This is a genomic window from Tenacibaculum discolor (genome assembly GCF_003664185.1).
Classification (GTDB): Bacteria; Bacteroidota; Bacteroidia; order Flavobacteriales; family Flavobacteriaceae; genus Polaribacter; species Polaribacter discolor.
Genome location: NZ_RCCS01000009.1, coordinates 1 through 57,671, shown reverse-complemented (window position 1 = coordinate 57,671; position 57,671 = coordinate 1). Strand labels below are relative to the sequence as shown.

At 31.1% G+C, this 57,671-nt stretch carries 49 protein-coding genes (1 of these 49 running past the window's edge); 24 read left to right on the top strand and 25 right to left on the bottom strand.

Annotated elements, in window-relative coordinates; genetic code table 11:
* The 6 genes in view from C8N27_RS12355 to C8N27_RS12330 are tightly spaced (at most 51 nt apart) and all read right to left on the bottom strand, a layout consistent with a single transcriptional unit that may run on beyond the window.
* On the bottom strand, positions 1-381 hold the 5' portion of the coding sequence (locus C8N27_RS12355) for a geranylgeranylglycerol-phosphate geranylgeranyltransferase (protein WP_099215474.1). It extends 537 nt beyond the left edge of the window; only the first 381 of its 918 coding nucleotides appear in the window; its start codon is at positions 379-381; its stop codon lies beyond the left edge, outside the window.
* 9 nt (positions 382-390) lie between these two features.
* Entirely contained in the window at positions 391-1,317 is a 927-nt protein-coding gene (locus C8N27_RS12350) for a mevalonate kinase family protein (RefSeq protein ID WP_099215473.1), read from the bottom strand.
* Between the two features lie 51 nt (positions 1,318-1,368).
* Positions 1,369-1,863, bottom strand: a complete 495-nt coding sequence (locus C8N27_RS12345; RefSeq protein WP_099215472.1) for a toxin-antitoxin system YwqK family antitoxin — start codon at positions 1,861-1,863, stop codon at positions 1,369-1,371.
* A 13-nt stretch (positions 1,864-1,876) separates the two neighbouring features.
* On the bottom strand, positions 1,877-2,962 hold the full coding sequence (locus C8N27_RS12340; RefSeq protein WP_099215471.1) for a diphosphomevalonate decarboxylase: 1,086 nt from the start codon (positions 2,960-2,962) through the stop codon (positions 1,877-1,879).
* A 35-nt stretch (positions 2,963-2,997) separates the two neighbouring features.
* Complete coding sequence (locus tag C8N27_RS12335; RefSeq protein ID WP_099215470.1) at positions 2,998-3,708, bottom strand: LytR/AlgR family response regulator transcription factor; 711 nt, start codon at positions 3,706-3,708, stop codon at positions 2,998-3,000.
* The gene (locus tag C8N27_RS12330) at positions 3,701-4,759 is read right to left on the bottom strand and encodes a sensor histidine kinase (RefSeq protein ID WP_121147648.1); all 1,059 of its coding nucleotides are present in this window, start codon (positions 4,757-4,759) and stop codon (positions 3,701-3,703) included. Before C8N27_RS12330 ends, C8N27_RS12335 begins: the two co-directional genes overlap by 8 nt.
* A 212-nt stretch (positions 4,760-4,971) precedes the next feature.
* Between C8N27_RS12330 and C8N27_RS12325 the strand changes: the two genes are divergently transcribed.
* The 5 genes from C8N27_RS12325 to C8N27_RS12305 all read left to right on the top strand — a co-directional run bounded on the left by C8N27_RS12325 (position 4,972) and on the right by C8N27_RS12305 (position 7,371).
* Positions 4,972-5,334, top strand: a complete 363-nt coding sequence (locus tag C8N27_RS12325; protein WP_121147646.1) for a hypothetical protein — start codon at positions 4,972-4,974, stop codon at positions 5,332-5,334.
* Between the two features lie 157 nt (positions 5,335-5,491).
* Positions 5,492-5,845 (top strand): hypothetical protein, encoded by a 354-nt coding sequence (locus C8N27_RS12320; protein WP_147431733.1) that lies wholly within the window; start codon positions 5,492-5,494, stop codon positions 5,843-5,845.
* 4 nt (positions 5,846-5,849) lie between these two features.
* Positions 5,850-6,755, top strand: a complete 906-nt coding sequence (locus tag C8N27_RS12315; protein ID WP_121147641.1) for a DUF6624 domain-containing protein — start codon at positions 5,850-5,852, stop codon at positions 6,753-6,755.
* A gap of 59 nt (positions 6,756-6,814) precedes the next feature.
* Complete coding sequence (locus C8N27_RS12310; protein WP_099215465.1) at positions 6,815-7,045, top strand: hypothetical protein; 231 nt, start codon at positions 6,815-6,817, stop codon at positions 7,043-7,045.
* 23 nt (positions 7,046-7,068) lie between these two features.
* Positions 7,069-7,371: a hypothetical protein gene (locus C8N27_RS12305; RefSeq protein WP_099215464.1), complete on the top strand. Its 303-nt coding sequence runs from the start codon at positions 7,069-7,071 to the stop codon at positions 7,369-7,371.
* A gap of 65 nt (positions 7,372-7,436) precedes the next feature.
* Here the strand turns inward: C8N27_RS12305 and C8N27_RS12300 are convergent, their stop codons facing one another.
* Genes C8N27_RS12300 through C8N27_RS12290 form a run of 3 tightly spaced genes read right to left on the bottom strand, consistent with a single transcriptional unit; the run spans position 7,437 to position 11,304 of the window.
* Entirely contained in the window at positions 7,437-8,645 is a 1,209-nt protein-coding gene (locus C8N27_RS12300) for a BaiN/RdsA family NAD(P)/FAD-dependent oxidoreductase (RefSeq protein ID WP_121147639.1), read from the bottom strand.
* The gene (locus tag C8N27_RS12295; protein ID WP_121147636.1) at positions 8,645-9,571 is read right to left on the bottom strand and encodes a GYDIA family GHMP kinase; all 927 of its coding nucleotides are present in this window, start codon (positions 9,569-9,571) and stop codon (positions 8,645-8,647) included. Before C8N27_RS12295 ends, C8N27_RS12300 begins: the two co-directional genes overlap by 1 nt.
* Entirely contained in the window at positions 9,571-11,304 is a 1,734-nt protein-coding gene (locus tag C8N27_RS12290; protein ID WP_121147634.1) for a hydroxymethylglutaryl-CoA reductase, degradative, read from the bottom strand. The genes C8N27_RS12295 and C8N27_RS12290 overlap by 1 nt, the downstream gene beginning before the upstream one ends.
* A gap of 142 nt (positions 11,305-11,446) precedes the next feature.
* On the opposite strand from C8N27_RS12290, the gene C8N27_RS12285 reads away from it, so the two are divergent.
* The 4 genes from C8N27_RS12285 to C8N27_RS12270 all read left to right on the top strand — a co-directional run bounded on the left by C8N27_RS12285 (position 11,447) and on the right by C8N27_RS12270 (position 17,443).
* On the top strand, positions 11,447-13,594 hold the full coding sequence (locus C8N27_RS12285) for a S9 family peptidase (protein ID WP_121148023.1): 2,148 nt from the start codon (positions 11,447-11,449) through the stop codon (positions 13,592-13,594).
* 3 nt (positions 13,595-13,597) lie between these two features.
* On the top strand, positions 13,598-14,989 hold the full coding sequence (locus C8N27_RS12280; RefSeq protein ID WP_121147632.1) for a peptide MFS transporter: 1,392 nt from the start codon (positions 13,598-13,600) through the stop codon (positions 14,987-14,989).
* Between the two features lie 76 nt (positions 14,990-15,065).
* Positions 15,066-16,826: a peptide MFS transporter gene (locus tag C8N27_RS12275; protein ID WP_121147630.1), complete on the top strand. Its 1,761-nt coding sequence runs from the start codon at positions 15,066-15,068 to the stop codon at positions 16,824-16,826.
* Positions 16,827-16,924: 98 nt separating this feature from the next.
* Complete coding sequence (locus tag C8N27_RS12270; protein ID WP_099215458.1) at positions 16,925-17,443, top strand: thioredoxin family protein; 519 nt, start codon at positions 16,925-16,927, stop codon at positions 17,441-17,443.
* Positions 17,444-17,446: 3 nt separating this feature from the next.
* Here the strand turns inward: C8N27_RS12270 and C8N27_RS12265 are convergent, their stop codons facing one another.
* The 3 genes from C8N27_RS12265 to C8N27_RS12255 all read right to left on the bottom strand — a co-directional run bounded on the left by C8N27_RS12265 (position 17,447) and on the right by C8N27_RS12255 (position 22,385).
* The gene (locus tag C8N27_RS12265; protein WP_121147627.1) at positions 17,447-19,474 is read right to left on the bottom strand and encodes a ComEC/Rec2 family competence protein; all 2,028 of its coding nucleotides are present in this window, start codon (positions 19,472-19,474) and stop codon (positions 17,447-17,449) included.
* A 292-nt stretch (positions 19,475-19,766) separates the two neighbouring features.
* Entirely contained in the window at positions 19,767-21,464 is a 1,698-nt protein-coding gene (gene lysS, locus C8N27_RS12260; protein ID WP_121148020.1) for a lysine--tRNA ligase, read from the bottom strand.
* 420 nt (positions 21,465-21,884) lie between these two features.
* Complete coding sequence (locus C8N27_RS12255; protein ID WP_121147624.1) at positions 21,885-22,385, bottom strand: DUF456 domain-containing protein; 501 nt, start codon at positions 22,383-22,385, stop codon at positions 21,885-21,887.
* Positions 22,386-22,706: 321 nt separating this feature from the next.
* On the opposite strand from C8N27_RS12255, the gene C8N27_RS12250 reads away from it, so the two are divergent.
* The gene (locus tag C8N27_RS12250; RefSeq protein ID WP_121148017.1) at positions 22,707-23,960 is read left to right on the top strand and encodes a tetratricopeptide repeat protein; all 1,254 of its coding nucleotides are present in this window, start codon (positions 22,707-22,709) and stop codon (positions 23,958-23,960) included.
* 36 nt (positions 23,961-23,996) lie between these two features.
* Complete coding sequence (locus tag C8N27_RS12245) at positions 23,997-24,467, top strand: hypothetical protein (RefSeq protein ID WP_099215452.1); 471 nt, start codon at positions 23,997-23,999, stop codon at positions 24,465-24,467.
* A gap of 5 nt (positions 24,468-24,472) precedes the next feature.
* Here the strand turns inward: C8N27_RS12245 and C8N27_RS12240 are convergent, their stop codons facing one another.
* Entirely contained in the window at positions 24,473-25,981 is a 1,509-nt protein-coding gene (locus C8N27_RS12240; RefSeq protein ID WP_121147622.1) for a GH3 auxin-responsive promoter family protein, read from the bottom strand.
* A 66-nt stretch (positions 25,982-26,047) separates the two neighbouring features.
* On the opposite strand from C8N27_RS12240, the gene C8N27_RS12235 reads away from it, so the two are divergent.
* A complete protein-coding gene (locus C8N27_RS12235; RefSeq protein ID WP_121147619.1) occupies positions 26,048-26,842 on the top strand; it encodes a DUF2797 domain-containing protein in 795 nt (264 codons plus the stop codon).
* Here C8N27_RS12235 and C8N27_RS12230 read toward each other — a convergent pair.
* From C8N27_RS12230 to C8N27_RS12220, 3 genes are all read right to left on the bottom strand, one after another.
* On the bottom strand, positions 26,837-27,451 hold the full coding sequence (locus tag C8N27_RS12230; protein WP_121147616.1) for an HD domain-containing protein: 615 nt from the start codon (positions 27,449-27,451) through the stop codon (positions 26,837-26,839). The genes C8N27_RS12235 and C8N27_RS12230 overlap by 6 nt on opposite strands.
* A 44-nt stretch (positions 27,452-27,495) precedes the next feature.
* Positions 27,496-29,616 carry a carboxy terminal-processing peptidase gene (locus C8N27_RS12225; protein ID WP_099215449.1) on the bottom strand — a complete coding sequence of 707 codons (2,121 nt, stop codon included), beginning with the start codon at positions 29,614-29,616 and terminating at the stop codon, positions 27,496-27,498.
* A 75-nt stretch (positions 29,617-29,691) separates the two neighbouring features.
* Complete coding sequence (locus C8N27_RS12220; RefSeq protein ID WP_121147614.1) at positions 29,692-30,207, bottom strand: hypothetical protein; 516 nt, start codon at positions 30,205-30,207, stop codon at positions 29,692-29,694.
* Positions 30,208-30,322: 115 nt separating this feature from the next.
* On the opposite strand from C8N27_RS12220, the gene surE reads away from it, so the two are divergent.
* From surE to C8N27_RS12165, 11 genes are all read left to right on the top strand, one after another.
* Positions 30,323-31,093, top strand: coding sequence for a 5'/3'-nucleotidase SurE (gene surE / locus C8N27_RS12215; protein WP_099215447.1), 771 nt, complete (start codon positions 30,323-30,325; stop codon positions 31,091-31,093).
* Entirely contained in the window at positions 31,081-31,368 is a 288-nt protein-coding gene (locus C8N27_RS12210) for a hypothetical protein (RefSeq protein WP_099215446.1), read from the top strand. Before surE ends, C8N27_RS12210 begins: the two co-directional genes overlap by 13 nt.
* A gap of 9 nt (positions 31,369-31,377) precedes the next feature.
* The gene (gene lpxB, locus C8N27_RS12205; protein ID WP_121147611.1) at positions 31,378-32,490 is read left to right on the top strand and encodes a lipid-A-disaccharide synthase; all 1,113 of its coding nucleotides are present in this window, start codon (positions 31,378-31,380) and stop codon (positions 32,488-32,490) included.
* An 8-nt stretch (positions 32,491-32,498) separates the two neighbouring features.
* Complete coding sequence (locus C8N27_RS12200; RefSeq protein WP_121147608.1) at positions 32,499-33,053, top strand: C40 family peptidase; 555 nt, start codon at positions 32,499-32,501, stop codon at positions 33,051-33,053.
* Positions 33,054-33,240: 187 nt separating this feature from the next.
* A complete protein-coding gene (locus tag C8N27_RS12195) occupies positions 33,241-34,008 on the top strand; it encodes a LytR/AlgR family response regulator transcription factor (protein ID WP_099215682.1) in 768 nt (255 codons plus the stop codon).
* 5 nt (positions 34,009-34,013) lie between these two features.
* A complete protein-coding gene (locus C8N27_RS12190; RefSeq protein ID WP_099215443.1) occupies positions 34,014-35,621 on the top strand; it encodes a sensor histidine kinase in 1,608 nt (535 codons plus the stop codon).
* Positions 35,622-35,735: 114 nt separating this feature from the next.
* Complete coding sequence (locus C8N27_RS12185) at positions 35,736-38,240, top strand: zinc-dependent metalloprotease (RefSeq protein ID WP_121147607.1); 2,505 nt, start codon at positions 35,736-35,738, stop codon at positions 38,238-38,240.
* 1 nt (position 38,241) lies between these two features.
* Positions 38,242-41,547 (top strand): SusC/RagA family TonB-linked outer membrane protein, encoded by a 3,306-nt coding sequence (locus C8N27_RS12180; protein WP_317125080.1) that lies wholly within the window; start codon positions 38,242-38,244, stop codon positions 41,545-41,547.
* 11 nt (positions 41,548-41,558) lie between these two features.
* On the top strand, positions 41,559-42,875 hold the full coding sequence (locus C8N27_RS12175; RefSeq protein ID WP_121147605.1) for a RagB/SusD family nutrient uptake outer membrane protein: 1,317 nt from the start codon (positions 41,559-41,561) through the stop codon (positions 42,873-42,875).
* Positions 42,876-42,947: 72 nt separating this feature from the next.
* Positions 42,948-43,961 (top strand): SGBP N-terminal domain-containing protein, encoded by a 1,014-nt coding sequence (locus tag C8N27_RS12170; protein ID WP_121147603.1) that lies wholly within the window; start codon positions 42,948-42,950, stop codon positions 43,959-43,961.
* 67 nt (positions 43,962-44,028) lie between these two features.
* A complete protein-coding gene (locus C8N27_RS12165; protein WP_121147602.1) occupies positions 44,029-44,658 on the top strand; it encodes a M48 family metalloprotease in 630 nt (209 codons plus the stop codon).
* Positions 44,659-44,714: 56 nt separating this feature from the next.
* Here C8N27_RS12165 and obgE read toward each other — a convergent pair whose 3' ends face one another.
* The 3 genes from obgE to secDF form a co-directional block, all read right to left on the bottom strand.
* Positions 44,715-45,704 (bottom strand): GTPase ObgE, encoded by a 990-nt coding sequence (obgE, locus tag C8N27_RS12160; protein WP_099215438.1) that lies wholly within the window; start codon positions 45,702-45,704, stop codon positions 44,715-44,717.
* Between the two features lie 73 nt (positions 45,705-45,777).
* Positions 45,778-46,896, bottom strand: coding sequence for an adenylate kinase (locus C8N27_RS12155; RefSeq protein ID WP_121147600.1), 1,119 nt, complete (start codon positions 46,894-46,896; stop codon positions 45,778-45,780).
* Positions 46,897-46,983: 87 nt separating this feature from the next.
* Complete coding sequence (gene secDF, locus C8N27_RS12150; RefSeq protein WP_121147598.1) at positions 46,984-49,962, bottom strand: protein translocase subunit SecDF; 2,979 nt, start codon at positions 49,960-49,962, stop codon at positions 46,984-46,986.
* A gap of 208 nt (positions 49,963-50,170) precedes the next feature.
* On the opposite strand from secDF, the gene C8N27_RS12145 reads away from it, so the two are divergent.
* On the top strand, positions 50,171-51,847 hold the full coding sequence (locus C8N27_RS12145) for a formate--tetrahydrofolate ligase (RefSeq protein WP_121147596.1): 1,677 nt from the start codon (positions 50,171-50,173) through the stop codon (positions 51,845-51,847).
* Positions 51,848-52,006: 159 nt separating this feature from the next.
* Here the strand turns inward: C8N27_RS12145 and C8N27_RS12140 are convergent, their stop codons facing one another.
* The 6 genes from C8N27_RS12140 to thrS form a co-directional block, all read right to left on the bottom strand.
* Positions 52,007-53,134 carry a serine hydrolase domain-containing protein gene (locus C8N27_RS12140; protein WP_121147595.1) on the bottom strand — a complete coding sequence of 376 codons (1,128 nt, stop codon included), beginning with the start codon at positions 53,132-53,134 and terminating at the stop codon, positions 52,007-52,009.
* A 157-nt stretch (positions 53,135-53,291) separates the two neighbouring features.
* Positions 53,292-53,876: a tRNA (guanine-N1)-methyltransferase gene (locus C8N27_RS12135; protein WP_121147593.1), complete on the bottom strand. Its 585-nt coding sequence runs from the start codon at positions 53,874-53,876 to the stop codon at positions 53,292-53,294.
* Between the two features lie 95 nt (positions 53,877-53,971).
* On the bottom strand, positions 53,972-54,316 hold the full coding sequence (gene rplT, locus C8N27_RS12130) for a 50S ribosomal protein L20 (protein ID WP_099215432.1): 345 nt from the start codon (positions 54,314-54,316) through the stop codon (positions 53,972-53,974).
* Positions 54,317-54,409: 93 nt separating this feature from the next.
* The gene (gene rpmI / locus C8N27_RS12125; RefSeq protein ID WP_099215431.1) at positions 54,410-54,607 is read right to left on the bottom strand and encodes a 50S ribosomal protein L35; all 198 of its coding nucleotides are present in this window, start codon (positions 54,605-54,607) and stop codon (positions 54,410-54,412) included.
* A 44-nt stretch (positions 54,608-54,651) separates the two neighbouring features.
* Complete coding sequence (gene infC, locus C8N27_RS12120; RefSeq protein ID WP_099215430.1) at positions 54,652-55,170, bottom strand: translation initiation factor IF-3; 519 nt, start codon at positions 55,168-55,170, stop codon at positions 54,652-54,654.
* A gap of 75 nt (positions 55,171-55,245) precedes the next feature.
* The gene (gene thrS, locus C8N27_RS12115) at positions 55,246-57,192 is read right to left on the bottom strand and encodes a threonine--tRNA ligase (RefSeq protein WP_099215429.1); all 1,947 of its coding nucleotides are present in this window, start codon (positions 57,190-57,192) and stop codon (positions 55,246-55,248) included.
* Between the last annotated feature and the right edge of the window lie 479 nt (positions 57,193-57,671).

Here is a 57,671-nt window from a genome sequence, read left to right as displayed (position 1 = left end):
AGAGAAAAACAATGCTGCACGCCATGATACTAGCCATCCGAAGAAAAAACCAATAAAATTTAAAGTAAAGTATAAAGTTAGTTTTGTTTCTTGTTTTACGTAAGAATCTAACCCTGTTTTTATGGGTCTGTTAATAATATCAGCTTTCTTATCGTAAAAATTATTAATAATATACCCAGAAGCAACAACACAAACAGTAGCAATTACCAAATAGAGTAAATGCCAATCAAAAACTACGGGCTTAATTGATTTTGTATCAGAGAAAATAAAAATAGCAGCCAAATATTGGGCTGCTATTAGTACTAAAATGTTGTAACCTCTTATGACTGATAAAAGGCTAAATATTTTTAAGAAAAATGTATTGTTTTTAAACGTACTCATAGTAGCATTTTAAAAGCGATACACTAATTCTAATTTATAATCTTTTAAACTGTTTTTTGCTTTTTCATAATCTTCAGTAAATCCTAAGATGTAACCTCCACCACCAGAACCACAAAGCTTTAAATAGTAATCGTTGGTTTGTATACCTTTTTCCCATACTTTATGAAAAGCAGTAGGAATCATTGGTTTAAAATTAGCTAAAACTACTTTTGATAGTTTTTTTACATTACCAAACAACGATTTAACGTTTCCTTGTAAAAAGTCTTCAATACAAGCATCAGTATGTGTTGCAAACTCTTCACTAACCATTTTTCTAAAACCTTCATTTTTCATCTTATTCATAAAGATGTTAACCATAGGTTCAGTTTCACCAATTTGTTCAGAATCTAGTAAGAAAACAGCACCTTTTCCTTCTTTTTGAGAAGGAATTCCAGCTGGTTCAATATGTTCTTTTGAATTGATTAAAATAGGTAAACTTAAGTATGAGTTTAAAGGGTCTAACCCAGAACTTTTTCCATGGAAAAAAGATTCCATCAAAGAAAAAATTTGCTTTAAACTTAAAAGCTTATCTCTTGTTAAGTTTTCTAAAACTGTAATTTTATTATTAGCGTACTTATCGTAGATTGAAGCTACTAATGCTCCTGAACTTCCTACTCCGTACCCTTGAGGTATTGAAGAATCGAAATACATTCCGTTATCAATATCACTTTTTAAAGAATTTAAATCAAAAGAAACAATATCAGAATTTAAGTTAGCCAAATATGTATAAAAATTAGCTAAACTATCATTTGATTTTTTTGCTTCTCCAGTTAAATTGTTTGCAGATTTTAATGCCCCTTTATAAGAACTAAAAGGTATTGCTAATCCTTTGGAATCTTTAATGATTCCGTACTCACCAAAGAGTAATATTTTTGCGTAAAATAAGGGTCCTTTCATAGGTGTTTTAATTACAGTGCAAACATACGAGTAAAACCACTAGTTTACAAACTAGTACACGTTTTTGTAAAAAGTTTTCCAAACACCAACTTTTTCGTTGTCTCGGTATTTGCCTTTTGTTTCTATTTTACCATTCTTATAAAAAGTTTTCCATATACCTACTCTTTCACCTTCTTCATACTTTCCTTCTTCTTTCAACTCACCAGATTCATAATATACTTTTCGAATTCCGTGGAGTTTTCCTTTTTTGTAATTAGCTCTGTGAAAAGGTTTTCCGTTTTCATGATAATATAGTACTAAACCATCGAAGACTTCCTCGTTAGGAATGTTTACAGTACTAAAACCTTCCATCTGAATTTGTCCGTTTTTGTAGTAATCTACAATCCAAAAACCGTTATTCATTCTTTTAGGAGCTGGTCTATAATACTCATGATCTCCTTTTGTTGTTTCGTGCCAATTTTTATCGAACCAAATAGTGTCTTGTGCAGTAACTGAATTGGTTATAAAACCAATAAAAAGGGCTATTATTAATGTTGAAGTTCTCATAATAGTTGGGAATTTAGGTTAAAATAGGTCTCGCGCCAAAACCCACACTATCACAAATATAATGATTTTTTTGGCAGTATGCAGCTAAAACATTCTTAATAAATACTTCAATTTCAGTCTTTTCTGAATTGGGGTATAATACGTGTACATTTGCTCCTGCATCTAATGTAAAACAGACATTACTATCATTTTCTTGTCTGTATTCCCATATTTTATTAATGATTTCTAGAGTGTTAGGTTTCATTAAAATAAAATACGGATTACTGGTTAACATCATGGCATGTAATGTTAAAGCTTCACTTTCAACAAGGTTAATGAAAGCTTTGACATCTCCATTTTGAAGAATTTTTGAAAGTTTTTCTAAATTTTCATTAGCTTGTGTAAAACGGTTTTCTGCATACGGATGGTCATGCATTAAATTATGTCCAACCGTACTTGAAACTTGTTTTTCTCCTTTATCAACTAATAAAATTGCATCTTGGTAATCTTCAAAAATAGGATGAATTTTATAAGGGAATTTTATACCAAATAAATCTGAACTTCCTACAATCTTAGGATGATTTCCCCAAACTACTAATGGGCCTTCTATACTTCTACTAGCGCTCCCTGATCCTAAACGAGCTAAAAAGGAAGCTTTTTTGTTAATATACTCCTCAGTTAAATTTGGGTTTAACTCTTTTTCTAAGTTCATTAAACACATGGCAATAGCACTCATTCCGCTTGCAGAAGAAGCAATACCACTACTATGAGGAAAAGAATTTTCAGAAGAAATAACCATGTTATACTCTAAAATATACGTACAGTATTTTTGAATTCTTTCAAAGAATTTGGTTATTTTAGGTTTAAAATCATCTTTCTTTTTTCCTTCAAAAAATAACTCAAATTCTGCTTGATTTTTTGGTAATGTCTTTGTGAACTCAATTTTTGTAGTTGTGTGACAATTGTTTAATGTAAAGCTTATCGAGGCATTTTTAGGAATTTGAGGTTCGCTTTTTCCCCAGTATTTTACCAAAGCAATATTACTAGGTGTTTGCCATGTAACAGTTAAGTTATCTACTTTTTTATCTTGAGAAAGAAATAAGAAATCTGATGTATTCAACGTGTAAAAATTTTGCCGTAAAGATAGAATTTCGCTTACACTTGTGCTAATTTTTGTAAAACGCTTTCTTTGTAGCTCCTACTTATTGGTACAGCTTTTTTAGCAATCTCAATATATTCGTTAGTATATGAGGAAATTTTAGATATTGAAACAATATAAGAACGATGAACTCTTATAAAGCAATCACTTGGTAATGTGGCTTCAAAGTTACTAATGGTTTCCCTAGTTATTACAGTGTCGTTATTGGTAAAAACTTTAACATAGTCACCTAAACTTTCAATGTATAAAATATCTTTAAAGTTAATCTTAACCATTTTTCTATCAGCCCTTACAAACATAAAATCCTTTTTGTTATCATTTTCTGTAGAAACTTTCATGTTACTATTAGTAGGTTCAGTAACTTTTTGGATTGCTTGTAAAAATCGGTCAAAAGCAATAGGTTTTAATAAGTAGTCTATTACACTTAGGTTAAAACCATCAACCGCATAATCTCTGTAAGCAGTGGTAAATATTATTTGTGATTTATTATTGATAATTTTAGCTAAACTTAATCCTGTAATTTCAGGCATATTAATATCTAGGAAAAATAAATCGATATTTTCTGTTTGTGCAACTTGTAATGCTTCCATAGCATTTTTACAACTAGAAATTAATTCTAGGTTAGGGGTTTTATCTATGAATGATTCTAGAATTTCCCTTGCTATGGGTTCGTCGTCAACAATTACACAAGTTATTTTATTAGCCATTTGTTAAAGGAATTTTTAAGTCTACGATAAATTGGTTTTCTTCTAATGCTAAATGAAGTTTAAACTGATTATTGTAAAGCATTTTTAATCTTTTTTGAATGTTTTCTAGTCCAATTCCATTTTTATCTATTTTATTTTTTTGGGAAGTGTTCTCAATACGAAAAAACAAGGAATCTTTAGTTGTTTTTAAGCTGATGTTAACACTTAATACTCCGTCAATTTGAACTCCATGTTTAAAAGCATTTTCAACAAAAGGTAATAATAACATGGGAGATACTTGGGTGGTTTCGTTATGTAAATTCTTAGAGAATTCAACTTGTAAACTCTCTTGAAAACGCACTTTTTCTAAAGAAATATAATCGTCAATGTGCTGGATTTCATTTTTTAAAAGAACAGAGGGTTTGTCTACTTGATATAAAATATAGTCTAACAAATTAGAGAGCTTTAAAATCATATCAGGAGCCTCTTCCGATTTTTTTAAGGCAAATCCGTATAAGGTATTCAATGTATTAAACAAAAAATGCGGATGAATCTGCATTTTTAAAAATTTCAGCTCTTGTTCTTTTAGCTGTAGTTGGGTGTGCAGGAATTTGTTTTTTAAGTTTTCGTTTTTTATGCTAGATAGATAATTGTAAATAATTAAACTTAAAGAGGTTGCTATAATAACAATAAAGTACACACCAATTATGACTAATGGTAAAGATTTAGTTAAGCTCTTCGTGTTGGTTCCTTCTAAAAAAGAAGAAAATACTAAACCAAAGAAAATAGAGAGCAAAATAGCTGTAAATGATATAATAAAGGTATAGCAGCTGTATAGAATAAAAAGAAAATACTTTTTCTTAAGTAGGTATTTTGGAATTAAATATAAAATAATGAAATAACTTAGAAATATGGTTACAGGCATTAAGTATGCTGAAAAAGTGTCTACATAAGCAGTGTTAGAGCTTCCGTATCCTAAGAAGTATGTGTAAAAGAAATAAACACCTACCCAAAATATAATATTGAATAAGAAGAATATAAGGCGCTTAGCTATTGATGTAAATCTTTTCATTAAGTTGCAATATCTTATTTTTTGAAGAAAGAGATAGGTTTTTGCGGTAAAATCCCTGAAATTGTAGACGAACAACGGTTTTCTGTTATTTGGTTGAAAAGGGAATTTAATATGTCGTTTGAGGAACAGAAAAGAGGTACTGTCGATATTACAAAACTCAAATGAATTATAAACATAGGTTTGTGTTGTAAATAACTTTAAAAATTAAAATTATGAAATTCTTATTCTCAAACCTTTTAAATGAAGGAGGATCAATGTTTATGTATCCAATACTGTTAATGCTATTAATTTGTATAGCATTGATATTAAAACTATTCTTAAAGGAAGATAGTAATGGTAAAACAATTAATTTACTGAAGCATATAAGTTTATTCGCTTTAGTCTATGGGTTTTTAGGGTTGTTTTTTGGGTTAATTGGTGTGTTTGATAATATTAGTTCAATGCAAGGAGATATAGCAACTCCTGTTTTAGCAGCAGGTTTAAAAATAGGTTTGTTAGCCCCGTCTTTTGGAATGTTAGTTTTTTTAATTGCTAGATTAGGAGTCTTGATATTGATGTTAAAGGAAAAATCTTAAACTAATAACTAAAACCCACTAACGTTTACTACATCGTATAAAAAAAGAACACAAATGTTCTCTAAGTTTATTATGTGTTGTTGTTAATGAATAACATAGTAGAGTTAGAATAAATAATGTCTGTGTTTAAAACTTATAAACAATAAAATATAATATTATGAGAATGCCATTATTAGATTTTTTAGCCAATGGAGATTTAAAATTTGTGATTATTTTATATACTTTTCTAAGTATAGCATTAATCTATTTTTTTAAGAAGCTAAAACAAAAAGAAACTCAAGAAAAATATAATCTAAAGCTAAAAAAATTAGTGAGCTGGAGTTTGCTAATTAGTGCCTTTTCTTTGTTGTTAGGGGGGGTACATAGCTTTTATTTTATTTCTAAATCTGGAGGTATTGCGAGTAATTTACTTTTTGGAGGTTTAGCCAACACGTTAATTACGCCAACATTAGGTGTTGTAATAGCTATTATAATTAACGGCTTAGCAACTCCATTAATATTTAAAAAATAAGAAAATGAAGGAGAAGTTATTTTTACTAACAGTTTTTATTTCACTTGCTGTTTTAGGGCAAAATAAAGGAGATAAGTTAAGAAGTGGAGGTAGGTTAAATGAAGCAATTAAAGCTTATAAAGAGATATATCAAAAGAATCCAAATAATCAAGATAACACATATAATTTAGCTTGTGCATATGCTATTCAGTATAAAAAAGATAGTGCCTTTCATTATTTGAATATAGTGTTAAATAAAGACAATTCTTTATGGGCTTTAGCAGATAATGATTTATATGCGCTTACTTCAGATAAAAGGTGGGAGATGATAGAAAGACAACAGTTGGAAAAATACCAAAAGCAAAATGGAAGTTTACAGAAACCAGAGTATGTACTGAAACTATTAAGATTGATAATGAAAGATCAGGCTTTAGATTATCAGTTAGATATGGCGAAGCGATACTTTATGAAAAATGGTGAAGCACCTCATTGGTATTATCCTATAGCTCAAATGAAAAAAGAGATTGGAAATGGAAATTTTAATGAAATGGAAAAGCTAATTTTAGAAAATGGTTGGCCAACATATAGTTCTGTAGGGAAGTTAGCTGCTGATAGTCCACTTCTAATTATAAACCACCATCAAGATGAAGCTGTTAGAATTAAGTATCTTCCTCAAATAAAAAAGGCTTGTATAAACAAAGAAGGAAGCTGTTTGGAGTATGCAAAAATTCAAGATAGAATATTAGTGAATACAGGAAGAAAACAGTTGTTTGGAATGCAGTTTCGTTATAATGATAAAAGAAAATTAGAGCCGTTTCCCATAGAAAATCCTGAATATGTAGATAAAAGAAGAAAAGAGATTGGTTTAGAGCCTTTAAAAGAATATTTAAAAAGAAAGATTAATTATACTTGGAATGTAAAACAAAAGTAAAACAGTCAATCTAGTTGTAAAATACCTATTTCTAAAATAGAAATGGGTATTTTTGTTTTATGAGAAAAATTAAACTGATTTGGGATTTTAAAGGTCCAGATGGATTGGAAACAGCAAAACACCACTGTATACATTTAAAAGAATTTACTCAGATAGATAGTTTGCCTTATCATGAAGTAAATTTTGTATCTTTAAACGAAATGCACACCATTGCTTTTATTGTGGTTGATGAGGAATACATGAAAACCTTTAGAGATGCATTAAAGCCTCATAGAGGAGAGTTAGCATAAAATAACACAAAAAAAATAGATCTATGTTTTTAATTAATGCCTTAGCAAAACCTAAAAAATCTTCTGAACATTACGATGAAGTTATCGGAGCTTACGTAAGCTTATATATCGATTATAAAGATATTGAAGGAGCTATGCGATTAGCAAAATTTTACATCAAAAATGAAGATTGGAAAGTAGTAGAAATAGAAGACGAATATTTTACGTTAGATTCAATTAATGATGTAGAAGATGATGAGCAAAAAGAATTGTATGAAGAAGCTGTAGAGTATGGATACTCAATCATTTTTAACTGCTACGAAGAAGAAGGAGAAGACGAAGACTAAAAAAAGTAAAGTCATTTCGAACGAAGAAAGAACTCTTAAAACTTTGTTCGAAATGATTTTTTTACTTACTCGGCAATAGCCATTGCACAAATATAACCGCCTGTCCACGCATTTTGAAAGTTGAAGCCTCCAGTAACGGCATCAATATTTAATACTTCACCCACAAAGAATAAATTTGGGTGTTTTTTACTTTCAAAACGTTTGAAATTAATTTCCTTTAAATCCACACCGCCAGCGGTAACAAACTCTTCTTTAAAAGTAGTACGTCCATTAGCATTAAATAACCCTTTGGTAAGCTCATTTGCTAAGTTTTGAAGCTGTTTGTTACTGATATCAGCCCAATTTTGATGGTTGCTTATTTCTGAAGCTGTAACCAATCGTTCCCATAAACGACGTGGAATGTCGCTAAAAGGTGATTTTAAAAACACCTGTTTTTTAGCCTGTGACTTCTTTAGTCCTTGCAACTTTTCGAGAACAGTATTAGTATCTAGTCCTAACCAATTTACGTGTACGTTGTATTGGTAATTTTTATCAGCTAAAATACGAGCACCAAAAGCAGATAGTTTTAAAATAGCAGGACCACTTAATCCCCAGTGGGTGATTAATAATGGGCCAGAGCTTTCTAAATTAGTTCCAACAAGGGTAACTTCTGCATTCGGTACCGAAATTCCGCCTAAATCAATAATTCGTTTGTCTTTTATGTTAAAAGTAAATAAAGAAGGAACAGGTGCTATAATAGTATGGTCTAGGGTTTTACATAAATCCCACACTTTTTTACTGCTTCCTGCAGCAACGATCACAAAATCAGCTTCAAAATCTTGGTTTTTAGTGTTAATAACCCACTTTTCATCTTGTTGATAAATAGCGTTTACACCATGGTTTTTCAACACTTTAATTCCGAGGTTATCAACAGCATCTTGAAAGCAATCTATGATAGCTTGAGAAGTGTTAGCTTCAGGAAATACTCGATTATCTGCTTCAATTTTTAAAGGAACTCCACGATTTTCAAACCATTCAAAAGTATCACCAGTCATAAATTTATGAAATGGGCCAAGTAGTTCTTTTTCACCCCTTGGGTAGAATTTTGTTAGTTCTTTGGGTTCAAAACAAGCATGAGTAACATTACAGCGACCTCCACCAGAAATCTTCACCTTTTGTAAAACCTCTTTTCCTTTTTCGAGAATTGTAATGTCTAATTCAGGATTGAGCTCTTTTGCATTTATTGCAGTAAAATAACCTGCTGCTCCACCACCTATAATAACTACTTTTTTCATTATAAAATCATTTCTTTATACGAAAGAACAGTGTCGAATCCTTTTTGTTTAAAATAACTTATTGTGTCTTCGTTTCCAGTAGCTAAAATAAAATCACCACCCCAAGCTCCTAAACTTTTTACTTCACCAAAATAATCAGAAAACAATCTCTCTTTTACAGTGACTTGCTTTGTAATTGAGCTAATGATTTGCTCATGTTCAATGATAATTTTATCCAGGTCTTTGGAAGTTTTAGCTTTTAAAAACTCTTGAGTTAAGTTGTCAATTTCAGGAATTAATGTTTTAGCTTCTACTCTATGTTTTTTATAGTGAGCAATTCCTTCTCTACTATTTTGTTTTTGATTCAAATGAATAAAAAATAACTCTTCAGAAAAACTAGGTTTAAAATTAACTTCTTCAACAATAGGCTGTTTTTCTTTTAGTTGATATAAAATTGGTGTGTTGTATTTAGCACAAGCAATATCGTAACCACTACCAGAAAAAGCATTCCAAAGTAAAGTAAACGGATTCACGTTTGCCCAAGTAGCAATATTGTTAATTAAGGTTGATGAACTTCCTAATCCCCAGTTTTGTGGAAAAGTCAAGTTAGTTTTTACAATAAAACCGTGCTCAGTATTTAAAAATTCTTGATTTAAACGTTTTGCTTCTTGTAAAATATCTCGTAAAGTCTCAGCAATAAATTCAGCACTTCCTTCTTTGTCTGAATTAAACGTTGCGGATGTTAATCTTAGTTTTGGTAAATCAAAAGAAGCCTCGAACCAACATTCTCCAGTATGTGTAAAACTTCCCCAGATAAGTTGAGGTTCCTTGATGGGTTCAATAATTAAATCTTGCCCAAACTTAGTAGGAACAGCTAATGAGGTTGCACCATCCAAAACAACATATTCTCCAGTGAGTAATAATTTTCCGTTAGAATAGTGTCGCATTATACTAATCCAAATTGTTTAAAGTGATGTGTGAAATGTTTTACTTGGAATTTTTTCCAATATTCATAATCTAGCTCACCAAAAAATGGGTGTACTACCTTTCTGTTTGGATTTTCATTGAAAACAGTTTCAAAATATTGTACTTGTTCGATTAAATCATCAACAGCTTCTTCCATAGAATTAAACTTTAATGGAGTAGGGTCTTCTGATAAAAATGGAGCTTTAAATCCGATTTGTAATTCACTATCAGAATTTAAAAACGGTTTTCTTCTAGCTGACTTCTCATCAGAAACATAAATGTCGACATTCCAGTTTCCATTAGCTATTTGAGTTACTGCACTTACGTGCTCCACCATTTGCTGTCCATTCATTTTTCCAAATAAAGGTTTTGCATCAGTTTTTAAATTAGCAAGTGTACTACGTACTTCTTCCTCATTTAAAAAATCTACCCATTGTACTTTGGGTTTACGTAATTCGTTTAATTTTTCTACCACAGCACTATGTGAGGCAGTTCTGTCATCAAAATAAGCTACCACAGCTTCCTTTTCTTCATTGGTTGCTTTATGCTGATTTAAGATATTCATCAAGTGCATTTTCATATGCCCATGTTGAATTCCTTTGGTTGTTAAGGCACGTAAAGCAGCAAAATTTTGAGCTAAACCAGCAGCAGCAATAATTTGCATTAAGGTGCGTGCACTTGGTTTTTGCATCATGTCTAACGATAATTTAGCCATCGGGTGTAAAGCAGTTAAACCACCAACAGTTCCCAATGCTAAAGGGATTTCAATCCAAAACCTAAAAATACCGTCTTTTACTTCACAGTGTGTTAGGCTTTTATATTGTCCATCTTTAGAAGCATATGCATGTGCACCAGCTTCAATTGCTCTAAAGTCATTACCAGTAGCAAGTACAACGGCATCAATTCCGTTCATAATTCCTTTATTATGGGTTACTGCACGGTAAGGTTCTATTTCAGCTATTTTAACAGCTTGTTCAAATTTTTGAGCAAACTTTTCAGGGTTCTTTCCACCTAACTCTTCTACTTTACAGCTCACTTCAGCTCTAACTAAACATTCAGGAACATAGTTAGAAAGAATACTCATTACAATTTCAATATCATCTTTTCTAAAAGCTTTTGCAATAGCTTCTAAGCAAGAGTTAATGAAGTTAGCCCCCATACTATCTTTTGTTTCAAACGTAACATGTAATTGATAGTAGTTTGCAAGTTTATCAGTTTTATCAACTAATTGAATATCTAAAATTCCACCACCGCGCTTTTCCATGTTCTTAGTTATGGGTGCCGTGGCTGCATATAATTCAGTTTTTTGTCGGTTAAAATAGTTTTCTAACTCATTTTTATCACCAGCATACATAAAATGTACTTGGCCGATTTTGTTGGTAGAGATTACTTCAGTTTTAAATCCACCACGAGTACTCCAAAACTTTGCAACTAAAGAAGCAGCAGCAACTACAGAGCTTTCTTCAACTACCATTGGTATTACATAACTACGTCCGTTAATAATAAAATTAGGAGCAATACCGTAAGGCATATAAAAGTTAGAAATGGTATTTTCAATAAAATCATCATGCAATTGTTGTAGCTTATCATCTACATTCCAATATTGCGTAATAGTTTGTATAATTTCTGGTTGATTATTAAAGTAAGTTTTTGCCAACCAGTCTATTTTTTCTTCTTTGGTAAGTTTAGAAAAACCAGAGATCGTTTTAGACATTCTCAATTCATTTTTGATGGTTCAAAGATACGTGAATCCTGTTAAAATGGTTATGTTATTTGGTTTTTATGATTTTTTTGAGGGGATTTTTGGCTATTTTTCCGTAAACTTGGCAAACTTTTTAGATAAACAACAACTTAAGATGAAGAAAATATTATTATTGTTTATAGGAATATCTTCGCTAGTACAAGCTCAAAAAAAAGATATTTCTTTAGAGGATATATGGAAAAAAGGCACGTTTAGAGCCGATTATATGAACTCTTTAAACTCTATGAATGGAGATTTTTATTCACTATTGAATTATGAAAATGGAAGTTCTACTGTAGATAAGTACAGTTATGAAACATTAGAAAAAGTTGCAACGATAGTTGATAGTAAAGATTTAGCTGGATTAAAATATTTTCAATCATATAGTTTTAATAATGATGAAACTAAATTAATTTTAGGAACAAACTTCAAACAAATTTTCCGTCACTCATATTTAGGTACATTTTATGTGTATGATATTGCTAAAAAATCATTAGACTTAATTGGTATAGATATTCAAGAACCAACTTTTTCTCCTGATAGTAAAAAAATAGCATACGCTAAAGACAACAATTTATTTATTAAAGATTATTCAGATGCCAATGTGGTAATTCAAATTACCAATAGTGGTAAAAAGAATGAAATCATTAACGGTATTACAGATTGGGTTTATGAAGAAGAATTTGGTTTCGTAAAAGCATTTGAATGGAGTAAAGACAGTAAAAACTTAGCATATTTACGTTTTGATGAAAGTAAAGTTAAAACTTTTTCAATGGACGTATATGGAAAAGGAAAATACCCAACACAGCATGTGTTCAAATATCCAAAGGCTGGTGAAGAAAATGCGAAAGTAGCATTACGTATATTTTCATTAGAAACGAACAAAACTGCAGAAATTAGAGTTGGAGACTATGAATACATTCCAAGAATTAACTGGACAAACAATCCAAATATTTTAGCAGTTAGAACATTAAACCGTCATCAAAATGATTTAAAAATGTATTTTGTTGATGCGACTACTTTTAATAGCTCTGTAGTTTTAAATGAAACTGACAAAGCTTATGTAGATATTACAGATGATTTAACTTTTTTAGACGATAATAGTTTTATTTGGACAAGTGAAAAAGATGGATACAACCACATTTATCACTATGATAAGGACGGTAAGTTATTGAATCAAGTAACTAAAGGAAACTGGGAAGTTACTTCTTACTACGGATACAATGCTGACAAGAAAACTATTTACTATCAATCAGTAGAAAATGGATCTATTAACAGAGGAGTATACAGTATTTCTTTAGATGGAAATAATAAAAAATTGTTAAGTAACGCTTCAGGAACAAATAATGCTTCTTTTAGTAAAAACATGCATTACTTCATTAATACTTTTTCAGATGTAAATACACCTCCTGTGTATACGCTAAGAAACGATGAAGGGAAGGTATTAAAAACTATAAAAGATAACGCAGCTTTAAAAGAAACTATTGCAGGATATAATTTAAGTAAAAAAGAGTTTTCTACAATTAATGTTAACGGAAACGACTTAAATATGTACACTATTAAGCCTGCAAATTTTGATGCAAATAAAAAGTACCCAGTTTTAATGTATCAATATTCTGGACCAGGTTCTCAAAATGTAAAAAACAGTTGGAATAGTTCTAATGATTATTGGCATCAAATGTTAGCACAAAATGGTTATATCGTTGTTTGTGTTGATGGTAGAGGAACAGGTTTTAAAGGACGTGATTTTAAGAAAGTTACTTATATGAATTTGGTGAAGTATGAAACTGAAGACCAAATCTCTGTAGCTAAAGAGTTAGCAAAATTACCATATGTTGATGAGAATAGGATAGGTATTTGGGGATGGTCTTTTGGAGGTCATATGAGTACTAACTGTTTATTAAAAGGAAATGACGTGTTTGCCGCAGCAATAGCAGTGGCACCAGTTACTACATGGCGTTTTTATGATTCTATTTATACAGAACGTTACATGCGTACACCAGAGGAAAATCCAGCAGGATATGATGACAATTCACCTTTAAATTATCCAGAATTATTAAAAGGAAAATATTTGTTAATTCACGGAACAGGAGATGATAATGTGCATGTTCAAAATGCTTATAGAATGGCTGAAGCTTTAATTCAGGCAAATAAACAATTTGAATGGGGTATGTATCCAGATAAAAATCATGGTATTTATGGAGGAAACACTCGTTTACACCTATATACTAAAATGACTAACTTTATTAAAAATAACCTATAAAATATGGCAAATTCAACACCTATTAAGCGAAAAGAACTATTTGGACATCCAGCAGGATTATATGTGCTGTTTTTTACGGAAATGTGGGAGCGTTTTTCGTACTATGGAATGAGAGCAATATTAGTATTATATTTAGTAGCACAAACTACTGATAAAAATGCTGGTTTAGGATGGTCTAACGGTGATGCTTTATCATTGTATGGGACTTACACGATGTTAGTTTACTTAATGTCAATACCAGGTGGATGGATTGCTGATAAAGTTTTAGGGCAAAAAAAATCTGTTTTATATGGAGGTATTTTATTAGTAGCAGGACACAGTGTTTTAGCTATAGAACAAATGTGGGCTTTTTACACTGGGTTAGGTTTAATTATCGCAGGTGTAGGTATGTTAAAGCCAAATATTTCAACAATGGTTGGAGGTTTATATAAACAAGGAGATATTCGTAGAGATAAAGGATTTACAATTTTTTATATAGGTATTAATGTTGGAGCGTTTTTATCCGCTTTGATAGTTGGTTATGTTGGAGAAACTTATGGATGGCACTATGGGTTTGGTTTAGCAGGAATTGGAATGGCACTAGGTTTATTACAATATGTTTTAGGTCAAAAACACTTGAGAGGAGTAGGAGATTACTTAGGAGAATCTAAGAATGAGGAGGATAAAGATATAATGAACAAACCATTAACTAAAATAGAAAAAGATAGAGTAGTAGTACTTTTAATTTCATTTTTACTAGTAATTATTTTCTGGGGAGCTTTTGAGCAAGCAGGAGGATTGATGAATATTTATGCTTCTGAGAAAACAAGTAGAATATTAGGTAACTTTGAAGTTCCAGCATCTTGGTTCCAGTCTCTAAATGCATTTTTCATAATTGTTTTAGGAACATCAGTAGCAGCTTACTGGGCTAAAAGAAAACTAAAAGGAAAGTTGTCTACAGGTTTATTCAAAATGATAATGGGATTAATTATTATGGGTGCAGGTTTCTTCTTTATGACAGGAGCTTCTGCTCAATTCCAAAGTGAAGGAACTTCAGCGATGTACTGGTTAGTATTAGCGTATTTATTCCATACAGTAGGAGAATTATGTATTTCGCCAGTAGCTTTATCTTACATAACTAAATTAGCACCAGTAAAATATGCATCATTAATGATGGGGGTATATTTTGCGATGACTGGTTTGGGTAATAAGGTTGCAGGACTTTTAGGAGAAGCTTCAGAAAGTTTGGGAGAGTTTACTATTTTTACAGGAATAGCAGTTTTTTGTGTTTCTTTTGGGTTGTTGATGTTATTATTTAGAAGAAAATTAGAAGCTTTAACACATGGAGCAGAAGATAATGAAAGAGAGTTAAATCACGAAGAAGCAGAAGGATTCGAATTAGCAGATAATAATTAAGAAAAACATACAAAAAGCCTAAGTGATAATTAGACTGTTACTTAGGCTTTTTAATTTATTATAAATAAGGATATTCATGAGTGAAACATCAAATGATTTTTTTAAATCAAAGGTATTAGGGCACCCATCTGGGTTATTTGTACTGTTTTTTACAGAAATGTGGGAGCGCTTTTCGTTTTACGGAATGCGTGTATTATTAATAAACTTTTTAACAGCAGCAGCAGTTGGAGCTAACCCAGGTTGGGAGTGGTCAGCTGAAAATGCAGGAGCGCTATTTGGTACTTATGCAATGTTGTTGTATTTAACACCAATTTTAGGAGGTATCATAGCTGATAAATTAACGGGGTATCGTTGGGCTGTGGTTATAGGGTCGATAGTTATGACTTTAGGGCATGCAGCTATGGCTATTGAAACTGAATTTTGGTTGTATGTAGGTTTAGCTTTATTAGTAATAGGTACAGGTTTCTTTAAGCCTAATATGACTTCTATTATTTCTGAAATGTATAAAGATTTACCAGAGAAGAAAGACGGTGCTTATACCATTTTTTATATGGGTGTTAATGCAGGAGCTTTCTTTGGAATGATGTTGTGTGGATACTTAGCTGAAAAAGTTGGTTGGTCTTGGGGATTCGGTTTAGCGGGTATCTTTATGTTATTAGGAACCTTACAATTCTGGTTAGCTAAACCATTATTTGGTGCTATTGGTGATGTTCCTTCAAAAAATAAAGAAGAGGAAACTAACGAAACGTCGGTTACAGAAACATCTAATGATAGTGATAAAGAAAATCCTTTTACAAGTTTAGATAAAATTTTAATTGTAATTTCTTCGGTAATTGGTTTAGGATATGCAATTAATGATCCGTTATCAAAAATTGGAGGAATCGATATTTTTGGAGTATTAAAAGTTGGAGATTTTGATGGACAGTACGTAGCTGTATTGTTTGGTTTAGCAGTATTCTTGTTTTTAACAATTTCTCGTATTTCACGATACACCAAAGTTGTTAGAGATAGAATGATAGCAGTAATTATTTTTGCATTTTTTACTGTTTTCTTCTGGATGAGTTTTGAACAAGGAGCAACGTCATTAATACTTTTTGCCCGCGATAATGTTGATAGAGTTTTAACAGGTAACGCTCAAACAATATTTAATATAGTAAATACACTATTAACTGTAATTCCTTTAATAATCATTACTTGGGTATTATATTTATTAGGAAAAGAAACAGGTAAAAGAATTCCAGTATCAAACATTGTATTAGCAATTTGTTTTCTTGGTGTTTGGGCATTAGTAGGATGGATGTTATATGTTGAGTTCTCAGCTGAGGCTTCAGAAATCACAGTATCATGGTTCTCAATCTTAAACTCATTCTTCATTATTGCTTTTGCTAACTTATTCTCAAAATGGTGGGATTCAAAATACAATCCATCTGCAGCTGTTAAATACGGTTTAGGTTTAATTATCATGGCTGTTGGTTTCGGCTTATTAGCTTTTGGAGCATACGGAATTACTGATGGAGTTAAAGTAAGTATGGTTTGGTTAATTTTAGCATACTTATTCCATACATTAGGTGAATTATGTTTATCTCCTGTAGGGCTTTCTTATGTATCTAAATTGGTACCAGCGCGTATGATTGCATTTATGTTTGGTATGTGGTACTTAGCTATTGCGATAGGAAACAAGTTAGCTGCAGTATTTGGAGGTCAGATAGAAAATATTACAAAAGAGTATAGTTTATCAACATTCTTTTTAATTTTTACCATAGTGCCAACGTTAGCTGGATTATTGGTAATCACATTAAATCCTGTAATTAAAAAATTAATGCATGGAGTTAAATAACTCTAAATAAACGTTAAAACAATCTTTTACAACCTGTCAATTTTAAATGTTGGCAGGTTTTTTTGTAAATTTGGAACACTTATTGAGACTTAAGAAGTATGAAAAAAATAATATTAGTAGCAGTTTTAACCTTTATTTCATTAGGGGTCAAGGCACAAGATAAAGTAAATTGGTTAAGCTTTGAGCAAGCGATGGAAATGAGCGAGAAAGAACCAAAACCAATTTTAGTAGATATTTATACTGATTGGTGCGGTTGGTGTAAAAAAATGGATAAAACGACATATAAAAACAAAGTAATTATTGAGTATATCAATACACACTATTATCCAGTAAAGTTAAATGGAGAAACAAAAGATGATATTACATTTCAAGGAAAAACGTTTAAGTATCAAGCTCAAGGAAGAAGAGGATATCATCAATTGGCAGCTGCTATAATGAAAGGTCAGTTAAGCTACCCTTCAACAGCTTTTTTTAATACAGAAAGACAGTTGTTACAAAATGTCCCTGGTTACTTAGAAGAAAAAAGGTTTGAAAAAATACTAGCATATTTTAACAAGGATAATTACAAGAATACACCATGGAAAGAGTTTGAAAAAAACTTTAAAAGTGCGATGTAAAATCTATTCTTTAAAAATATAAGCACCATTTTGGCCAGTATACCAAAATGGTGTTTTTTGTTTATAACAAGTTTCTATCCATCTAGTAATATATGATTTATAATTACTACCATCAGCAATAATTTGTTGAGGTTTTAAGGTAGTAATAAGTCTATCTAAATTAATTTTAGGGCTGTCTTTCAGAATAACTATTGGGTTTTCAAGTTCTTTTATTTGATAAACACTTAGGCTATCTACAATCAAAACATGTTTGTCCATATAGGAGGTTATATTTAAAATTGAATCAGTACTTTTAGAATAAACCTCTTCATTAACTCTATAAGATTGTAGTAGCTTTTGATGATGAAGAACAGAATCATTCAAAGAGCTAAAAATGTTTATTTCGTTACCATTTCTTTTTCCTATAATAGAATGTCTACTTTTATGGAATACAATGAATTCACTTTTTATGTTAATTTGAAACTTTTCATAAAAATAAATTCCCTGAAGTAGGAGAGTAGAAACCAAAAGTAAAAATACTCGTTCATAAGTTTTTTGAATCAAAGCCAGATATAAGAAAATAATAAAAACATACCAAGCTAGCATTGCTTCAAAAGACATTGAGAGTTCTTTCAATAAAAAACCTTCTTGGTGAGAAATCCAATCAACAAAATAATTCATTGTTGAGATTATAAATCCGTAACCATCAGCCATAAATTGAGGTAGTATGCTCAGTGTAGCTAATAAAATAATTACAATTCCAAAGAGTAAAATTACTCCTAAAAAAGGAATGATTATTAAGTTAGATAAAATAAATAAACCTGGAAATTGATGAAAATAATACAAACTTATTGGTAATATACCTGCTTGTGCAGCAATTGAAACGGTAAATATACTCCAGCCTTTATCTAGTAACCAAAACTTAGGTTTCCATAGATTGTAGAGTAATGGTTGTACCAAAACAATACCAAAAACGGCTAAATAACTTAATTGAAATCCAACATCGAATAAAAACATCGGTTTTATTAAGAGTAAGAAGAACATCGAACTGACTAATGAATATTCAATAATCTTTTTCCGCTTGAATGATTGTCCAATAGCAACGAAAGTAAACATCGTTACTGCACGAACTACTGAGGCTGATAAACCAGCTATAAAGGCAAAACACCATAAGAGTAATACAATACAGATGATTTTTACGAGTATTCCGTTAGGAAGCTTTTCTATGGGGTTAAGTAAATAGGAAAGAAGTGGTAGTAAAATACCAATATGCAGCCCAGAAATGGCAAGAATATGAATAGCACCAGCATTTGTGTAGCTTTCTAACAAATCTTTTGAAATTTCTTGTCGTTGACCTAGTAATAAAGCATTTATTACGGCGAACTCATCATTGGTAAAATGATATTTTTTTAAAGAGGTTTGTACGCTTTCTCTAATATTAACTGATAAACCGATTAAAGAAAAACTTGTGTTGTTAAGTTGTTTAAATTGCTGTTTGTTTAAAAATACCTGATGATAAATATACTGTTTGGCTAAATATTGCTTGTAGTCAAATTGATGCGGATTTAAAGGAGGAATTAATTCTTTAAAAGGAGTTTTAATAAAAATATGATTACCTACCTTTAATATAGGTGATAAACTGTCCTTTTGAATGTTCAGAAGAATATATCCAGTGGTTTTGGTAGAATCTACTTGTGAAACTTTAGCAACATATTTTGTATAGTAGTTTCCTGGTTTTAATACTTTTTGTACATCAAGTATATAAGTAGAATTCTCAGTTGATTTATGGTTATAATAATTCGCGTAATTTCTCGGGTTGTGAATATACGCGGTACTAATTCCGATAAAAACAAAGAACAGCAGTGTAGCTATATTAAATGCTTTTCGCATTTCAGTTCTTTTTAAGAAATAAAGAATAATTAAAAATCCTATTAAAGAATAAGCCAAGTATGTAAAATTATACTGCCAAATTTGTGTATAAAATTGGAATGTTATGCCAATAACAAGGCACACCAAAAAATGAAATGGAGGGTATTCAAATAATTTTTTCATAGCTTTTTAAAGTTATGAAAAAACTGCGAATATGAAAAGTTTAGTTATTTTGGATAGTTAAATCCGTCGTAATTACTGTTATAAAATGTTAACCATATTTTATAGTTGTAAGTATTATAAGCAGGTAGTGCATTATTTAGGTTATTGTAGTTGACGTTATTGAAGATATGAGCTTAATTTGATAACTTATATCCGGTTAGTAGCTAATTTACCCAAAATAGCATAAAAACCAAACAAAAAAGCAACCTCAAATGAGATTGCTTTTTTATTTTATATAGTTTTTTGAAATGCGTTATAGGATTTCTACAAACAAACCTTCCTCTGTTTTTTCAACTTTAGCAAGACTGTTTTTGGTTAATCCTTTAATAGTTTTGTCCCACTTTTTGTTAGATAAACCACTTTGAGATTTTAAATCATTTAAACCTATTTTTTCAGCTTTCTCTAACAAAGCTAATACAGCTTTTTCATCATCGTTTAATTCAACTGTAGGAGCTTGCTTCTCAGGCTTCATTTGTGGGAAGAATAACACTTCTTGAATTGACGGATTGTTTGTTAAATACATAATCAAACGATCCATTCCAATTCCTAATCCAGAAGTAGGAGGCATACCATATTCTAACGCACGTAAGAAATCTTGATCGATAAACTCACCAGCTTCATCATCACCACGAGCAGCTAACTTTAACTGAGCTTCAAAACGCTCACGTTGGTCGATTGGGTCGTTCAATTCAGAATATGCATTGGCAATTTCTTTACCACAAACCATTAGTTCAAAACGCTCTGTTAATTCAGGATTGTCACGGTGCTCTTTACACAATGGAGACATTTCCTTAGGATAATCGGTAATAAATGTTGGTTGAATGTAGTTTCCTTCACATTTCTCACCAAAAATCTCATCAATTAACTTTCCTTTACCCATTGTTTCATCTACTTCGATACCCATGTCTTGAGCAGCTTTACGGATTTCATCTTCCGATTTTCCGTTGATATCAAAACCAGTAAAGTGTTTGATAGAATCTGCCATAGTAACACGTGCATATGGAGCTTTAAAGTCAACTTTATGCTCTCCAAAAGTAGCTTCAGTAGTTCCGTTTACAGCTAAAGCACAGTGCTCTAATAATTTTTCAGTGAATTCCATCATCCAGTTGTAGTCTTTGTAAGCTACATAAATTTCCATTGCGGTAAATTCTGGATTATGTGTTCTGTCCATTCCCTCGTTACGGAAGTTTTTAGAAAACTCATATACACCATCAAAACCACCAACAATCAAACGCTTTAAGTATAATTCATTAGCTATACGCATGTATAATGGAATATCTAATGCATTATGATGTGTAATAAATGGTCTTGCTGCTGCACCACCAGGAATTGGTTGTAGAATAGGTGTTTCTACTTCAAAATATCCTGCATCGTTGAAAAACTGACGCATGGCGTTGAATAACTTTGTACGTTTTACAAACACGTCCTTTACTTGCGGATTTACCACTAAATCAGCATAACGCTGACGGTAACGCATTTCAGGATCAGTAAAACCATCAAACGTATTTCCTTCCGAATCCACTTTAGGTAATGGTAATGGTTTTAAAGATTTACTTAATAATTTAAAATCTTTTACCATTACAGTGATTTCTCCAACTTGAGTTTTAAATAACTCTCCTTCAATACCTACAAAATCACCAATATCTAATAATTTCTTGTATACTTCGTTGTACAAAGTTTTGTCTTCACCTGTACAAATTTCATCTCTGTTAAAGTATACTTGAATGCGTCCTTCACTATCTTGCAATTCAGCAAAAGAAGCTTTTCCTTGAATACGACGAGACATTAATCTACCAGCAATAACTACCTTCTTACCTTCCTTAAACTCCTGTTTAATCTGTTTGGAATTCGTATCTAATGGAAATAAATCTGCTGGATATGGATTGATACCCAATTCACGTAATTTTGATAGTTTTTCTCTACGTACAACTTCTTGTTCTGATAATTGCATTGACTTAATTTTTAAGTAATTTTTGTTTAAAGGTGCAAAGATACAATCTATTACAAAATTAGACAACGGTAGTATCATATAGATTTTATAAAAAAAGTAATTTTTATTTGTAGGTTTTAAAAAAGGATGTATATTTGCAGGCTGTCTAATTTTAAAAGGACAGCATTTAGTTGTGTTGTTAGATACTTTAAATAGTATCATGGTTTTGTTAACCAATGGAAAGCTTCCCTTAGATGGGTTGCTTTTTTTTTGCAGTTTAGTTACGTGTTTTAGTAGCTGTTTCCCGCTTTCCGCACTCGCTCTCTACGAGGAGCTCAAACAAATGCTTCAATCGGGGCTAAATAATTAATCGTCATTTCGACCGAAGAGAGAAATCTTAGAGTTATTAGTTAGAATTAAAATGTAAAAAAAAACTTTTTCCTAAAAAAAAGCGGCTTTATACTCCCAGAACTTAACAAAAAACAGTACTAAGAATACTATAGATATAGAAAATTTAATTGTAGCAGAAGCTAAAAAGCCCAAGAAAGCACCAAATGATGCTTTGATTGCTCTGTTAGTGTCTTTACTATCATAAATTAATTCACCAACCAAAGCACCTACAAAAGCGCCAATTAAAATTCCGAAAGGAATAGGGGAGAGTAATCCAATAATTAAACCAATAGTAGTACCGTATACTCCATATTTCGTGCCTCCAAATCGTTTAGTTCCCATTGCAGGGATAAAGTAATCAAGAAAAAATATAATGACAGCAATAGCTAAAGTGATTCCTAAAAATGTCCAATTTTGAGGAACTACTTTTGTTAAATGTAATAATAACAAACCTACCCAGCTAGTAATAGGGCCTGGTAATACTGGTAAAAATGAGCCAATAATTCCTAGACAAGCAAATACAAAACCGAGTATAACTAAAAATATATCCATTAACTTTTTTATAGATAAGACGAAGATATGAAAGCTTTGTTACATACTTGTTAACTAAAACAAATAGGGATTGTCTTTAGAAAAACGAAGAATTTATATACAATTTTAAATCGGAAAAGATAAAAAAGTAATTGCTTAGAAAGGAAGAAATCCTTATCTAGTATTAAAGAAAAAATGGCACAAAAATTGCCACAAATGCAACCAGGTGAACACGGAGGAAAAAAAGTACGAGTAGGGTACACTCTACCAATTACTTTTGAGGTGAAATAAAATAATTATCTTGGTCACAGATAACCAATGAACAACACCCAAAATAGAAACGTGAAAAATAAAATTTTACTTATTGTTTTTGTAGTAGGAATTATAAAAGTCGAGGCGCAAGTTTCGGCTTTTAAAACTATTGATAGTTTAGTAAATATAGGACGCTACCAAACAGCATTAGCAAAGTTACATGAGTTAGATACTACTTTTCAATCAACTTCAAAAGTAGCATCTATTTACGCTTCAATTGATAATTATAAAAAAGCCTCTTTATATTATGAAAAGGCATTGGAGTTAAAAGATGATTATTCAGTAAAAATAAGGTTGGCAAAAGCATATAAAAAAGAGAAAAAGCTACAAAAAGCTATTGATGTTTATGAAGGTATTATAAGTAAAGATGCTGAAAACTTACTTATAAAGTATCAGTTAGGAAAATTGTATGCACAAACAAAGCAACCAGCCAAAGCGATTGATACTTTTAAAAATATTATTAAGCAAGATAGCACGAATGCAAATTATCATTACCGTTTGGGAATTGCTTATGGAATGTTAAAAAAACGAAATCTAAAAATAAACAGTTTTTTAGAGGCTTATAAAAATGATACAACCCACATTAAATCTATTCATCACTTAGCATTAGCTTATACTTTATTACATGATAAAGATTCAGCAAACATATTTATAAATAGAGGCTTGGTAGTAAACCCTAATCATATTAATTTAAATAAGTTAAAAATTAATAATTTATATAGAGAAGAAAAGTTTACTGAGGCTATTCAATTTTTAAAAAGGATAGATACTATAGAACCCAACGAACATTACACGCAAAAAATGCTAGGGCGTAGTTATTTTAATCTAAAGAAATACGAAGAGGCAAAAAAGTATTTTAATAAAGCCATAAGAATAGATAAATCAGATTTTAAAGCCTATACCTATCTAGGTGATATTAATTTTGAAAAGAAAAAATTTTACAAAGCTCAGTTAGATTATATGGTGGCAACTTTTGCTGGTAAAGAACCCAGAGATGTTGAATATTATCAATTAGCAAGAGTTTATAAAGAATTAGGTAACCCTAAAGAAGAACTTAAATCATATAAAAAATCTTTTGAAGAGAATAGGAAAAATTATAAAGCATTGTACCAACTAGCAAAAACTAGTGAAGACTATTACAAGGATAAACGAATAGCTTACAAACATTATAAAAATTATGTAAACCGTTTTGAAAGAAAAGATTCTGTATTAACTAAGCACGCTAAAGAAAGGTTAAAAGAAATTAAAAAGTACTATTTCTTACAAGGAGAGATTTTACAATAGTATTTAATTTTGTATATTCATCTTAAAATCAATAAGATGAGTTTTCGCTATGTGGCTTTTTTAATTTGTGCTTTGCTATGTTCTTCTTGCGACTTCTTTTCATACCCAAAAAAGAATAGTGCACAAGCTTTGGATACTATTGTAGATTTTACAAAAGTAGATATATCTCCTTCTTTTTATAAATGTAAAGATTTACTAGATGAAGCTAAAGCCAATTGTTTTAGAAAAGAAATTCATAGAAGAATAACAACTAAATTAAAACAACATAATTTTGTTACTAAAAATAGCTTAGATGAAGAAGTTTTAATTGATATTTTGATTAATAAGGAAGGGGAGTTTGTTTTAGTTGAACTAACTACACCTGATACTGTTACCAATCAATTACCAGAATTAGATAGTATTGTAAAGTTAGCAATAGAAAAACTCCCAAGAATAAGTCCAGCTACTAAAAGAGGGATTCCAGTAGTAACAAAATATCAATTGCCTATTAAAATTAAAACAGAGTAGTACGTTTATAATTTCAAAAGCTCCTCAACAAAATCACGATTATTTGATAAACGAGGAATTTTATGTTGTCCACCTAATTTTCCTTTTTCTTTCATCCAATCATAAAACAAACCTTTACGGGCTTGATGTATCTTAGGCATTGCTAAAGTCATATTATTATAACGTTTAGCTTCATAGTCAGAATTACAATTTTTTAAAGCATTATCTAACTCTTCAGTAAAAAAGGTGAGGTTTTCAGGAGCTTTTTTAAACTCAATAATCCACTCATGCGCACCATTCTCTTTACCATTCATAAAAATAGGGCCAACAGTATATTCTTTAATTTCACAGTTGGTTTTATCACTAGCTACTTTTAAAGCATCTTCAGCATTTTCAATAATTAACTCTTCGCCAAAAACATTAATATGATGTTTAGTACGTCCAGTAATTTTTATACGATAGGGATCGGTTGAGGTAAACTTAACGGTATCTCCTATCAAATAACGCCATAAGCCACCGTTTGTGGTAATAATAATGGCGTAATTAATATCTTTTTTTACTTCAGAAAGAGGAATAGCCTTAGAGTTTTCTCCATTGTATTCACTCATTGGAATAAACTCATAAAAAATTCCGTAGTCTAACATTAATAGCATTTCATCAGAATCATTTCGGTCTTGAATAGCAAAAAAACCTTCTGATGCATTATAGGTTTCATAATATTTAAAATCGTCTCTTGGAATGAGTTTCTTATACTGTTCTCTGTATGGATTGAAGTTTATTCCTCCGTGAAAGTAAACCTCCAGATTAGGCCAAACCTCTAAAATATTATTCTTTCCTGTTTTCTCTAATACTCTATTTAATAAAACTAACATCCAAGAAGGAACACCAACTAAACTTGTAATATTTTCATGAATAGTTTCATTAATAATAGCTTCCATTTTTGCCTCCCATTCACCCATCAATGCAGTTTCTTGCCTTGGAGCTGAGCTAAAATCTGCCCAAAAAGGCATGTTTTCAATAATTATTGCAGATAAATCACCAAAATAAGTGTTGTTATCTTCATATACTGCTGAACTTCCACCCAAACGCAGTCCCTTACCAGTAAAAAGCTTTGCGTTTTCGTTATTGTTTATATATAAACATAACATGTCTTTTCCTGCTTTAAAATGACAATACTCAATAGCTTCATCACTTACAGGGATAAACTTGCTTTTTGCATTAGTAGTACCACTTGATTTTGCAAACCAACGTATAGGCGTAGGCCAAAATAAATTTTGTTCTCCTTTTCTACAACGTTCAATAAGTGGTTCAATACTTTCATAACGTTGAATGGGAACATTGTTAGCAAAGTCAGTATAACTTTTAATTGAAGAGAAATCTTGTTGTTTCCCAAACTCAGTATTTTTAGCAGCACTTACAAGCTTTAGTAATAGCTCATTCTGAACATCAATAGGATATTTTAAAAATAATTCCACTTGATGTTTACGCTTTTTTAAGAACCAAGAAATGATGGAATTTATAAATGGAAACGTCATAGATTAACTCTTAATTCAATTTTTTTACTGTAATTTTGTGAAGCTAAATGTAACAAAATTTAAGACATGCAATACCAAGGAGTTTTAAAAAAAATGCCTACTGAAAATTTAAGTACAGTTCAATACTATTTAGATATGGGGGCTGATTTTTTGAATATGAATCAGTTATTGAATAAGGAGTTAACCTTGACTTTTGTTACCTATGAGTGTTTAAACTGTCATTTAGAAAAAAAAATCTATCGTCAAGGTTTTTGTAAAAAATGCTTTTTTGAAACTCCAACTGCAGGTGATTGGATAATGCGTCCTGAATTAAGTAAAGCACATTTAGGAGAAGAAGATAGAGATTTGGAGTACGAAAAAAAGGTACAGTTACAACCACACATTGTGTATTTAGCAAATTCAAGTAATGTAAAGGTGGGAGTAACGAGAAAACAACAAGTACCAACTCGTTGGATAGATCAAGGGGCACATGAGGCCATTGAAATTGTTGAGGTACCTAATCGTTATTTAGCAGGGATTACCGAGGTAGCCCTAAAGGAGCATGTTGCTGATAAAACAAATTGGAGAACCATGCTGAAAAACGATATTAAGGATGAAAACTTGGTTGAATGGCGAGAAAAATTACAAGAGTTTATTCCTGATGAAGCTAAAGAATACTACATAGCTAATAATACTGAAACGAATATTCAGTTTCCAGTTGAAAAGTTTCCTAAAAAACCTAAAAGCTTAAGTTTAGAAAAGGAAGAAACATACACAGGTAAATTGGTAGGTATTAAAGGACAATACTTAATGTTTGAGGATGAAACAGTGTTTAATGTTCGTTCTAATGAAGGGTTAGTAGTTAAAATTGAGCTGTTATAAAAGCTCAATTTCTCTTTGAATATTTATACGAGCAGTTTCTTCAAACTTTAGATAAAAATATTCTGTCTTAAATATATTTTCCATCCTTAGGAAATGCTGTAATGCTTTTTTTCTACCTGAGTTATAAATCATATTAGGATAAATAGCATATTCTTTTCGTACATTTTTATAATACTGAGTGTATACTTCCCAGTCTTGACCTAAAATAGATAAATCAGCATCAATAAAGTAATTGGTATCTGAATCTTCAGAGGTTTTATGAGATTTAGTAGCTAAAATCTGAGAATAACAATTTTCTATAATTTTTGTGGGTACTAAGAGTTGTTTCATTCTTTTAATAGCTAATTCAGCGCTTTTTTCTTCATTATTACTTTTTAAAGAGTTGTAGATGATATCATGATAAAACAGCGTGAATAAAATTGTGTCCCAATGGTTTATTTCGGTTTTTATTTTAGTAAGTTGAATAAGTAAACTCTCAAGGTGTTCTAATGTGTGATAGTATCTCTTTTTATCAGAATAACTCTCAACTATTTCTTTCCATAACAAGATGTTGAGACTGTTATCGTTTGAGTAGGTAGCTAACAAGTTTAAAAAAGTGTTTTTTAGCATAAAAAGAGTGAAAAAAGAAAAAGGGTTCAAATGAACCCTTTTTTTTAATGTTTTACAGCAACATGGTTGTTGTTCATTTTTAATTCGCTTAGTACGTTTAGCGCTTCATTTATGTATATATCTTTCTGAAGGTTTTTATGCCATGCAACACGTTTTTCTTCTAAAACAGTATCCTTTTTAAATAGGTTTAACTCGTATTTAGGTGAAACAAATGTTAAGTGTGAATCAAATTTAAAAATGTCTTTAAATTGTTCTCCTTCTTTAGTTTTAGCTTCGCTTTCCTTTTTAAAAGCATCATAGTTTAAAGAGTACACTCTTTCGTCTTGGTTTTTCTTTAACCACTTAGCATAGTCATTTATTTTATTAAATTTTTCGTTGTTCATTACACGTTGCTTACTATTGTATACAACATCTGCAAAATTACTATATGAGTTGGTAGTGGTATATTTAGCTTGTTGCACCTTATCCCAAGGTAAAGCACCATCTAAATCACGTTCTCCAAAATCCATATAACTATATCTGGTAGGTAAAGAAATATCAGAATATACTCCTTCAATTTGAGTAGAACCACCATTGATTCTATAAAATTTTTGAATGGTCATTTTTAAAGCTCCTAAATCATTAGGATATTGCTCATAAAAACGGTTTATAGGTAAAACATTTTGTACAGTTCCTTTTCCATAAGTTTGTTTACCGCCAATAATAACACCACGTTTGTAGTCTTGCATTGCTGCAGCAAAAATTTCTGAAGCAGAAGCAGAAAATTCATTTACCATTACCACTAATGGTCCTTCCCATTGAATTTTTGGATCAGTATCAACTTTTACTAAAGGTTCTTCACCACGATATTTAACTTGAACAATAGGTCCTTTGTTGATAAATAAACCACCAATTTCAATAGCTGTTTTTAAAGACCCTCCTCCATTATCACGTAAATCAACAATTAAACCTTGAACATCTTCTTCTTTCAAACGCTCAATTTCTTTTTCCATGTCTTTTGCTGCATCTCTACGGCTTAAGTCGTTGAAATCTATATAAAACCTAGGAAGGTTAATGACTCCGTATTTTTTACCATTTTTTTCAACTATACTAGATTTCACAAAAGTTTCTTCAAGCTCAACCACATCTCTAATAATTGGGATGACTTTAATAGAACCATCAATCTTTTTCTTTACAGTTAAACGAACTTCTGTTCCTTTTTTTCCTTTGATAAACTTTATAGCATCATCCAAACGCATTCCAACAATATCTAAAGGTTCTTCATCTCCTTGAGCAACTTTTAAAATAATATCATCAGCTTCTAATTCACCTTGTTTCCATGCAGGTCCTCCAGAAATTAATTCAACAATGTGAGTGTAAATTCCTTTTTTCTGTAAACGAGCTCCAATACCTTCTAATTTACCAGACATCTCTTGGTCGAAACGTGTTTTAATTCGAGGAGACATATAAGTTGTATGTGGGTCAAAACCGCTTACTACGCTGTTTAAAAACGTAGAATACCAGTCAGAGTTTTCAAGTTCACCTATACGCATGTATAAGTCGTCCATATTTTTTAAGACTTTTTTTCGTGCCTCAGCTTCTAAAACTTTAAAACTTTTCTTTTTAAAGCTCTTATCTTTTTTTGCTTTCTCGTTTTGTTGATTTTCAGCATCTTCAATATTACTTAAAATAGATAATTTTAATTGCTTTCTCCAATAGTCAATCAACTCGGTTTCGTTTTTAGCATACGGAACTTTGTCATAATCAATATCAATAACTTCCTTTTTCTTATAGTTAAAAGGTTGCTTTAATAATGAACGATAGGTCTTTTTACCTGACTCCATCTTTTCTAAAAAGCGTTTATATACTAATTTGTAAAAATCAATATTAGATTCTCTTAGTTGATTATCTATTTGATACTTGTATTGAGAAAATTCTTTTAAATCTTCTTGAGTAAAATAACGCTTATTAGGGTCTAGACCATCAATAAATGTAGTATATACGTGTTCAGAAAAATCGTCATTTAACTTTTTTTGAACGTAATGGTATCTACTTAAAATATTTTTTAAAACGTAAACAATAACACGGTCTTTTTCAGGATCGTTATTAGGAAGTGTATTCGAACTAACAGAGTTAGAAAATAAAAGGGTGATTGCTAAAAATGGTATAATAAACTTCGTCTTCATAAAACCTTCTGTCTTTTTAATTTGTGTTGAGTCGTTGTGTTGCTAAGCTACTAAAATAATGCCAATTTTTTAGTTTTATTGCTTTTTATAAATGCCTCTAAAAACTTCTTTAGTCTTTTTAAGGTCTTCATTGAGATAATCCCAAATTTGAGTTACAGAACCATCTTTGTTTTTTGTCCAAGTAATTTGGTTGTAATAATTGCCTTTGTCATTTTTTACAAGATTACTTTTTAAAGTCATAGTATTATCTTTAAAATAACCTTTTAAAACTAGTGAAAATCCAGTGTTATCAATCCAAACTTGGTTCCAAGTATTATCTGTTTTGTTATAATAGTTATAACTAGTTCCTTGACTTTTTGATGTTTTAGAACTCCAATTTTCTTGAATAGCACATGCATTGGGCATTTTTATAACGTTGTTATGACCAATTAATTTTCCTTGTGTATTATAAACATTCCAATTTCCGACCCAAAAATCAAACTGGGTATAGTTTACTTCATTACAAGGTTTTGTTGGGGGATTTTGTGCTGAAATAATTGAAAAAAAAGAAGAAATAACAAAAACTGTAACATAAACAATAATCCGTACCATAACGCTTGAGTTTGATTACCACAATTTTACACATAAAATGAACCAATCTGTCTTTACAAAATGTTAAAAATAGAATCCTTTTTTTATGTTACATTTGTTGTAAAACTTACTTACTATGCAAGATAGACCTTTGATTTTAGTTACGAATGATGATGGAATTACTGCTCCTGGTATTCGTATGTTAATTGAAATTATGAATAAAATTGGGGATGTAGTTGTAGTTGCACCTGATAGTCCGCAAAGCGGAATGGGACATGCTATTACTGTGAATAACGTGTTACACTGTAACCCAATTACTATTGATGAAGGTCCACAAATTGAGTACAGTTGTTCGGGTACTCCAGCTGATTGCGTTAAAATGGCAAAAAATGAAATTTTAAATCGCACACCAGATTTATGTGTTTCAGGAATTAATCATGGGTCAAACTCATCAATTAATGTAATTTATTCAGGAACCATGAGCGCTGCTGTTGAAGCTGGTATTGAAGGTATTCCTGCAATAGGTTTTTCTTTGTTAGATTTTGATTGGCATGCCGATTTTAGAGCAGCACGTAAGTTTATCGAAAAAATAGCGTTAAATGTTTTGTTAAATGGATTACCAGATGGTGTAATTTTAAACGTAAATATTCCTAAGTTAAAAGAAAACGAGATTAAAGGAATTCGTATTTGTAGACAGGCGAATGGATATTGGAAAGAAACGTTTGATAAACGTAAAAGTCCTTTTGGAAAAGAGTATTATTGGCTCTCTGGAGAATTTATTAACAGAGATAAAGGGCAGGATACTGATGTTTGGGCATTAGAAAATGGTTTTATATCTGTTGTGCCAGTTCAATTTGATATGACAGCGCATCATGCAATTCAAAAATTACACACATGGGACATATAAAAAAAGAAATATTAATAGGAATTATAGTTTCATTGTTGGCAACAACTTGTGGCTTTTTTATTTATGTAGAGTACATCTCAGAACTTAGTATTTCAGAAACGATTTCTATGATAAGAGAAGGAGGAGTATTAGGATCTGTAATTGCTTTAGCAGCAATACCTAATTTATTTGTTTTTTGGGTGTTTTTAAAAAAGAAACAAGATTATAGAGCAAGAGGAGTGTTAATAACTACAATTGCTGTAGCTTTATTAACAGCATTTTTAAAGTTTTTCTAATTTTAATACATGAAATATTACATTCTTGTAGGTGAAGCTTCGGGTGATTTACATGGAGCAAATTTAATGAAGGCCTTAATAAAGGAGGACCCAAAAGCAGATATTCGTTTTTGGGGAGGAGATTTAATGCAAGAAGTTGGAGGTACACTTGTTAAGCATTACAAAGAACGTGCTTTTATGGGGTTTGTTGAGGTGTTGATGAACTTACGTAAGATTTTAGGAATGATTTCTTTTTGTAAAAAAGACATTGCTCAATTCAATCCTGATGTAATTATTTTTATTGATAACTCAGGCTTTAATCTTCGTATTGCTAAATGGGCAAGAAAGCAAGGTCTTAGAACTAATTATTATATTTCACCTCAAGTTTGGGCAAGTAGAGCGAGTAGAGTTAAAGATATTAAACGAGATATCGACCAAATGTTTGTAATTCTTCCGTTTGAAAAAGAGTTTTATAAAAAGCATGGCTATAATGTTCATTTTGTAGGGCATCCTTTAATTGATGGAATTGCAGGAAGAGAACAAGTTTCTATCGAAAAGTTTAGAAAAGAACATAATCTGGGACATAAAGAGGTTATAGCACTGTTACCAGGAAGTAGAAAGCAAGAAATAACAAAAATGTTATCGGTAATGCTCTCATTAGTACAGAATTTTCCACAATATCAGTTTGTAGTGGCAGGAGCACCAAGTCAATCTTACGAGTTTTATCAAGAAATAATTGGAGATTCAAATGTGAAATTCATTAATAATAAAACTTATGATTTATTGAGTATTTCACATGCTGCTTTGGTAGCGTCAGGAACAGCAACTTTAGAAACAGCATTGTTTAAAGTACCTCAGGTAGTGTGCTATAAAGGAAGCAACATTTCATATCAAATAGCCAAACGAATAATAACATTAAAATATATATCGTTAGTTAATTTAATAATGGATAGAGAAGTAGTAAAAGAGTTAATACAAAACGATTTTACTAAAGAAAAATTACAACATGAATTAACTCGTATTTTAGAATCAGAACATCGTCAGCAATTGTTTTTGTCATACTTTGATTTGGAACAAAAATTAGGAGGAAAAGGAGCCTCTGCAAAAACAGCAAAGTTGATTGTTGCTGGGTTAAAAAAATAAAAATTAGCATGATGAAAATAGTCTTCTTTATATGTTTGGTATCATTTTTAATGATTTCTTGTGGATCATCAAAAAATGTTAGTACGACTTATCAAAAAAGAGTTTCAACAGTTACTCCTAAAAAAGTAGAAGATACGGATATTAAAACCAGTGAAACATTAACAAAAAAAGAAGATGTAACCGTTGCTGATAAAATTGTATGGACTGCAGTAACTTATAAAGGTGTGCCATATCGTTTTGGTGGAATGACTAAAAGAGGAATGGATTGTTCTGGGTTAATTTTTACATCATTTAAACAACGAAACGTACCTATAGCAAGAACATCACACCAAATGTACGTACAAGGAGAAAACATTTCGTTACGAGAGGTTCAAAGAGGAGATTTACTATTTTTTAAAACTTCAAGAAAAAGAGGTAGAGTAAATCATGTTGGATTAGTAACTTCTGTAGATAATGGAGATATTCGTTTTATACATTCAACTACATCACGAGGGGTTATTGTAACTTCACTACACGAAAACTATTGGAAACGTGCTTTTATTAAAGCGAAGCGAGTGTTGTAATAATCGTTAAACCAAGTTTTAACTTCCATAATTAATCCTAAAATAGATTTCTTTATTAGGTGTTGTTTATCTTTCAGCTAAAAAGTAACTGTTTATAAGTTAGCATAAACATAACTTTTAATTAAAGATAAAAATAATTTAATACTTTTGAGCATACCTCTTAAAACCTAATTTAGAAATGAAGACATTGGATGTAGTTATTATAGAAGATGAAGATTTAGCGGCATCTTCTCTAGAAAATTTATTGCTTAAAAGTTCACATCCAATTTCTGTAAAAAAGCGGTTGGAAAGTGTTGAAGATTCGATTCTTTGGCTTCAAAAAAACACTTGTGACTTAATTCTAAGTGACATTCACCTTGGCGATGGTTATAGTTTCGAAATTTTTGAGAGTTTGAAAACTTCAATTCCTATTATTTTTACAACAGCTTTTGATGAGTACGCAATCAAATCCTTTCAGTTTTTTGCTATAGACTATCTATTAAAACCGTATAGTAAAGAGTTACTTAACAAAGCGATAGAAAAATATATAAATCTTAATGAGAATAAAGGTTATACTGATAAGCTAGAGCAATTACTATTGCAAATGAACAGCAAAATACAGCAGCAAAAAGAAAAAGAACGTTTCTTGGTGTCAAAAGGAAGCCTATCTATTTCTATAAAAAGAGAAGATGTAGCTTATTTTATGGCGCAGGGAAAATATTTATTCCTATTTACTTTTGATAATGAAAGTTATCTTTATGACGGGACAATTTCTAGTTTGGAAGAAGAGCTATCTGAAAAATACTTTTTTAAAATTAATAGAAAATACATTATTCAACATTCAGCGATTAATAGCATATCAAAATACAGCAATAATCGTGTAAAAATAGAATTACAACCAAATTTAAATATAGAAGAGATGCTTTTAGTGAGCGCTCAAAGAATTAAAGAGTTTAAAAAGTGGCTGGATAATTAAATTTCATGAAATTTCCGTTAAAAAAAAGAAAGCACCAATATTACCTTTTAGCAAGTGTATCATTAATAGTATTGTTTTTTATTGGGTATAGATTAATAACTAATAAAATAACTTCAGAAGCAGAAGGTTTGATGGAGGTTGTTATAAAGCAGTATGCAAAGGAAAAGGAAAGTATTTTACAATTTGACTTTAATGAATTTAATAAATTCATTATTGACACTCAGAGAATTATTGAGAGTAGTGCAGGCTTAGATAAAAGTGAGCTTAAAAATAGATTGCTTTTTAATAGTGAGTTAGCTTTTTCTGAAGAAAACATAGATGTAAGCTTTGTTTATTTTTTAGAGGATAAAGAGGTTTTAGATTCTTATTTTTTTGGTAGCATCAATGCAGGTAAAAATATATTAGAAAAAACAAAATCTCTTGAAGATAAAAATCAAATTTTTGATACAGTTTTAAATTTAGGAGGTAAAACATATTACCGAAAGATTATCAAACATCAATTGCAAGATGGCACTTTTGTTGTTTTTGGTTATGATATTAACTTGTTAAAATACTGGAATTATTTTTCACAAAAATATAGTGGAAAAGGAGGGTATGTTACTTTAACGAATAATGAAGGTGTTTGTATGCTACATCCTGAAATAGGGTATATAGGAAAGCGTGAGACTTCTTTTTTTGATAAAGTTTCGTTGAATCAGGTTATGAAAAACTTTGAACAGGAAGATTACAAAAAGAAAAAACAAGTTAAAGTAGCTGCAATTTCTGAATATTTGAAATTAGAGGTGATGCGCTATTATGATGTTATACAGGTGGGTAATTCTGAATTAATTTTAATAACAAGCTTTCCTTTAAATATTTTTATTAAAGAGTCAGTAAATAATATAAAGCAGTATTTACTTTGGATGAGTTTATTGGCATTACTAACCTTTATGTTAATATTAGCTTTTTCCCGAAGCCAATTAAGAAGTCAGCACTTAAAAACACTTCAGTATGAGCAAGAAAGAAAAAGGTTAGCTATAAGTAATGAACAATATCAACAAAAAAACGCACGATTACAGTTAAGTCAGTTACGAAAAAAGTTAAACCCTCATTTTTTATTCAACACATTAAATTCTTTACATGTTTTAATAGGTTTAGATAAAACAACATCTCAGCAGTTTGTACTAAGACTATCTGAAGTTTATAGATACTTATTAAAAGACAGAGAAGCTAATTTTGCTACTGTTAAAGAAGAATTATACTTTTTAGAACAATACTTCTTTTTGCAAAAAATCAGATTTAATAATAGTATAAACTTAAGTATTATAGATAATAGTGAAAATAAAGCACTGTTGAAGAAGATTCCTTTTTTAGCATTAGAAACATTAGTGGAAAATGCTATTAAGCATAATGAAATAACAAAAAAGAACCCCCTTTTCGTTAAAGTTTTAATTGAAAAGGATGTAATTGTAGTTAGTAACAATTATAATCCAAGAAAAGGTGAAAAAGAAGCAAGCTATAGTGTGGGTTTGAATTATTTGAATAATTTTTATGCATTTTATAGTGTAAATTCATTTAAGACGGAAATAATTGAAGGTGAATTTAAATGTTATATTCCTTTATTATCAAAATAATAAAATTCACTCCTTAAAAAAACTACTTCACTCTTATTTAATTTTTAAAACGCATCTTCAGTTCTACATTTGGTTTCTTGTTAATCAAAATAATTTAAGAAGGGTTATTCTCAAATGAAGCATGTTAATTTAAAAACGCTTAGTTTACTTTTTGTAATTTTTACGACTTCTGTTTTTGCACAAAAAAAAGAAGAAAAGAAAGATTCTATAAAAGATAGTGGTGGTGTATCTTATTCCAAATTAAAAAAAGAAGGAAGTAAAAAAGAAGGATTGTTTAATATTTATAGATTAAAAGAAGATATCTATTTTGAAATACCAGATTCATTATTCTCAAAAGACTTTTTAATTGTTAATAAAGTTTCTCAAGTTCCTTATGCACTAAACGGACACGGACTAAATAAAGGGATGGCTTATGAAACTAAATTAATTAGATTTTATAAAGACACAGTATTAAATAAGGTTTGGGTAAAAACAATTAACCCAAGAGTAACTTCACCAAAAAATAATGCAATTACACTTTCGGTACATGATAATTTTGGGGAATCTATTATAGAGGAGTTTAAAATTGAGTCTGAAAACAAAAAGAAAACAACAGCATTAATCAAAGTAAACAGGGTTTTTAACGGAAAAGATAAAAGTTTTAATGATTTATTGTCAAATATTGGTTTAGGTGGTAGTATTAGAACAAAATTATCTAAGGTTGAGAAAGTAAAAACTTTTTCTAAAAACATAGTAGTAAAATCTCTTTTAACAACTTCTGTATCTGAAGGGAAAAGTGCAGCACTACCTTTATCTATTGGAGTTACGACTAATATCGTTTTGTTGCCAACTAATATAATGAAGCCTCGTTTTGGAGATAAAAGAATAGGGTACTTTAGTAAGCCAATGGATTATTATTCTGATAGTCAGCATGAAGTAGAACATCGAGAATTAATTACACGTTGGAGGCTTGAACCCAAAAAAGAAGATATCGAAAGATATAAAAAAGGTGAATTAGTAATTCCCAAAAAACAAATAGTGTATTATATAGATCCTGCAACACCAAAAAGATGGATACCATATATTGAAAATGGAGTTTATGATTGGAATAAAGCTTTTGAACAGGCAGGGTTTAAAAACGCAGTAGTTGTAAAACAAGTTACCAAAGAAGATGAAAATTTTGATATTGATGATGTTCGTTATTCGGTAATTACCTACGTAGCTTCAGAAAGACAAAACGCTATGGGGCCATCAATAGTAGATCCTAGAAGTGGAGAAATTTTAGAGTCAGATATCATTTGGTGGCATAATTTAATGAAAGGGCTACACCAATGGATTCGTGTACAAACAGGACCTATAAACCCAGAAGCAAGAGCTAATGTTTTTTCAGATGAAATAATGGGAGAGTCTATAAGGTTTGTATCCTCTCATGAAGTAGGTCATACCTTTGGATTAAAGCATAATATGGGAGCATCATTTAGTTATCCGGTAGATTCGTTGAGATCAGCCAGTTTTACAGAAAAAATGGGAGGAACGGCACCATCTATAATGGATTATGCACGATACAATTACGTTGCACAACCAGGTGATAATGTAACCGAAATTAGCCCGAAAATAGGAGTGTACGATAAGTATGCTATTAACTGGGGATACCGTTGGTTAGATGAGAAAACACCTCATGAAGAGTTACCAATTTTAAACCAGTGGATAAGAAAACATGAAAATGATCCATTATATTTTTATGGTCCCCAGCAAAGAAAAGTTATAGACCCAAGGTCTCAAAGCGAAGATTTAGGTGATGATGCAGTAAAAGCAAGTGAGTACGGGCTGAAAAATTTACAAAGAATTGTACCAAACATTTTAAGATGGACAAAAGAGGAAGGTAAAGATTATTATAGAGCGTCAAAGTTATATAAAGCAGTTATAGATCAATGGGTGCTATACAATAATCATGTTATGGCAAATATTGGAGGGATTTATATTAACAATACTATTTATGGTGATAATAAAAATACCTTTGTACCAGTCCCTGTAGAAGTTCAAAAAAAATCATTAGAGTATATAATAAGTAAAGCAATTTTACCGCAAAAATGGCTGTTTACTCCTGATTTAATTCATAAAGTATATCCAGTAAGAGATGCACCAGATGGAGAACGGTTTTACTCTCCGGTCTCTATGCATCGAGCCTATCAGACAAACATGATTTTCCGTCTTGTTGAAACAGATAGATTAATGCGAATTACAGAAAACAAAGTATTAATGTCTGATGATAAAAAAGCTTTTACAGAAGAATACTTATTCGATGAACTTTTTAAAGCTGTTTTTAAGAAAACAATTAATAATAAAGTTTTAGACATGTTTGATCGTATGACTCAAAAAAATTATGTAGACGTATTAACTGTAGATAGAAACATATTATTAAAGAAAACAAAACAAACAACATTAACAAGCCAACAGAAGGAATTTAAAAATGTACACTTTACTTATATACCTAGAGTGTCAGATGCTGGTTCAAATAAAAGAGCAGAATTAGAAAGAATCTTAAAATTATTGAAAAAGAAAAGAAAGAAAGGGGATAAGGCTACTCAAAATCACTACAATGATTTAATAGCCAGAATAGAGTATAATTTGAATAATTAAGATGATGAATAAAAAAATAATTTACCTACTGCTTCTTATACCATTTTCAGTTTTTGCGCAGAACACAAAGACAATAAGTGGAACAGTTATCGATGAAGCCAGAAATGAAACTTTACCAGGAGTTAGTATTTATGCTTCAACTAAAATGATTGGAAATAAAACCAATATAGATGGGGTTATTCAGGCTTCTATGATTGGTACAACTACTGACTTTGACGGGAATTTTTCATTCAAAGCGCCTAAAGAGACAAAGTATATCATAATTTCATACATAGGTTTTGAAACTGAAAAAATTAATGTAGAAAATAGAAGTACCAACATGATAATAACACTAAAAGAAAAAGAAGAGCTTTTAGGAGAGATTGTTGTAATGGGGTATCAAAAAATAGAAAAGAGAAAAATTACATCGTCGTTTGCCAAAATAAAAACAGATGATGTTAAACGAGCAGGAACTGCTAATATAGATCAAATGCTTTCGGGAGAAATTTCAGGAGTACTTGTTCAACCAACTAGTGGAGCACCAGGGGCGCCAGCAAAAATTCAAATTAGAGGTACTTCAACTTTAAATGGTTCTTCAGATCCTTTATGGGTTCTAGATGGAATTCCTTTACAAGGAAACGATATTCCAAAAGACTTTAGAGATAAAGATAATATTGATAATTTAAAATCTTTTCCTATTGCAGGAATTAATCCAGAAGATATTGAAGAAATTACGGTATTAAAAGATGCCTCAGCAACTTCTATTTATGGAGCAAGAGCTGCTAATGGAGTAATTGTAATTACAACTAAAAAAGGTAAAGAAGGAACAATGAGAGTTAACTTTAATGCAAGTACTTTCTTAACCTTACGACCTGATTTTGATAAGTTAAATTTAATGAATGCTTCTGAGAAAGTAGATTTTGAATTAGGTTTAGCTAGTAGGTCAGATTTAACCTACCAAAGCGAAAGAGGAGGAGTATCTCGTATTTTACAAGCTTATGGAGAATATGATAACTTTCAAAACAATGGTTTTTCAAGTATAAATCCATTAGCACAAAATGCAATCAATAATTTAAGAAATCAAAATGCTAATTGGGGTAATGAGTTATACCAAGCAGCAATAAATCAACAATACGGCTTAACTCTTTCAGGAGGTAGTGAAAAATCAAGATATTACTTCTCTTTAGGATATTTTGATGAAGAAGGAACAACAAAAGGTACTGGTTTAAATAGATACAACCTTACGTTTAAAAATGATTATGATGTAAATGATAAGTTAAATGTAGGAGTATCGGTTTTTGCCAGTAGAAATAGAAGTAGATCTTATATTACTGGAGCAGACGCTTACACAAACCCAGCTTATTATTCAAGAAGAGTAAATCCTTACTTTACGCCATATAATGCAGATGGAAGTTTTAATTATGATCCTGATTTAATTGAAAGGTATGATTTAAGTGTAAGTTTTAAATATAACCCTCTAGAAGAAAGACAAAACACAAATCAAGAGCTAACATCGTATTCTATCAAACCAATTATAGATCTTACTTATAAGTTAAATAGCAACTTAAAACTATACACACAGTTTGGAATGCAATTTGACTTTGATAAAACAGAGAAATTTTCAGATAAAGAAAGTTATTATACAAGAAAATATAGGTTTAGATCTAGATATCAAGACGATAATGGACAAAATGCTTTTTTCTTACCAGAAGGAGGGATAATTCAAAACTGGAATAGCGATGCTTTTCAATACAACTGGAAGAGTACTTTAAATTACAACACGTCAATTAATAATATCCATGAGATTGATGTAATGTTAGGAACTGAGTTTAGAGAAGATAAGCGTACAGAGATTCATACAAAAGGATTTGGTTTTAACCCTAATACATTAAGCACTGTACAAATAACTGATGAAAGAGCATTGAAGAATAAATTGTTTGAACCGTATAGAAAAACAGTTAATGAAAATGCATACGCATCATTCTTCGGAACAGCTTCGTACACTTATGATAGAAAATATACAATCTTCGGAAGTTTACGATATGACGGTTCTAATTTATTTGGTGTAAATCCTAAATTTAGATACTTACCATTATGGTCTGTAGCAGGTTCTTGGAACGTAACAAAAGAAAACTTTTTTAATGTAGAAGCTATTAATGAACTTAAAATTAGAGGTTCGTATGGTGTACAAGGAAATATAGATAAATCTACCTCTCCTTACGTTGTAGGCCTTTATGATGAGGTAACTATTTTACCAGGAACAACAGAAGAAGGTATTAATGTTATTTCAGCTCCAAACAAAGATTTACGTTGGGAAAAAACAGTTTCATCAAATGTTGGGTTTGATCTTGGAATGTTTAATAACAGAGTATATGTATCGGCAGATTATTATTATCGTAAAAGTACTGATCTAATTGGTTTACAAGCTATACCGTTAGAGTCTGGGTTCAATTTTATCAATACAAACTGGGCAACGTTAAGTAATAAAGGAGTTGAATTAGCAATTAATACGAGAAATATTGTAAAAGATGATTTTACATGGACAACTAGCTTTAATATTTCTCATAATAAAAATACTGTAGAAAGAATTCAAATAAAAGATAACGATTTTAAACCTTCTTTATTAGGGTATGGAGTTAACGCAGTCTTTGCTATAAAAACAGCAGGTTTAGATAGTAATGGATTACCATTATTTTGGAAAGATGGTAAGAAAGTAACAGCGGTAGATTTTTATAACTTATCAGAAGGAGTTGATGGAAATCAGTTAACAAGAGAAGAGCATAGAAGTTTATATACCTATGTAGGTAATGGAGATCCTGAGTTTAGTGGAGGTTTTATTAATAAATTTCAGTATAAAGATTTCAGTTTAAGTATAGCTACAAACTTTAATTTAAATCAAACGGTTAGAAGAACACCTTCGTATCATCCAACGCAAGTAAGTCCGAACTACAACTTTAACAAAGAAGTGTTAAAAGCAGGTACAGGAAGTTATCCAGCGTTGATAGGAAGTGCAACACCAGGTTTTGAAACAGATTTAGTTTACAGTTGGTATAATACTTATGATTCAGGTAATACGTTTAGAGATTTAGATATTTGGGTAGATAAAATTTCATACATAAGAGTTAATAGCATAAAGTTTGGATACAATGTGCCAAATAAGTACTTAGAAAGTATGAATGTTTCAAGATTAAGCTTTAACCTAGAAGGAAGAAATCTATTTGTTTTCGGAACAGATTACGATGGATATTTCGACCCTGAAACTTTTGGTAGCCCATACTCACAACCAATACCAAAAATTATTTCTTTCGGATTCAACCTTTCTTTTTAAAAAATATAGAAATGAGAAAACACATATATATATTATTCATAGCAGTAGCAAGCATGGTTTCGTGTGATGACTACTTAGATGTAGAGCCAGTAGGGCAAATAATTCCTAAATCGGTTGAAGATTACCGAAGCTTTTTAACAACAGCTTACGGTACAAAAAAAAACAACCATATATTAACAACATATAGAAGTGATGAGCTTCAATTAACCAAAGCATCTTTTGCATCTGAACTGTATGAAGATCTTTTTATATGGAATGACGAAAGTGCGTCGCCATTAACAACAGCTTTTTCGTATGCTAGTTTTTACAAAATAATCTTTCATGCAAATCACGTTATAGAAAATCAAGCTGAAATAACTGGAGACGCCACTCAAATTAGTCAGTTGGTAGGTGAAGCTTATGCTTTAAGAGCCTTACAATATTTTCAGTTGGTTAATTTATATAGTAAAGCTTATAATGTTACAACTGCTAATAGCGATGGAGGAGTGCCTGTAGTAACTGAGTATAATTTAGATCAGAAATATGATATTCAATCAGTTGAAGAGGTTTATGAGCAAATCTTACAAGATATTACAAATGCTGAAACACGTTTAAATGTTGCGCAACAAGAAACAGGATTAAATTATAGATTCTCAACAATAGCTTTAAAAAGCTTAAAAGCCAAGGTGTTTTTATCTAAAAATGAATGGCAACAAGCTATTGATGCAGCTAAAGAAGCATTGGCTATAAAAAATACTGTTCAAGATTTAAACTCAGATAGTTCTATGATGCCTTCAGAATTTAATTCAGTAGAATCTATTTTGGCGTTAGACATGATATCTTCTGATAATATCACTACCGATGCTTCTATGTCTGATACTTTTTTAAGTAAATACGATAGAACAAATGATTTAAGATTCAATATGTATTTTAGGAAAGACGGAACGGTTTATAGAGCCAATAAAACAGCTGATATTAAGTACAAATCCACCTTCAGGGTAGCAGAACTGTATTTGATTTTAGCAGAAGCGTATGCGCAACAAAACGAATTAAGTTTAGCAAAAACAGAATTGTTAGCGTTTGCAAAAAACAGATATACTCCGTCTAAAATGACAACGTATACTACATATATCAACTCTTTAAACAAACAAGAGTTGTATGAAGAAATATTAGATGAGCGTGCACGTGAATTTGCTATTGAAGGTCAACGTTGGAATGATTTAAAGAGAACTACACAACCACAAATTGTAAAGTGGTATGAAGGAAAAAATTACACATTACAACAAAACGACAGTAGATACGTAGTTCAGTTTCCTAACGATGCTAAAATAAACAACCCAAACTTTTAAAGTATAGTCCGTGATTATCGAACGGAATAAAAGAAGTCGATAATAAATTAATAATATTTAAATTTTTACATTATGAAAAAAGTATTCCCTTTTTTGTCTTTAATTATAGCGCTTGTAGTAGTAGGCTGCTCTAGTGATGATAGCGATAAAGTAGTACAATCATCTTTAAACAGTATTACAAGTTTCAAAATAAATTTTGAAGGCTTAAGCGAAGAGGATGTTATATATGATTTAGGAAATAACATTACAATAAGTGTTCCTTTTAAAACAGATATTACAGGTTTAGTTCCTAATATTACCATATCAGATAAAGCTACTATTTCACCAGCTTCAGGAGAAGTGATAAGCTTTGTAGATGGTGAAGCAATGCCATTTACTGTTACTGCTGAAAATGGTGATGAAAAAGTATACAATGTTACTATTAATATTCGTGGAGAAGTAGGTAGTGGTTCAAAAATAAAAACCTTCCTTTTTAAAGATGATTATAGTGAGAGTCTAACTACTTATACATATGATGATGTATCTAACTTTATTAAATCATATGCAATTGAAGAAGGAGGAGTAACTACAACGTACACATTGGTATATGATGATAAAAACCAAGTAATAGAAGTTAAAACCGATGCGAAAAGTACAAGCTACACTTACAATGATACAGGTTTAATTGTAAGCGCTATTGAAAAAGAAGACGGTAAAGAGGTTTATACTTATACCTACACTTATGATTCAGATAATAGATTAGAAAAGAAGGTAAGGGTAAACAAAGAAAATGATAAAATAACTAATACAAGTTATGTATACAATGAAGAAGGGAATGTAAAGTCTCAAACTATTGGAACTGAAACATTGGAAAACACTTATGATGACAAAAATAATCCTTTTAAAGGTGTTTACCCATCAGCTTTTTCAAAGATTAATATAGGAATAGGGTTAGATGCAGTAAATGTAAACAACCCAACACAAGGTAGTTTTTCAAGTGATACACCTGTAATATATACATATAACACAGATAACTACCCTGTAACAGCGTCATATGTAGTATTTGGATTCATTAACACTGACATTACGTACACTTATTTTGATTAATTGATTATTCCCCTAGTTAAGCACTCTTAGAATTTATTTTAAGGGTGTTTTTTTATGCAAATTTATAATGAATAAAGTAACCATATTATTAATAGCTATTTTACTAGTAACTTGTAAAACGAGTGCTATAAAAAATGAAGACATAGTTCTAGAATTAAATAAAGAAGAACAGTTAAATAAATTATATCAAGAAAAAATAAAACCTTTGTTTAGTTCATATATTGATATAAAAATACCTAGTGAATTTAGGATAGATAAAAATGACAACTCTATTAATGCTGGAGCAGCAGATAATTATATTGAAGTAAGTCAAGGATTAGTAGATTATGATAAAGATTATATAAAAGTTTATGTATTATCTCATGAGATAGGTCATATTGTAACACTTAACCAAGCAAAAAAGTTTAAATTAGGTTTGCAAATACCTTCTGGGATTGAAACAAATGATTATAAAAAAGCAGAGTATTTAGCAGATTTAATTGCTATACATTTAATGCTAACTAAAGAGAAAGCTTTAGGAGAAGAATTAAAACAGAATTTAGAAGTAGTTCAATCTTTATTAGGTCCAGAAATATTTACACATCCAAGTGCTGTAGATAGAGTAGCACTAATGAATTTGTATATTCAAAAAAGTTCTAAAAAAAATTCTAGCATAGTTTTTAAAGAAGTTTTTGAAAAAGTTTGGAACATGAATTAAAATAAAAAAAGCAACCTCAAATGAGATTGCTTTTTTAATATTATTTAGTTGAATAATTAATTCAACATTTGCCAGAGTTTATCTTTTAACTCCATTAAGCCCTGTTGAGCTACAGAAGAGATAAATAAGGCTTCAATACCTTCTGGTAAATCTTGTTTGATTTCTTCTTTAAGTTCATCATCTAACATATCCGATTTTGAGATAGCTAACAAACGATCTTTATCCAATAATTCAGGATTGTGTTTACGAAGTTCATTTAGCAAGATTTCATATTCCTTTTTTATATCCTCGCTATCTGCAGGAATTAAAAAGAGTAGGGTAGAGTTACGTTCTATATGACGTAAAAAGTGATGCCCCAAACCTTTTCCTTCAGCGGCTCCTTCAATAATTCCAGGAATATCAGCCATTACAAAACTTTGATGATTACGATACTCTACAATACCTAAGTTAGGTTTTAAGGTAGTAAAAGCGTAATCAGCAATTTTAGGTTTTGCAGCTGTAATTACTGATAATAAAGTAGATTTTCCAGCATTTGGGAAACCAACTAAACCAACATCAGCTAAAACTTTTAACTCAATACGGTACCAACCTTCCTGTCCGTCAATACCTGGTTGAGCATAACGAGGAGTTTGGTTAGTAGATGATTTAAAATGCCAGTTACCACGACCACCTTTACCACCTTCTAATAAGATGATTTCTTCTCCGTCTTCAATAACTTCATATAAAATTTCGTCAGTATCAGCATCACGGATAATAGTTCCCAATGGAACAGGAATTATAACATCTGCACCATCATGTCCAGTACTTCTACTGCTACTTCCATCACCACCGTGTTCAGCTCTAAAATGACGTTTAAATTTTAAATGGAAAAGTGTCCACATATTTTTATCGCCACGTAATATTATGTGACCACCTCGACCACCGTCACCACCATCAGGTCCACCTTTCGCAATATATTTTTCGCGATGTAAGTGTGCAGATCCACGACCACCTTTACCAGATGATGCGTAGATTTTAATATAGTCGACAAAATTTCCTTCAGTCATTGTTTGTTGTTTATTTGTTGAATCTTTAAAAAAGCGATAATTATTATTGCTTTAATGATTAAACAAGTTCTTGTTATAATGTATCAAATACGTCTGATAAACGTTGTGTGATCTCTTCAATAGAACCAACTCCGTTTACGCCGTAGTAATTACCTTGTGCTTGGTAATAATCTTTTAAAACAGCTGTTTTAGTGTTGTATTCGTTAAAACGATTGCGGATTTTACTTTCATCCATATCGTCAGAACGACCACTGGTTTTTCCTCTTTCTAAAATACGCTTAACTAATAAATCTTCAGGAACTTCTAAAGCAACCATTCCGTTAATACGTTCACCTTTTTCAGCTAAAAAAGCATCTAAAGCTTCTGCTTGCGATTCTGTACGAGGGAAACCATCAAAAATAAAACCAGCAGCATCTGCATTTTTGTTTACCTCTTCTTTTAGCATGTTAACCGTAACTTCATCAGGAACTAAATCACCAGCATCAATATATTTTTTCGCTAATACACCTAATTCAGTTTCATTTTTAATATTAAATCGGAATACATCTCCTGTTGAAATGTGTACTAAATTGTATTTTTCTTTTAAAACTTCTGCTTGAGTACCTTTTCCTGCTCCAGGAGGGCCGAATAATACGACGTTTTTCATTTTGGGTTGTGTTGTTAATTGATAAATAGCAGGCAAGTTTCTACCATACCCTTTGTAATCTAATCCGTAGCCTACAATAAATTTATCGTCAATACCTTTTCCGATATAATCTATGTGTAACTCTTTACGGTAAACATCAGGCTTGTAAAAAAGTGTTACTATTTTTAATTCTTTTAAATTTTTAGTTTTAAAGATTTCGTAAATCTCTTGTAAGGTTGTACCTGTATCAATAATATCTTCTAAAATTACAACGGTACGACCAGATAAATCTTCATTAAGACCTATTAAACTCTTTACATTTTCTGTTGAAGCTGTGCCTTGGTATGAAGACAACTTAACAAAACTAATTTCACAGTTTCCTTTATATTCACGTAAAAAATCTGCAGTAAAAACAAAGCACCCATTCAAAATTCCTATGAAAATAGGAACTTCGTTAGAAGGTAAATCTTTTTTTACTTGTTGAGCTAAAGAGCTAACAATTTTAGAAATTTCATCAGCTGAAATAAATTCTTTAAAGTATAAATCGTGGAGTTTTGTAATTTTCATCAGACTGCAAAGATAGTTGCTTGATATTAAATGAAAAAACCGTTTTGAAGTTTATTCAAAACGGTTTTATGTATGCTTTTATATGAGTTACTTGTTTTCTTCTTTTTTAGAAACGTCAAACATAATTGGCGTTGCAACAAATAAAGAAGAGTAAGTACCTACTACCACACCTACGATTAATGCGAACATAAACCCTTTAATACTGTCTCCTCCAAAGAAGAAGATAGCTAACATTACTAATAATGTAGTTAAAGATGTGTTGATAGTTCTTCCTAATGTACTGTTTAATGCTTTGTTTACTAAGCTAGCAGTAACTGAGTTTTTACCTTCTGTAAACTCTCTAATTCTATCAAAAATTACCACGGTATCGTTCAATGAGTATCCTACTACTGTTAATATAGCAGCGATAAACGATTGACCAATCTCCATATCAAATGGCATGAATTTGTATAGTAAAGAGAATACACCTAATACAACTAAAACATCGTGGAAAACAGCTACTACCGCACCGATAGAATAAGCCATTTTTCTAAAACGTAATAAGATATATAAGAAAACTACAATTAATGAACCTAAAACTGCCCACAAAGCTGATTGCTTAATATCATCTGCAATAGTTGGTTCTACTTTCATATAGCTCATAATTCCATTTCCTGCTTTTTCAAAACCAGGTTTAAAGTTTTCATATGAAGTATCACCTAAATATGGTTTTAAACCATTGTATAGAGCATTTTGTACAGTTTCATCAACATCAGTACCTTCTTCATCAATTTTGAAGGCAGTAGTAATTTTTAATTGATGATCAGAACCATAAGTTTTTACTTCTGGAGCTGTACCAAATACATCTTTTAATTGTTCAGCTACTTCGTTTCCTTTCATAGCTTCATCAAAACGAACTACATAAGAACGACCTCCTTTAAAGTCTACTCCTTGTTTTAAACCTACAGTAAAAATAGAAACTAAACCAACTACGATAAAGAATCCTGAAATAATGTAAGCAACCTTACGCTTTTGTAAGAATTCAATACTAATATTTCTAAACCAATTTTTAGAGAAACCAGTATTGAAAGATAATTTAGTACCTCTTTCAACAGAACCGTCAATAAATAAACGAGTAATAAATACAGCTGTAAATAAAGAAGTAGCAATACCAATCATTAAAGTTAAAGCAAAACCTTTAATTGGTCCTGTACCGAAAGTATATAAAATAATACCTGTTAATAAAGTAGTAATATTGGCATCAATAATTGCAGATAATGCACCTTTAATACTAAAACCTTCATCTACAGATTCACCTAAGTTTTTTCCTCCATATAATGCTTCTTTAATTCTTTCAAAAATAATTACGTTCGCATCTACCGACATACCTATGGTTAAGATAATACCAGCAATACCAGGTAATGTCAATACAGAGTTAAACGAGGCTAAAATTCCAAAAATGAATAAGATGTTAACTACTAAAGCAATGTTGGCATAAATACCAGCTCTTCCGTAGTATAAGAACATCCAAACTAGTACTAAAATAATAGCTAATCCAAATGACCACATACTAGCATCAATAGATTCTTTACCTAATGATGGACCAACAACCTGTGCTTGGATAATACGAGCTGGAGCAGGTAGCTTACCAGCTTTTAATACAGTAGCAATATCTTGAGCTTCATTTACAGTCATTGTACCTCCTGAAATCTGAGTACTACCTCCTGTGATAGCTCCGTTTACTACAGGAGCAGTATATACATAGTTGTCTAAAACTACAGCGACGAACTTACCAACATTTTCGCTAGTCATTTTTGCCCATTGCTTAGTTCCTGAACCATTCATTAACATAGATACAACAGGCTTACTTAGCTGGTCGTATTCTTGTTTGGCATCAGCAATTACATCTCCATCAATAGGAGCTTTGTCTTTTCTGTTAGATTTAATAGCATATAAACCAATAATCTCAGTTCCATCAGCACCAGCTTGAGACTTATAGTCCCATAAAAACTTAGTGTATTTTAAATTGTTAGGTAACAAAGCTCTTACTTCCTTGTTGTGTAAGAAACTATTTACTTTCGCAGTATCCTGAACTCTAGCTTGTGCAACTAAAGAACTTATTTGTTGTTGGCTTTGCGCTACATTAGGGTATAAATAAGAAAATAAATTCTTTTGAGTTTCAACTTTTGTTGAATCAGCTGATTCACCTAATAAATCATCAATATCGTTGTCTGCCTTAGCAGTATCTTTAACTTGTTCAGTAGCTGAATCATCTTTTAACATTTCAGCAACCTTTGCATTTGCGGCAAAGAAAAAGTTTTGAACATCTGCATTTGTGTGAACTTCCCAGAACTGTAATTCAGCAGTACTCTGTAATAACTTCTCTACACGGTCAATGTCTTTAGCTCCTGGTAATTCAACTTGAATTCTACCAGAAGTTCCAATGCGTTGGATATTTGGTTGAACAACTCCAAATTTGTCAATACGGCTACGTAATACTTCAAAAGCAGTGTTGATAGAAGTGTTGATTTCTTCTTGTAAAGTCGATTTAACCTGCTCGTTGGTTTTGTTGAAGTCTATTTTATCACGTAAAGCTTTAGTTCCAAAAATGCTTGGATCGCTTAACTTAACGCTACCGTTGCTTAATTTTTCGAACTCGTTGTAGAATAAATCTAAGTAATTCTCTTGACTATTCTTTTGAGCTTCATCAGCATTTGCTAACGCTTGCTTAAAAGTTGTGTTTTGAGAATCGTTAGATAATCCGATTAAGATATCTTTTACCGATACCTGTAAAATTGCATTAATACCCCCTTTTAAATCAAGACCAAGGTTCATTTCCTTGTTCTTAATATCGTTGTAAGAGTACTTTGCAAATCCTAAGTTTACTACCTCTTTGTTAGCTACGCTATCTAAGTATTTTCTTTCATATCTAGCCAAAGCTCTACCATTGTTATCACTAACATTAGCCTTAGCATACTGTTTCGCACTATCTTCTACCGTATTGGCAAAGAACGTAAACGATAATTGATAAATACTTACTAGACCAAAAAGTATAGCAAATAATTTAATTAATCCTTTGTTTTGCATTGTAAATAATTTAAATCGACTTTATTTTAAAAACGTGCAAATATAGCGTTTCATTAAAAGAAAAGCCAATTCTTTTACCATATTTATGTCTTTAGATAATAATTAAGGAATATTTGCTAACAAATGTCAGTTTTCATAGGGATTATATTACGTATATTTACCTGCTTTTTTAGTACAACAAATAACTTAAAAATTTAAATAATTTGCCATGGCGCATTTAACCGATATCGAGATTGCTCAAGCAAAAGAATTACAACATATTAAACATATAGCTAGTAAGTTACAAGTAAGAGAAGATGATTTAGAAATGTATGGAAAATATAAGGCTAAATTACCTCTAAACTTAATAGATGAAAAGAAAATAAAGCAAAACAACTTAGTGTTGGTAACAGCGTTAACTCCAACACCTGCAGGAGAGGGGAAAACCACTGTTTCTATAGGTTTAACTGAAGGATTGAATAAGGTAGGGAAGCAGGCTACAGTAGTATTAAGAGAACCGTCATTAGGACCTGTTTTTGGAATAAAAGGAGGAGCTGCTGGAGGAGGATACTCACAAGTTGTGCCTATGGAGGACATCAACCTACATTTTACGGGAGACTTTAATGCAATTGAGAAAGCGAACAATTTATTATCAGCTTTAATAGATAATAACCTACAAAGCAGGACTAATAATTTAAATATTGATCCGAGAACAATTTTATTGAAGCGTGTAATTGATATGAACGATCGTTCGTTACGTCAAATAACAATTGGTTTAGGAGGTACAGCTAATGGAATTCCTCGAGAAGACGGATTCAATATTACACCAGCATCTGAAGTAATGGCTATTCTTTGTATGGCTACAAGTTTTAATGACTTGAAAGAGCGATTAGGGAATATTTTTATCGGATTTACTTTTGATAAAAAACCAGTGTTTGCTCGTGATTTAAAAGCACAAGATGCAATGGCTATTTTGCTTAAAGATGCGGTAAAACCAAACTTGGTACAAACGTTAGAGGAAAACCCAGCAATTATTCATGGTGGACCTTTTGCAAATATAGCACAAGGAACGAATACAATTATCGCTACAAAAATGGGGTTATCTTTATCAAATTATGTAGTAACTGAAGCTGGTTTTGGAGCTGATTTAGGAGCCGAAAAATTCTTGAACATAAAATCACAATATGCAGGGTTAAATCCTAAATGTGTGGTGTTAGTAGCAACAATCAGAGCGTTGCGTCATCATGGAGGTTCTCCAAAAGAGGAATATAATACACCAAGTTTAAAGCGTGTACAAAACGGATTTAAAAATTTAGAAAAGCATATTGAAAATATTAGAAAATTCAATATTGAGCCTGTAGTAGCAATTAATTCTTTTATATCTGATTCAGATGAAGAAGTACAGTTTGTTATTGACGCCTGCAAGAATTTAGGTGTACAAGCTGTCGTTTCTGAAGGATGGGCAAAAGGAGGAGAAGGAACTAAAAACTTAGCCAAAGCTGTAGTTGATGTAGTTGAAAATAAAGCTACACAATATAAGCCTTTGTATGATTGGAAAAGTCCTGTAAAAGAGAAAATAGAAAAAATTGCTAAAGAAATTTATGGAGCAGATGCTGTAACCTATGATAAAAAAGCTGAGTTAAACTTACGAAGAATTGATCGTTTAGGATTTAATAATTTTGCTGTGTGTATGGCAAAAACTCAAAAATCATTTTCCGATAATGATAAGTTGATAGGAAGACCAGAAGGATTCACAGTAAATGTTAGAGAAATTGAAATTGCAGCAGGAGCACAATTTATAATTCCAATTTTAGGAAAAATGATGCGCATGCCTGGGTTACCAGCAACACCTGCATCTGAAAATATGACGATTGACAATAACGGAGTAATCTCAGGGTTATCATAAATAATAGAATTGTACTCAGAAGTTTTGAGTAGAAACGAATGTTGTGATTAAACAGATTTTATAGTTTTTATTTTAAAATAAAATTGTTTATCCAATTGATTACAACAGTTTTTAGCGTAAAATATAATCCCGAGTAATGAACTCGGGATTTTTTATAGTTTATTCCAACTTATTTATAATTTTATCTACAGTATTTTTTAAATAACTATGGGTTTTTTCATCTTTTTTATTAGTAACAATAAAAACACCTATTTGTTTTTTGGGAATTAGAGTTAACCAGCTTGAAGTGCCAAAAGCCCCACCGTTTTGAAAAACTATATCAGGTTTGTTTTCATTGATTAATATTTGCCAGAAAAAACCATTATCAAAATCTTCCCAAAGTCCAAGTAGTTTTTTGTGAGAGATTTTAATTACTTCGTCGTTTTGATTTAAATGGAACCTCATGTATTTATTCATGTCTTCTACAGTGGATAGAATACCTCCTGCAGCTTTCATTGGCATTTCAGGTTCAAAAGGCATTTTTTGATTTTTACCGTTGTATCCTTGTGCCAAGAATTTTTTTTCTTCTTCAGTTAATACTATTTTGGTATTATCCATTTTTAAAGGAGTTAATATTTTCTTCCTTAATAACTCTTCAAAAGACATTTTATAAATATTCTCTAAACAATACCCTAATAAGTTAGCCCCTGGATTTGAATATCCAAACTTGGTTCCCGGAATTGTGTCTATTCTTACCTTATGAAGTTCGGCAAAAAAATCTTTTTTTGTAAAACCTTTTTGCAAGTCTGTAATGAGAAAAGGAAGCTTTTCTTTGTTTGAGGGAGAGAAGATTTCAGGTTTGTTTGGGAAAATAATTGGTAAACCACTCCTGTGAGTTAATAAATTACGAAAGGTAATAGGGTGTCCTTGATATTCTAAATTAGGAAAATTACCTTTTAAGTAGTTTCTGATGTCATCATCTAAAGAAACTTTTTCTTCATTTATTGCTTGAGCTAATAGAATACCACTAAAAGTTTTTGTCAAAGAAGCTATTTCATATATTGTATTTTTGGTAGGGGGCTTGATATCTTCTTTGTTTAAATTACCTTTATGAAATTCATAAGTTTTTCCTTTGTAAAAAACTCCTGCAGATACCCCGTTTATTTCAGGATTAGAAATTAAAGTATCTAGCTCTTTTGAAATCAATATAGCTACATCATCTGTTTGTTGGTGTTTTTTTGTTTTGCAACTAATAATTATACTGCTAATAATTAAAGTAAATATGACTGTTTTGAAGTTTAGTACCATTTTATTTTTGGACTAAAGACGTATGTTTTTTTTTAATGTTGCAAAACACTAAAGTAATTTTTTCTACACATTAAAAAGAGTAGAGCATAATAAAGAAAAAAGCAACCTTATTAAGGTCGCTTTTTTATGAGTTATAAAAATTGTAGGTGTAGGCAGCTTAACTTACACCACGTTGTTTGTTAATCTCGTCTTGTAACTGTCTACGTAGTTTTTGCTCTTTTTCAATAGACTTTCTTTTGTACTGTTCAAACTCCTCTTCAGTATCAGCTAGTAAACTTTTGGTTTCCTTAGTAACCACATTGCTGTTTTTAAATCTGTAGATAAAGAAAGCTAATCCAGCAAGTAAAACAAAAATAATCCCCCATACTATAGAGTTATAGGTAGGCTTGTTTAAAGGAATACCAATAAAAGAAATAGCATCTTCTTTATCAATAGAAGTAGCCAAATCTTTATTCAATGTATCTATTTTAGTCTGTAACTCAGAAATGTTTTTTTGCTGTTCATCTATTTTTACCTGTTTAGCAGCAGCATCTGTTTTAATAACTTTTATACTATCTAAAATACTATTCTGTAGTCTTAAATATTCATTCTTTTTTACAACCTTGTAAATTTGATAGTTGTTTGATTTTTTATAAAGCTCTTCAAATTGATTTTCAACTGTGTTAGGTTGATCAGGAGTGCTATTTTGAGCGATAATACTTTGAGTAAAGATAAAGACGAATACTATTTTAAAAAATTTCATAGGATTGATATTTTAGTTCAATTGATGAATGTGGATGGTTTAAAAAAACCCAAACGTTAAGGTTTGGGTTTTTAGTATAAGCAAGGTTATGAAACTTATTTTACTTTTTCTACAATGGCCTTAAAAGCTTCTGGGTTGTTCATAGCTAAATCAGCTAAAACCTTACGGTTTAACTCAATATTATTAGCTTTTACTTTCCCCATAAACTGTGAGTAAGACATTCCGTACTGACGAGCTCCAGCGTTAATACGTTGAATCCATAATGAACGGAAGTTTCTCTTATTGTTTTTACGGTCACGGTATGCATATAACATTCCTTTTTCAACCGCATTCTTTGCTACTGTGTAAACGTTTTTACGACGTCCAAAGTAACCTTTTGCTTGCTTCAAGATTTTTTTTCTTCTATTTCTTGAAGCTACTGAATTTACTGATCTTGGCATAATTCAAATGTGTTTTTGTAGTAGGCGACTTATTTAAAAGTTCTTAAATGAGCCTAACTCCATGGTTAATAATTAAATTCCCTGTGCTAACAATTATTTTAAAACTAATTGTTGCTTAATGTTTGCTTCATCTGACTTGTGTACTAAAGTCGAATGAGTTAATGCAAGCTTACGTTTTTTAGACTTCTTTGTTAAAATGTGGCTTTTAAACGCGTGCTTTCTTTTGATTTTCCCAGAACCAGTTAACTTGAAACGTTTCTTGGCACTAGACTTTGTTTTAATTTTAGGCATCTTTGTTCTTAGTTTTATCTTGCTTATATTATCGTTGTATTTGTTTATTTAACCTTTTTAGGAGCAATAAACATAATCATACGTTTTCCTTCTAGTTTCGGCATTTGTTCTACCTTACCATATTCTTCTAATTCTTGAGCTAATTTTAATAGTAAAATTTGTCCTTGTTCTTTAAATACAATAGAACGCCCTTTGAAGAATACAAAAGCTTTTAATTTAGCCCCATCTTGTAAGAACTTAATAGCATGCTTCTTTTTAAACTCGTAATCATGTTCGTCAGTTTGAGGTCCAAAACGGATTTCCTTAACGGTAACCTTAGTAGCTTTAGCTTTTAAAGCTTTTTCACGTTTCTTTTGCTCATATAAGAACTTTTTGTAATCAATAACTTTACAAACAGGAGGAACAGCTTTAGGTGAAATTTCAACTAAATCTAATTCTAACTCTCGTGCAATCTCTTTAGCTTTAGCTAATGGATATACACCAACTTCCACGTTATCGCCTACAAGACGAACTTCATCAACATGTCTAATTTTTTCATTAATTCTATGTTGATCTTCTTTAATTACTCTCGCGGGTCTTCTACCGCCTTTTCTTCTAATTGCTATGACTTATAAATTTTAAATTACTATCTTATTTTTTTAACTTCCAAAAGGAACTAATGTTTTACTAACTTCTTTCTGTATTAGAGAAATGAACTCTTCTATAGTAAATGTTCCTAAATCACCTTCACCATGTTTTCTTACAGATACTGTGCCATCTTTTTCTTCCTGTTCACCAACAATAACCATAAAAGGTATTTTGCTAACTTCGGCATCACGTATCTTTCTTCCTGTCTTCTCGTTACGGTTATCAACGAGGGCGCGAATTTCGGAATTTTCTAACAAAGTTAAAACTTTTTCGGTATATTTTTGATATTTCTCACTGATTGGCAGTACAATAACTTGCTCAGGGGTTAGCCAAAGAGGGAAATTACCTCCTGTATGTTCCAGTAGAACTGCAATGAAACGCTCCATAGAACCAAATGGTGCACGGTGAATCATTACCGGACGATGCAGTTGGTTGTCAGCACCTTTATAGTGTAAATCAAAACGTTCAGGTAAGTTATAATCAACCTGAATAGTTCCTAATTGCCAACTTCTACCTAAAGCATCTTTTACCATAAAGTCTAACTTCGGTCCATAAAAAGCTGCTTCACCTTCTTCAACTACATAATCTAAACCTTTATCTTTAGCTGCATTGATAATTGCTTGTTCTGCTTTTTCCCAATTTTCAACCGAACCAATATATTTATCAAGATTCTCCATGTCTCTAATAGATACCTGAGCAGTAAAATCTTCAAAACCTAAAGACCCAAATACATATAGTACTAAATCAATTACATTTTTAAACTCTTCGTCTAATTGCTCTGGAGTACAGAAAATATGAGCATCATCCTGAGTAAAACCACGAACACGAGTTAAACCATGTAATTCACCACTTTGTTCATATCTATATACGGTACCAAATTCTGCAAAACGTTTTGGTAAGTCTTTATATGAATAAGGTTTGTGGTTATATACCTCACAGTGATGTGGGCAATTCATAGGTTTTAATAAAAACTCTTCGTCAGCTTTCGGAGTAGTAATCGGCTGAAAACTATCTTCACCATACTTCGCATAGTGACCAGAAGTAACATATAATTCTTTCTGACCAATATGAGGAGTCATTACCATTTCATAACCAGCTTTCTTTTGAGCAGCTTTTAAGAAGTCTTCTAAACGACCACGTAAAGCAGCACCTTTTGGTAACCACAAAGGTAAACCTTGACCTACTTTTTGAGAAAAAGTAAAAAGCTCTAATTCTTTACCAAGTTTTCTGTGGTCACGCTTTTTAGCTTCTTCAAGTAGTTCTAAATATTGTTTTAATTCTTTTTGTTTAGGAAAAGAGATGCCATACACACGAGTAAGTTGATTGTTTTTTTCATCACCACGCCAATAAGCACCAGCAACATTCATAATCTTCACAGCTTTGATAATCCCAGTATTTGGGATATGTCCTCCACGACATAAATCAGTAAAGTCACTATGATCACAAAAGGTTATATCACCATCCTCTAAACCTTCAATAAGTTCTACCTTATATTGATTGTCTTGAGCTTTATAGTAAGCTAACGCATCAGCTTTAGAAATAGAGCGCATCTTAAATTCAGCTTTTTCACGAGCACGCTCCAAAAACTTCTTCTCTATTTTGTCAAAATCTTTCTCAGAAATAGTATCCTCACCAAAATCAACATCATAGTAAAACCCATTTTCAATAGCAGGACCAATAGTTAACTTTGCATTAGGATAAAAATCTTGAATAGCTTGTGCTAATACGTGAGCAGATGAATGCCAAAAAGCTTTTTTACCAGCAGTATCATTAAATGTATATAAAACCAACGAGCCATCTGTGGTTAAAGGAGTAGAGGTTTCAACAGTAGTTCCGTTAAAACTTGCAGAAATAACATTTCTAGCTAAACCTTCACTAATACTTCTAGCAACATCCATTGGAGTGCTGTTCATTTCAAATTCTTTGACGCTCCCGTCGGGTAATGTAATCTTTATCATTATATAATATAGTTGTTATAAATAATTTCCTTACAAGTGGAAATTTTGAAACGCAAAGATATTGTAAAACCATTTTTCCTACAATATATATATAATGTATTTCAAATAAGATAATTTATTGGTGTTTGCGTTCCACTTTGTTGTTTGTTTCCGCTGTGCTATAACAGAACAAAGTGTTGGGCTTTCCGCTGTATCTTTTGTTTAGGTTGCTAAAGGCACCCTAAACAAAAGGATGCCGCTTCAATCCCTAACGCGATTCATAACATTATATATAGGGGGTATAAATAAAGAGAATCTCTCCATTTAAGTGTAGAGGAAGGAGAGAAAACAATGAGTGTAACAGTTGGGATAGGGTACGGTATAAAAAACTTTTGTGTGTAACTAATTAGTGTATAGCGTATTAAAAAATAGTTTAAAAAAAAGGTTGGAAAAGTGCTTGTTGAATGGAAAAAGGTATCTATATTTGCACCCGCAAACGG

Bases quoted from the DNA above. Each gene is read 5' to 3' on its own strand.
- C8N27_RS12330 (WP_121147648.1), bottom strand. From the start codon at position 4,759: ATGAAAAGATTTACATCAATAGCTAAGCGCCTTATATTCTTCTTATTC.
- C8N27_RS12190 (WP_099215443.1), top strand. From the start codon at position 34,014: ATGAAATTTCCGTTAAAAAAAAGAAAGCACCAATATTACCTTTTAGCA.
- secDF (WP_121147598.1), bottom strand. From the start codon at position 49,962: ATGCAAAACAAAGGATTAATTAAATTATTTGCTATACTTTTTGGTCTA.
- thrS (WP_099215429.1), bottom strand. From the start codon at position 57,192: ATGATAAAGATTACATTACCCGACGGGAGCGTCAAAGAATTTGAAATG.
- C8N27_RS12225 (WP_099215449.1), bottom strand. From the start codon at position 29,616: ATGAAGACGAAGTTTATTATACCATTTTTAGCAATCACCCTTTTATTT.
- rplT (WP_099215432.1), bottom strand. From the start codon at position 54,316: ATGCCAAGATCAGTAAATTCAGTAGCTTCAAGAAATAGAAGAAAAAAA.
- C8N27_RS12230 (WP_121147616.1), bottom strand. From the start codon at position 27,451: ATGCTAAAAAACACTTTTTTAAACTTGTTAGCTACCTACTCAAACGAT.
- C8N27_RS12305 (WP_099215464.1), top strand. From the start codon at position 7,069: ATGTTTTTAATTAATGCCTTAGCAAAACCTAAAAAATCTTCTGAACAT.
- C8N27_RS12290 (WP_121147634.1), bottom strand. From the start codon at position 11,304: ATGTCTAAAACGATCTCTGGTTTTTCTAAACTTACCAAAGAAGAAAAA.
- C8N27_RS12275 (WP_121147630.1), top strand. From the start codon at position 15,066: ATGAGTGAAACATCAAATGATTTTTTTAAATCAAAGGTATTAGGGCAC.
- C8N27_RS12185 (WP_121147607.1), top strand. From the start codon at position 35,736: ATGAAGCATGTTAATTTAAAAACGCTTAGTTTACTTTTTGTAATTTTT.
- C8N27_RS12295 (WP_121147636.1), bottom strand. From the start codon at position 9,571: ATGCGACACTATTCTAACGGAAAATTATTACTCACTGGAGAATATGTT.
- C8N27_RS12170 (WP_121147603.1), top strand. From the start codon at position 42,948: ATGAAAAAAGTATTCCCTTTTTTGTCTTTAATTATAGCGCTTGTAGTA.
- C8N27_RS12180 (WP_317125080.1), top strand. From the start codon at position 38,242: ATGATGAATAAAAAAATAATTTACCTACTGCTTCTTATACCATTTTCA.
- C8N27_RS12300 (WP_121147639.1), bottom strand. From the start codon at position 8,645: ATGAAAAAAGTAGTTATTATAGGTGGTGGAGCAGCAGGTTATTTTACT.
- C8N27_RS12285 (WP_121148023.1), top strand. From the start codon at position 11,447: ATGAAGAAAATATTATTATTGTTTATAGGAATATCTTCGCTAGTACAA.
- C8N27_RS12210 (WP_099215446.1), top strand. From the start codon at position 31,081: ATGGGACATATAAAAAAAGAAATATTAATAGGAATTATAGTTTCATTG.
- C8N27_RS12220 (WP_121147614.1), bottom strand. From the start codon at position 30,207: ATGGTACGGATTATTGTTTATGTTACAGTTTTTGTTATTTCTTCTTTT.
- C8N27_RS12140 (WP_121147595.1), bottom strand. From the start codon at position 53,134: ATGGTACTAAACTTCAAAACAGTCATATTTACTTTAATTATTAGCAGT.
- C8N27_RS12320 (WP_147431733.1), top strand. From the start codon at position 5,492: ATGAGAATGCCATTATTAGATTTTTTAGCCAATGGAGATTTAAAATTT.
- C8N27_RS12165 (WP_121147602.1), top strand. From the start codon at position 44,029: ATGAATAAAGTAACCATATTATTAATAGCTATTTTACTAGTAACTTGT.
- C8N27_RS12200 (WP_121147608.1), top strand. From the start codon at position 32,499: ATGATGAAAATAGTCTTCTTTATATGTTTGGTATCATTTTTAATGATT.
- C8N27_RS12265 (WP_121147627.1), bottom strand. From the start codon at position 19,474: ATGAAAAAATTATTTGAATACCCTCCATTTCATTTTTTGGTGTGCCTT.
- C8N27_RS12270 (WP_099215458.1), top strand. From the start codon at position 16,925: ATGAAAAAAATAATATTAGTAGCAGTTTTAACCTTTATTTCATTAGGG.
- C8N27_RS12280 (WP_121147632.1), top strand. From the start codon at position 13,598: ATGGCAAATTCAACACCTATTAAGCGAAAAGAACTATTTGGACATCCA.
- surE (WP_099215447.1), top strand. From the start codon at position 30,323: ATGCAAGATAGACCTTTGATTTTAGTTACGAATGATGATGGAATTACT.
- obgE (WP_099215438.1), bottom strand. From the start codon at position 45,704: ATGACTGAAGGAAATTTTGTCGACTATATTAAAATCTACGCATCATCT.
- C8N27_RS12135 (WP_121147593.1), bottom strand. From the start codon at position 53,876: ATGAAATTTTTTAAAATAGTATTCGTCTTTATCTTTACTCAAAGTATT.
- C8N27_RS12345 (WP_099215472.1), bottom strand. From the start codon at position 1,863: ATGAGAACTTCAACATTAATAATAGCCCTTTTTATTGGTTTTATAACC.
- C8N27_RS12245 (WP_099215452.1), top strand. From the start codon at position 23,997: ATGAGTTTTCGCTATGTGGCTTTTTTAATTTGTGCTTTGCTATGTTCT.
- lpxB (WP_121147611.1), top strand. From the start codon at position 31,378: ATGAAATATTACATTCTTGTAGGTGAAGCTTCGGGTGATTTACATGGA.
- C8N27_RS12335 (WP_099215470.1), bottom strand. From the start codon at position 3,708: ATGGCTAATAAAATAACTTGTGTAATTGTTGACGACGAACCCATAGCA.
- C8N27_RS12325 (WP_121147646.1), top strand. From the start codon at position 4,972: ATGAAATTCTTATTCTCAAACCTTTTAAATGAAGGAGGATCAATGTTT.
- C8N27_RS12235 (WP_121147619.1), top strand. From the start codon at position 26,048: ATGCAATACCAAGGAGTTTTAAAAAAAATGCCTACTGAAAATTTAAGT.
- C8N27_RS12175 (WP_121147605.1), top strand. From the start codon at position 41,559: ATGAGAAAACACATATATATATTATTCATAGCAGTAGCAAGCATGGTT.
- C8N27_RS12310 (WP_099215465.1), top strand. From the start codon at position 6,815: ATGAGAAAAATTAAACTGATTTGGGATTTTAAAGGTCCAGATGGATTG.
- C8N27_RS12145 (WP_121147596.1), top strand. From the start codon at position 50,171: ATGGCGCATTTAACCGATATCGAGATTGCTCAAGCAAAAGAATTACAA.
- C8N27_RS12240 (WP_121147622.1), bottom strand. From the start codon at position 25,981: ATGACGTTTCCATTTATAAATTCCATCATTTCTTGGTTCTTAAAAAAG.
- C8N27_RS12255 (WP_121147624.1), bottom strand. From the start codon at position 22,385: ATGGATATATTTTTAGTTATACTCGGTTTTGTATTTGCTTGTCTAGGA.
- C8N27_RS12155 (WP_121147600.1), bottom strand. From the start codon at position 46,896: ATGAAAATTACAAAACTCCACGATTTATACTTTAAAGAATTTATTTCA.
- C8N27_RS12315 (WP_121147641.1), top strand. From the start codon at position 5,850: ATGAAGGAGAAGTTATTTTTACTAACAGTTTTTATTTCACTTGCTGTT.
- rpmI (WP_099215431.1), bottom strand. From the start codon at position 54,607: ATGCCTAAAATTAAAACAAAGTCTAGTGCCAAGAAACGTTTCAAGTTA.
- C8N27_RS12350 (WP_099215473.1), bottom strand. From the start codon at position 1,317: ATGAAAGGACCCTTATTTTACGCAAAAATATTACTCTTTGGTGAGTAC.
- lysS (WP_121148020.1), bottom strand. From the start codon at position 21,464: ATGCAATTATCAGAACAAGAAGTTGTACGTAGAGAAAAACTATCAAAA.